Origin of the sequence: Sedimentitalea todarodis, from assembly GCF_032595355.1 — a bacterium.
Lineage (GTDB): Bacteria > Pseudomonadota > Alphaproteobacteria > Rhodobacterales > Rhodobacteraceae > Sedimentitalea > Sedimentitalea todarodis.
On the sequence record NZ_JASMWN010000004.1, the window covers coordinates 1 to 57,402 of the forward strand.

Sequence of the window (57,402 nt, forward strand, 5' to 3'; positions counted from 1 at the left end):
ACCTGAAATCTACACTCGAAGCCATCGCCGCGGGCCATCCGAAAAACCGCATCGACGACCTGCTCCCCTGGAACTTTCGATCGTCAACCTGAAAGCCCGGTGCCCTCCAGCCGCCGCTTACGTTGATTGGTGCCGGGCAGATCAACGGTGGTTTCTATCGTCCGAAATCCGGTCTATTTTGGTCCCATGTCTGTTGATTTTCACGCCTGTTTTCCCCTGCGCAAGACCCGCGTTCACGAGGTTTGCGGCCCCGGTGCCACGGGCTTTGCCGCCACGGCCTGCGCACGCGTGTCGGGCAACCTGCTCTGGATCCGCGAGAATTGGCGCGGCGAAACGCCCAGCCCTGTCGGGCTGTGCCGGTTCTTTGATCCCGACCGGATGCTGGTGGCGCAGGCACAGGATCAGACCGATGCACTCGCCGTTGCCGAAGAGACCCTGCGCGATGGCAGCGTGCCGCTGGTAATCATCGAACTCAACCAGCCGCTTGGCCTGACCGCCGGGCGGCGTCTGCAACTGGCCGCCAAGGCGGGCAGATCGACCGGGCTGTGCCTGATTTCCGAGAACATGGGCAGCAATGCCGCCGAGACCCGCTGGCACGCGGCACCGCTCTATGATCCTGTCGTGCAGGACTCGACACTGATGCGCTGGAAACTTATAAAGAACAAATCGGGAACACTGGGAGCCTGGGATGTTCGATGGGATCACCCGGCGCGTCGTCTCGATGTGGTTTCCCCGCCTGCCCTGCGACCGGGTTCTGCGGGCCCGCCCGGTTGACGCGCCGTTTGCACTTACGCTGAAACAGAACAATACGGACCGGGTGTATTGCCTGAACAGGCAGGCGGAAAAGCTCGGCCTGTCGCGTGGAATGCCGTTTTCGGATGCCCGCGCCTTTTGCCCTGATCTGCTGAGCCAGCCAGCCGATCCGCGCAGCGATGCCCGGTTTCTGGCCACCCTGTGCCGCTGGGCGACACGCTATTGCCCCTGGGTCGGTCCCGAGGGCGAGGACGGTCTGGTTCTGGACATCACCGGTGCTGCGCATCTGCTGGGCGGCGAGGCCGATCTGCTGGCGGATATGCGCAGGCGGATGGCGCGCGCCGGGCTGACCCTGCAACTTGGCCTTGCCGATACCCGCGGCGCGGCCTGGGCGCTGGCCCATCACGGCGAAGGCGTGGCAGAGCCCGGTGACATGCTCGCGGCCCTGGGCAGCCTGCCGGTGACGGCGCTGCGCCTGCCCGAGGATACGATCACGGGCCTGCAACGGCTGGGCCTGCGGCGGGTTTCTGATCTGGCGGTGGCGCCACGCGCGCCGCTGGCCCGCCGCTTTGGCCGGGGGGTATTGATGCGGCTGGATCAGGCGCTTGGCGCGCAGCCGGAAACCATCACCCCGATGGCCGCCCCACCCCATTACGCGGTGCGCCTGACCCTGCCCGAACCGGTCGGGCTGGTGGATGACGTGATGGCTGGCACCGCCCGCCTGCTGGATCGGTTGTGCGACCGGCTGAAAGAGCGGGAAACCGGCGCGCGGCGGCTCTGCCTGACCCTGCGGCGGATTGATCAGAGCAACCAGCAGGTGGAATTGCGGCTGGCCAGCGCCATGCGCGATGCCAAACGCATCCTGCCGCTGTTTGAACGCGGCGTTGCCGGGATCGAGGCCGGGTTCGGCATCGACCAGATGCGGCTTGAGGCGGTGCAGGTCGAGGCGCTGCCGGTTCAACAGGTCAGTTCGGTCAGCCAGGACAGTACACAGCGGCTCGATGACCTGATCACCCGGATCGGTACACGGATCGGGCTGGAGAACGTCCAGCGTTTTCTGCCCGCCGACAGTCACATCCCCGAGCGCAGCTTCCTGATCGCGCCTGCCGCCTATGCGCGCGCCGAAGGCCCGTGGTATACGCCGCGGCCGCGCCCGGTGCGGCTGTTTTTACCGGAACCCATCGCCGGGGCCGGACCCCGCCCGCCCCGGCGCCTGCGCTGGCGGCGCATGGCGCTGGACACCGCCCGCGCCACAGGGCCCGAACGCATCGCCCCGGAATGGTGGATGGAGGACGATGGCTGGCGCAGCGGCGTGCGCGATTACTGGCAGGTTGACACCCGCCAAGGCCGAAGGTTGTGGCTGTTTTACACGCCGCAAAACCCCGGCTGGTTCGTGCAGGGCGAATTCGCATGAATGTGACTCAGACCCGCCCCCCGCCTTCGACCTTCGGTCAGACCGGCTATGCCGAATTGGGCGTGACCACGAATTTCACCTTTCTGACCGGGGCGTCGCACCCCGAGGAACTGGTGGTGCGCGCCGCCGAACTGGGCCTGCATGCCATTGCCATCACCGACCGCAATTCGCTGGCCGGGGTGGTGCGGGCCTACAGCGCGTTGAAAGAGCTGCGGCGCGAGGCCGAGGACGCGGTGCAGATCCGCTCGCAACATCGCACCGACAGCTGCTCGCGCCAAGAGGTCGGCAACCCCGAGGATATTGCCCGCCCGGCAGGCATCGCCCTGCCGCGCCTGATCACCGGCTGCCGTCTGGTGCTGCGTGATTGCCCGGTGGAGTGGATCGCCCTGCCCACGGATCGGCCTGCCTACCACCGCCTGTCCCGCCTGTTGACCACTGGCAAGCGCCGGGCGGAGAAAGGCACGTGTCATCTGGATCTGCGCGACCTGATGGAGGGCTGTCAGGGCATGATCCTGATCGCCTTGCCCCCGACCGACCAAAACAGCGAACAGGCGGCCACGGCGCGCATCATCCAGAGCGTCAAACGCCGCTATCCCCGGTCCGTGTTCCTTGGAGCCGCGCCGCGCTATGACGGCTCGGATCAGGCGTGGTTTGACACCTGCGCCCGGCTGGCCCTGCGGGTCGGAACGCCGATGGTGGCGGTGGGCGACGTGCTGATGCACCGCGCCGCGCGGCGACAGCTGGCCGATGTGCTGACCTGCCTGCGTGAGGGTTGCACCATCGATGTGATCGGCACCCGCGCCCTGCCCAATGGCGAACGGCGGCTCAAGGGGGCCGGCGATATGGCGCGGCTTTACCGCAACCATCCCGCCGCCCTGCGCCGGACATTGGAAATCGCCGCGCGGTGCAGCTTTTGCCTGAGCGAACTCAGCTACGAATATCCCGACGAGATCGCCAAGGGTGGCGAAACCCCGCAGGACCGGCTGATGCGGCTGACCGATGACGGGCTGGCGCGGCGCTGTCCGGACGGCATTCCCGACCGCTATCATGCCTTGGTGAACAAGGAATTGCAGCTGGTCGAGGAATTGGGGTTTGCCGCCTATTTTCTCACGGTGCATGACATCGTGGTCCACGCGCGATCCCTCGGCATTCTGTGTCAGGGGCGCGGGTCTGCGGCCAATTCGATCCTGTGCTGGGCGCTTGGCATCACCGATGTCAGCCCCGAGCAGATCGGCATGGTGTTTGAACGCTTCGTCTCGCGCTACCGGGGCGAGCCGCCGGATATCGACGTCGATTTCGAACATGAGCGGCGCGAAGAAGTGATCCAGTGGATCTACGAAAAATACGGTCGCCATCGCGCCGGGCTCTGTGCCACCGTCATCCATTTCCGCAGCCGCGCCGCGATCCGCGAGGTGGGCAACGTGATGGGCCTGTCCCAGGATGTGACCGCCAGCCTGTCGGGGCAGATCTGGGGCATGTCCAACGGTGGGGCCGATCCCGACCGCATCCGCGAACTGGGGCTGGATCTGAACGACCGGCGGCTGGCCCAGACCATCCGGCTGATCGGTGAAATCATCGGCTTTCCCCGCCACCTCAGCCAGCATGTGGGCGGGTTCATCATCACCAAGGGCCGGCTGGACGAACTCTGCCCCATCGAGAACGCCGCGATGGAGGATCGTACGGTGATCGAATGGGACAAGGACGATATCGACACGCTGGGCATTCTCAAGGTGGATGTGCTGAGCCTTGGCATGCTGACCTGCATCCGCAAGGCGTTTGACCTGATTGAACAGCATGAGGGCGAGAACCTGACGCTCGATACCATCCCGCAGGAAGATACCGCGACCTATGACATGCTCTGCGTCGCCGATGCGGTCGGGGTGTTTCAGGTGGAAAGCCGGGCGCAGATGAATTTCCTGCCCCGGATGCGGCCACGCACCTTTTATGATCTGGTGATCGAGGTCGCCATCGTGCGGCCCGGCCCGATTCAGGGCGGCATGGTGCAGCCTTTCATCCGCCGCCGTCAGGGGCTGGAAAAACCGGAACCCTTTGGCCCTGCCCTGGCCGAGGTCACGCGCAAGACCCTTGGGGTGCCGCTGTTTCAGGAACAGGCCATGCAGATCGCCGTTGTCGGTGCGGGCTATACGGCGGAAGAGGCCGACCGGCTTCGCCGCTCGCTGGCCTCGTTCCGGCGCATGGGCACCATCGGCGCACATCGCGAGCGGTTCGTCAACGGCATGTTGGCCAAAGGCTATACCACCGAGGTGGCCGAAAAATGCTTTTCCCAGATCGAAGGCTTTGCCGATTACGGCTTCCCAGAAAGCCACGCGGCGGCTTTTGCCATGCTCACCTATGTGTCATCCTGGTTGAAACGCCATCATCCGGCGATCTTTGCCTGCGCGCTGCTCAATTCCCAGCCGATGGGGTTTTATGCCCCCGCCCAGATCGTGCGGGATGCGCGCGAACACCATGTGGAAATCCGCCCCGTCTGTGTCAACCAAAGCGCCTGGGACAACCACTTGGAACGCCGCGCCGACGGGGCGCTGGCCCTGCGGCTGGGGTTTCGACAGATCAAGGGCTTCCGCAAGGAGGATGCCGAATGGATCGTGGCGGCGCGCGGCAACGGCTATACCGACCCCGAGAGCCTGTGGCTGCGGGCGGGCATGGCCCCCCCGGTCCTGGACCGGCTGGCCGAGGCGGATGCATTTTCGGGCCTCGGCCTGACCCGCAGGGATGCCCTCTGGCAGGTCCGCGCCATCCGCGCGCCCGCGCCGTTGCCGCTGTTTGCGGATCCGCTGGATGGCGAAGGGCTGAACGAACCTGCCGTCGATCTGCCGGTGATGCATCTGGGCGAGGAAGTGGTCGAGGATTACGTCGCCATGCGCCTGTCGCTGCGCGCCCACCCGATGGAACTGTTGCGCCCCGACCTGCCCGGCCTGACCCTGCACAGCGATCTGGCGCAGATACCTCTGGGGCAGGTCTCGGTCTGCGGGCTGGTCATCACACGGCAACGCCCCGGCACCGCCTCCGGCGTGATCTTTCTGACGCTTGAGGACGAAACCGGGGTATCCAACGTGGTGGTCTGGCCCAAGATCTATGAACGCTATCGCCGCATTGTCATGGGCGGTCGTCTGCTGCGCGTGACCGGGCAGATACAGCGCGAAGGCATCGTGGTGCATCTGATCGCGGGCAGGATCGAGGATCTCTCGCACCGGCTGACCGATCTGGGCCATCCGCTGGACGAGGCCATCGGCATCACCCAACCCCAGGCCGACGACGCCCCGCGCCCGCCCCGGTATCGCAGCGGCGCGCGCCATCCGCGCGAACAGGCAAAACAGCTTTTCCCCAGTCGGGATTTCCATTGATCCGCCGACATCTGCGGCTGGCGCCCGTCGTCACTCAATTCCGACAAAAATACTCTGCATTAAATCTTGACAAAAACACTCGGCCAAAATAGCGACGAAGGCGTTTCATGAAGAAACCCTGAAGGTGACGCGGTATGGATTTCAACGGATCAGCACTTCTTGGCACCGAAAAATTCAGCAGGCTCTATGACGCCATCCTGCTTGGCGGCCCGGCAATCTGGATCATTTCCGCGCTCAGCGTGGCCGCACTTGCCCTGATCTTCTGGAAAATCTGGCGCCTGGCAATGCTTGGCGCCTGGACTGGCGGCACACGTGCAAAACGTGCCGTGGCCCTATGGTCGGACGGCGAGGAAGACTCCGCTCTGGAATTGCTGGGAAACCGCCGCACCTGCCGTGCCGCCCTTGCACGGGCGGCGATGACCGCCCGCAACGATATCACATTGGACGACGAGGCCGCCCGCGCAGAGACCGCGCGCGTCGCCCGCAACCTCATCGCCGGGGCACGCAGCGGGTTGCGCCCGCTGGAACTGATCGCCACGATTGCACCGCTCCTGGGCCTCCTGGGCACGGTAATGGGCATGATCGCCGCCTTTCAGGCCCTGCAAGAGGCCGGTAGCAGCGCCGATCCCGCCACTCTTGCCGGCGGTATCTGGGAGGCGCTTTTGACCACTGCGGCGGGCATGGCTGTGGCTATCCCGGTCGCCGCGGCGCTCACCTGGTTTGATAGTATCGTGGATCGTCTGCGCCTGCAGATGGAAGACGCCGCCACCCGCATCTTCCTGCGCCCGGTCGCTGGCCACCATGCGCCAGTGTTAAGGGCCGCCGCAGAATAATGTTCGATTTCGCCGAAGACCGCCCCCGGCGCAAACCCAGCCTGACGCCGATGATCGACGTGGTGTTCCTGCTTCTGGTGTTTTTCATGCTGGCATCGCGCTTTGGCACCGACATGCATATCCCGCTGAATGTCGCGGGCTTCGACAGCGGAAAAGGGTATTCCGGCCCACCTCGCCTGATCGACATCGAAGCGGAGTCACTCCTGCTGAACGGCATCGCGCTGTCACCCGATACCCTGGTGGAACGACTGGAAGACCTGACGGAAAAGCCAACTGACACGATCATCCTGCGCCCGCGCGCCGGCACCGATCTGCAGCGCGTGATCAGGGTCATGGAAACCCTGTCAGGTGCCGGATACAGCACGCTTGTGCTGATCGAATAGTCCCGTGCAGTTTTCCGCCCCCCCACGCCGCCAGCCGACCGAGAGCATCGTACCGATGATCAACGTCGTGTTCCTGCTCTTGATATTTTTCCTGATGTCGACACAGATCGCGCCGCCGGAACCGTTCGAGGTCGATCCGCCGGTGATGGATGCGCCCGAGTCCGCAAAAGGAGAATTCCGACTGTATCTGGATGCAGAGGGACAGCTTGGCTATCTCGGCGTGATCGGCGAGGACGAGGCGCTGGCCGCCCTCGTGGCTGCGCGCGAGGCCTATTGTGCAGACGGGCCTTGCTCCGAAGACGCGCCACCGCCCCTGATCCTGCGCGCCGATGCCAAGCTGCCCGCCGCCCGACTGGCCGCCCTCATGCCTAAACTGGGCGCTGCGGGGTTTCGCGTGGTACAGTTGGTGACGGCCAAGCCATGAGACGCTTTGCTGAATTTACAGCATTTGTGGCGCTGGCCCTGATCGTGCACCTGATCACCCTGTCCTTGCGTGCGTCCGATACCGGTCTCGCCGCGTCGGGCGAAGGTGGCGAGGCACTGATGTCGCTTCAGGCATCGACGGGCAGCATCGAGGACCTGGTCGAGAAATGGGAAAAACCACCCGAGACGGCATCGCCGAGGATGCCGACACAGCCCGCACAGCCTACGGTCGAACGACCCAACATTGCCCTGCAACAAACACAGGATGCGCGGACCGTACCGGCCATGCCAAGGGTTCCCGGTCTCGCCTTGCCGCACTCCGACCCTCTGCCTGATACGGAAGCGACAGCGCCACCACCGCTCTCTGTACCACCCGTGCCTCTGCCCGAAAAAGACGTCGCACCGGAGCCGCCTAAGATTGCCGCAATACACCCACAGCCGAGGCCGGAACGCCCGAAACAACCCGTACGTAAGGCACCAAGGCAAGACGCCAAGCGGCAAAGCAAGAGTTCTGCCGCAAATTCCAAACAGAGCGCAGCCGGACAAGGGGGCGGACAACAGGCCGGACCTGGCAGCCGGTCGGCCATAGCCACTCTCAGCAAGGGCCAACGCCAAACCCTGATGTCACAATGGGGCGCACAGGTGCGGGCACGCATTGAACGACGCAAACACTATCCGCGCGCCGCACGCGGTGCATCTGGCACTGTCAGGCTACACGTAACTGTCGCGTCCAGCGGTGCGTTGCGTGGCGTGTCCATCGCCCGATCATCGGGGAATGCGCATATCGATCAGGCCGGTCTTCGCGCCGTTCAATCCGCCCGCAAATTTCCACCCGCCCCAAGGGGGCTGACCATTTCGGTCCAAACCTTCACACTGCTGATGAACTTCGGCAATTGATCGCCACGCCAGATCCGATGTCACCACCGCAAAGTCGGCGCTTCGGTTTTTGCGCCCTTCCGCTTTGGCCTCGGCTCTGGGTTCGCGGTCTGTCGCGGCTTCAAAACGACATGCAACCCGTCGCTTTCTGAACGGAAAACCCGAACACCGCCCCGCACCATCGCCGGAAAGGAGGTGTGTGATGAACACCCATTACCGCGACGATCGCAAGATCGACCCGACGCAGGGCGATACCCTGCGCGATGGCACGCCGAACAATCAGGACCGCATTGAAATCGGCCCGACCCGACTGGCCCTGTCGGAGTGGCAGGCAGCGGGACTGACCCTGCCCAACCTTCCGGCGATGCGCGAGTATCGTTGGGCACGGCTTACGCAACATCTGGTTGACCGCGACTATGGCGGGCTGCTGATGTTTGATCCGCTCAATATCCGCTATGCGACCGACAGCACCAACATGCAGCTTTGGAACACCCACAATCCATTTCGTGCGGTCTTGCTCTGTGCAGATGGCTACATGGTGATGTGGGACTACAAGAACGCACCGTTCCTCAGCAAGTTCAACCCCTTGGTGCGAGAACAACGCGCGGGCGCCGACCTGTTCTATTTCGACCGGGGCGACAAGATCGACATCGCCGCAGACAGTTTTGCCAACGAGGTGCGCGTGCTGATGCAGGAGCATGCCCCCGGCAATACGCGTCTCGCGGTCGACAAGATCATGCTGCACGGGCTTCACGCCCTTCAGGCGCAGGGGTTTGTCATCGAGGAAGGCGAAGAAGTCACCGAGAAATCGCGGTCCGTCAAAGGCCCCGACGAGATCCTTGCCATGCGGTGCGCCAGTCACGCCTGCGAAACCGCCATACAGGCGATGGAGGATTTCGCGCGAACCAAGGTGCCCGCCGCCGAAGTCTCCGAAGACGATATCTGGGCAATTCTGCACGCCGAAAACATCCGGCGCGGCGGAGAGTGGATCGAAACCCGCCTGCTCGCCTCCGGACCGCGAACGAACCCATGGTTTCAGGAATGTGGCCCGCGCATCGCCCAGCCCAACGAGATCATCTCGTTCGATACCGACCTGATCGGATCCTATGGCATCTGTGTCGACATTTCGCGCAGTTGGTGGATCGGCGAGCAGAAGCCGCGACCCGATATGGTTTACGCCATGCAGCACGCCCATGACCACATCATGACCAACATGGCCATGCTGAAACCCGGTGTGACCATTCCTGAACTCACCGCCAATTCACATCGCCTGGACGACAAGTTCCAGGCCCAGAAATATGGCTGCATCATGCACGGCGTCGGGCTGTGCGACGAATGGCCTTTGGTCCGCTACCCGGACAAGGCCGTGCCCGGCTCTTTTGACTATGCGCTGGAGCCCGGCATGGTGCTTTGCGTCGAAGCCTGTGTCGGCGAGGTCGGCGGCGATTTTTCGATCAAATTGGAAGATCAGGTTCTGATCACCGAAGACGGATACGAGAACCTGACAACCTATCCGTTTGATGCGGCATTGATGGGAAACTGACGCAAAGACCATGGCGCACTCATGATCCGAGCGCTGGCGGGGCTGATCATCGAGCGGTAGGCCATCCTGCGCCGCCCACAATGCTTGCCCGGACGGCAACCCGGTCTGCCGGACCCGACAGGTACGCGTGGCAACACGTTGTCGTGACACCCCTTTTCCGGCACCGGTGCAGCACGCCATCTAGGAAAAGCAATCGGAGGTCCAAATGCCCACAGAACGTATTACATTTCCTGGTCACAATGGCGATGAACTCGCGGCGCGACTTGATTTGCCGGACGGCCCCGTGTTGGCAACTGCGCTGTTTGCGCATTGTTTCACCTGCGGCAAGGACATCCCGGCCGCGCGCCGCATAGCCCAACGGCTGGCCAGTATGGGCATCGCGGTATTGCGCTTTGATTTCACCGGACTAGGCCATTCAGACGGGGAATTCGCCAACACCTCGTTTTCCTCCAACGTTCAGGATCTCGTGGCCGCAGCGCGCTGGCTAAAGGCCCGCGACATGTCGCCGGACATGCTCATAGGTCACTCCCTGGGCGGGGCGGCAGTTTTGAAATCTGTCTGTTCAATCAAAGGTATAAAGGCCGTTGTTACGCTCGGCGCGCCGTTTGATCCGGGTCATGTCACTCACAATTTCGCGGGGTCCCTGTCGGAGATCCAGCAAAAGGGATCGGCAGACGTCACACTTGGCGGCCGCCCGTTCACGATCAGCAAGGCGTTCGTCGATGATGTCAGCGCGGAACAACTCGCCCCCGCGATTTCGTCGCTGCGCGCCGCGCTTCTCGTGATGCATGCGCCCGGCGATGACACCGTTGGCATTGAAAACGCCAGCCAGATTTTTCTCGCGGCCAAACATCCAAAGAGCTTTGTGACGCTTGACGATGCAGACCACATGATCTCGCGCGCAGAGGACTCTGATTATGCTGCGGACGTGATAGCCGCCTGGCTGACCCGCTATGTCGATCTGTCTGCGCCCTCGACGCCGGACGATCCACCAGAAGGCATTGTGCGGGTCTCCGAAGCGGATCCCGATGGATTCCTTCAGGACGTGCAGTCCGGCCCCGAGATACATCTCTATGCCGATGAACCAAAGAGCTTTGGCGGCACCAATCGCGGCCTCTCGCCCTATGGCCTTCTTGCGGCTGGGCTGGGTGCGTGCACGTCAATGACCATTCGCATGTATGCCCGCCGCAAGGGTTGGCCGCTCCGTCATGTCACCGTTGATATCAGCCACGACAAGGTCCATGCGCAAGACGCCGAGACCGGTCAATCCAACCGCATCGATACCTTTGTTCGCACGGTTGGTCTTGATGGCGATCTGGAAGAAAGCCAACTTCAGCGCCTTCTTGAAATCGCGGACAAATGCCCGGTCCATCAGACGCTGGAACATGGCGCGCGCGTGGAGACGCGTCGGCGCACCGACTAGCGCGACAAAGGCCTCTCAGCGCAGACGCGGTCTGCCACCGCCGCCAGAAGGCCGGTGAATGGGTGGTCGTGCGGCAGGCGGCCGGGCAATCGGATCCGACGAGTGTTCAGCGACGCAGGGTGTCGTATGTATGGCGCAGATGATGCCGTAGTTTCTGCATTGCGCCAAGCGAAAGTACCTGCTGTGCATCGTCGTTCTTGATTCAGGTCAATCCGAAGCCGTCCGATGTGTGGGAGAGTAGAAGCACACAGTGAATGTTCCGCGCCCGACAAGGAGCCACCTCATGGGAATCTTCTCCAACCTCTACAAGAGCACCGATCTGGTGAATGGCATGGCCGATCGCCTCTGCGTGGGGATGTCCGAGTTCATCAGCCAAAATCCAGAGCGGTATGCGCCACTGCTGCGCACCATGGCGATCAAATGTACCGGATGTTCTGCTCAGGCCGACTGTCACCGCCTGCAGGGTCGGTCGATGCATCTGGACAAGGCACCGATGTATTGCGTCAACAAGACTACACTGGATGCCCTGCGCCAGCGCTGACGGAATGCTCACGCGGAAATCCGGCGGTAGATGCTGTCCATCCTGTAGGACTTGCGCGGCCCGGACACCTGCCATGTCACCCGGAATTCGGGCCACGGCGCAAAATCATAGGTGACGTCGTACTGGTCGGGCGCGCACCAATGCGACGCCTTGCCACCTGTCGACGGGACATCGTGAAAGAAACGCCCGTCGTCGAAATGGACCGACAGTATGGGGCGCCAGAGATAACGGCGTCTCGCCACGATCGGTGCGGCCTTGCCGATGCGCAGCACCCCGGACTCCTCCTGGCACAGTCCATCCCCGTCCGGCGCCCAGATGGAAAGCCCCTCGAAACGCGCCAAGGTCCCATCGGCATGTTCGATCCGTCGGATCAACTCCCATCCGCCCTCGAAATCCTGCAGGCATCGCGGCCGAACGGGCGTCTTATGCGACAAGCTCCCGGGCAATCCGTCTCATCTTCTGTCTCCTGACTTGTCGCGACTGCACCACCGGTCTATGAGGCGGCGCAAGTCCTGCACAATCACAAAAAGGTGCCGCTGCCAATGATCCCCCGCTATTCCCGCCCTGACATGGTCGCCATCTGGAGCCCGGAAACCAAGTTCCGTATCTGGTACGAGATCGAGGCGCATGCCTGCGATGCCCAAGCCGACCTGGGGGTGATCCCGCGCGAGAACGCCGCCGCGGTGTGGAAAGCCAAGGACGTGCACTTCGACGTTGCGCGCATCGATGAGATCGAAGCCGTGACCAAACATGACGTGATCGCGTTCCTCACCCACCTTGCCGAGATCATCGGCAATGACGAGGCCCGTTTTGTGCATCAGGGCATGACCAGTTCGGATGTGCTCGACACCACGTTCAACGTGCAACTGGTCCGCGCCGCCGACATACTGATCGAAGACATGAAGGGGCTGCTCGCGGCCCTCAAGCGCCGCGCCCATGAACACAAGGACACCGTGCGCATCGGCCGCAGCCATGGCATTCACGCCGAACCGACGACGATGGGCCTGACCTTCGCGCGTTTCTATGCGGAAATGGACCGCAACCTGACCCGGCTCGTGACAGCGCGCAAAGAGATCGCAACCGGGGCGATTTCCGGCGCGGTCGGAACCTTTGCCAATATCGATCCAGCGGTCGAAGAGCATGTCTGCGCCAAACTGGACCTTGAGCCTGAACCGATCAGCACCCAGGTCATCCCGCGCGACCGCCACGCGGCCTTCTTTGCGGCGCTTGGCGTTGTCGGCAGTTCCATCGAGAACATCGCGACCGAAATCCGTCACATGCAGCGGACCGAGGTTCTGGAAGCCGAAGAGTTCTTTTCCAAGGGCCAGAAGGGCAGCAGCGCGATGCCTCACAAGCGCAATCCGGTGCTGACCGAGAACCTCACCGGTCTTGCGCGTCTGGTGCGCATGGCCGTGGTGCCCGCGATGGAGAATGTCGCCCTGTGGCACGAGCGTGACATCAGCCATTCCTCGGTCGAGCGCAACATCGGTCCGGACACCACGATCACGCTGGATTTTGCGCTCGCGAGGCTGACGCAGGTCGTGGACAAGCTGGTGATCTATCCCGACAACATGCTGGCCAACATGAACAAATTCCGTGGCCTTGTGATGAGCCAGCGGGTGCTCCTGGCACTGACGCAGGCAGGTGTGTCACGCGAGGATTCCTACAAGCTGGTGCAGCGCAACGCCATGAAGGTTTGGGAGCAAGGCAAGGATTTCAAAACCGAACTTTTGAAAGACGCCGATGTCCTCAAGGCACTGAGCGCGGAAGAAATCGAGGAAAAGTTCGATCTGGGCTATCACACCAAGCATGTCGACACGATTTTCGCCCGCGTCTTCAAAGACCAGGACCGTTAACTTCCCTTACTGACCTGGCCCGCACTGGCGACCTCACGCCAATGTGGGCCATTTTCGTTTTGTGAAACCCGTGATGCGCGCTACACTCCTTTCCAATACCCAAGATTAATTGTGTGTACTCTGATTGGAGATCATTCATGACCCTCAAGACTGTTGCAGCAGCACTGGTGCTTGTGAGCATCCCGGCCCTGTCGTTTGCCATGTGTTCGGAGCGCGAACATCAGGCGCAATCCTGTGCATCGGGAATGATCTGGGATTCCGTCACCCAGAGCTGTGTCGCCCAGACCAGCAGCTGATTGATCGGTTCACCGACGTTCCACGCGCGGGCGCGATGCGCTTTTCCGTGCGTGAAAGTTACGAGTAGTCGAAATAACAATTGAACTGAACATGTTGGAGCCGAAAATGCGCGTACTTCTTCCCCTTCTGATCGCCATGCCGGGACTTGTTTTCGCTGCGAGCGATGATGCGCCGCCGAAACCAACGCACACGACCAATTCGTGCAAGGGGGTCAAGGTCTGGGACCCGACGAAACAGAAATGCGTCAAGCCCAAGGATGCATCGCTGGATGGCGATATCCTGTATGATGCCGCGCGCGAACTGGCTTATGCAGGTCGCTATGACGATGCCCAGGGCGTGTTGCAGGCGATGGCGGACCAGAAAGATGATCGCGTGCTGACCTATTGGGGATTTACCCATCGCAAGCTCGGCAATCTGGAACTCGCCAACATTTTCTATGAGCACGCAATCAAGCAGAATCCGGACAACATTCTTGCCCGCTCCTACATGGGTCAGGGGTTTGTCGAGGAAGGCCGCGTGGACGAGGCTATCGCGCAATGGCATGAAATCAGGAATCGCGCCGGAACGGGCAGCTGGGCCGAGGCATCGCTGCGCGAAGCAATTCGCTCGGGGACGACGTACAACTACTGATTTTCAGGCTTTGTTTACGGCTTCTGTCCTAGTCTGATCTGGTTCACGGATCAGGTCATAAGGGCGCGGCCAGAGCATGCAGCAAAACACCCAGGTTTCCACGTTACCGATGGCACCATCCCGCGACGGCGCGGCATCGTCTCCGGCGGCAAAGCCGATCAAAACGCTCGACACAACGGCAAAGGCCGCGATTGTCGTGCGGCTGCTCCTGAACGAAGGGGCAGATCTGCCGCTTGAGGATCTGCCCGATGATTTGCAGGCCCGCCTTATTCAACAGATGGGGTCCATGGGGCTTGTCGACAGAACGACACTGTATTCCGTTGTCGAGGAATTCGCCGGCGTTCTGGATGGCGTAGGGCTTTCGTTCCCCAAGGGGTTGGCCGAGGCGATCTCGGTCATGGATGGCAAGATCAGCCCGCAAACCGCCGCGCGATTGCGAAAGGAGGCGGGCGTACGGCAGGCCGGTGATCCCTGGGCACGTCTACGCGGCCTGCCGATCGAGGATCTGGTTCGGATGGCGCAGGCGGAATGCATCGAGGTTGCCGCAGTTCTGCTGTCCAAACTTGATACCGCCAAAGCCGCCGCAATGCTGGGCGCGCTGCCCGGTCCGCTGGCACGGCGGATCACCTACGCGGTGTCCCAAACGGGTCATGTAACCCCCGATGCCGTTGACAGGATCGGCCTGTCGCTCGCCGCCCAGCTGGATCACAAGGCACCGGTCGCGTTTGATGATGCCCCCGGCGCGCGAATCGGGGCCATTCTCAATCAATCCGCCGCCGCCACGCGCGACGACATGCTCACGGGTTTGGACGAGACCGATGCCGAATTTGCCACGGCGGTGCGCAAATCAATCTTTATCTTTGCCCATATACCCGAGCGGGTGAGACCCCGTGATGTACCGGGACTGGTCCGCGTCGTGGATCAGGACGTTCTGGTCACAGCACTCGCTGCGGCCACCGAGGACGACACCATGGCGGCGGCCGAGTTCCTGCTCGGCAACATGCCCAGCCGACTTGCCGACAGCGTCCGCGAGGAAGTGCAGGAAAAGGGCAAGGTCAAGGCGCGCGACGGTGAAGCGGCAATGACCGAGGTGATTGCGGAAATTCGGGCGCAAGAACAGGCCGGAGAACTGGAACTGATCGTCCCCGAGCAGGATGAGGCGTAAGATGTTTGCGGCGATGGCATCGTGATCTGCCAACCCGCCGCATCGACAAAAAACGCTCCATCAATTGGATCTGGGGTGCCGTAGAGGTCCAAAGGCTCGTCTTCGCGTTTCGCAGCGTTGAAACACCCGATGCGGCCTGACCGGGATGACGCATCGTGAATCGCCGTTTGGCGGACCAAAGTCTTCAACAGAACCAATGCGCCGCCTGTGCAAACGGGCGACAGCCATCGGCGTTGCCTGATAGACAGTTGCGCGTGCAGCACCTATCAGGGAAGAATGAACATCCGTGCGCCCCATTTCTCAGCCATCGATGATCCACACGGGGCGCTCGGATGAGCGATCTCGCCATCGCGGATGTACGCAACCGTGCCATTCTCCTCATGGTGATCGCCATCTTCTGTTTTACGCTGATGGATGCGTCCGCCAAGGCACTCGCCCCGCGCATCGGGGTCCTGCCGACCGTATGGGCGCGCTATGCCGGGCAAATGGCTTTGGTACTCATCCTCGTCGCGCCGCGCCTTAAGACCGTCGCGCAGACGAGTCAGCCGGTGCTGCAGTTTCTGCGCTCGATCCTGCTGATGAGCGCAACGGCGTTCTTCTTTACCGGCATCAGCCTGATCCCCCTGTCGGACGCGGCGGCCCTGATGGCCCTCAACCCGGTACTGATCACCCTTGGCGCGGCACTTTTTCTGGGCGAACCGCTCGGGCTGCGCCGGATAGGCGGCATCGCCGTGGCGCTGATCGGTGCCTTGATCATCATCCGCCCCGGAAGCGCGGTGTTTTCGCTCGCGGCGTTGCTGCCGTTGGCTGCCGCCGGCTGCTACTCGGCCTATACCCTGTTCACCCGACGTCTGGGACCTGACGAAGATGTCTGGACCTCGCTATTTTACACAGGGCTGGTCGGAACCGTTCTGCTAACGCTCGCGGTGCCCTTTGTCTGGCAGACACCCGATCTGATCGCCTGGGGCCTGATCGGTATGATCACCCTTTTTGGGACGTTTGGACAACTCGCACTGATCCGCGCGTTCAGCCAGGGCGAGGCCAGCATGCTGGCCCCCTACTCCTACACCGGATTGGTTTTCGCAGCCCTTTGGGGGGCCATATTCTTTTCCGAGATGCCGGATGTCTGGACCATCTTCGGCGCCCTTGTGATCGCCGGAGCGGGTCTGTATGTCTGGCACCGCGAAACCTTTCGCCGCTGAGAGCCCTGAAATGCCGGCAGAATTTTCTGATCTTTCCCGACTTGACCGGGTCAAATATTATACGGCGAACCTGTTTTTGCGCGCGTTGATCGGCGGTTTCAAACTGATTCCCTATCCACAGCGCATCCGGGCCATGGGCTGGTTGGTGGCGCGTGTCATGGCACCGCTCGCCGGGTTTGACCGACGCGTCCGCGACAATCTCATTCTGACCTGTCCCGATCTGGCCGAATCCGAAGTCCGGCACCTGTGCCGCGCAGTGCCGAACAACGCCGGCCGTTCGCTGATCGAGCTATATTCGGGCCAGTCCTTCATTGACCATGCAACCGCCGCAGAGATTGGCGGGCCCGGGCTGGCGGCTCTACAAGAGGCGCGCGAAGCCGGGCGACCGGTGATCCTGATGACCGGCCATTTTGGAAACTACGATGCTGCCCGCGCCAAATTGATCTCGATGGGCTTTGAGATGGGGGCGTTGTACAGGCGTATGGCCAACCCCTATTTCAATGAACATTATCTCAGGACGATCTCGACCATCGGAACACCCTTGTTCGAACAGGGCCGCCGAGGGATGATCGAAATGGTGCGTCATCTGAAACAGGGCGGGATCATTGCCATTGTCGGTGATCTGCACGTGCAGGAAGGAGTCGATCTCGATTTCTTTGGCCAGCCCGCGATCACGTCGATCGTGCCCGCCGAACTCGCGCTAAAGCAGGACGCCGCCTTGATCCCGGTCTATGCGATCCGCAAGCCGGACGGTCTCAACTTTCAGATCGTCATGCACGAACCGATCGCGCATTCCGATCCGGTGACCATGACACAAGAGATCAATGACGGGCTGGAAGATCTGATCCGCGACCACATGGACCAATGGTTCTGGATCCATCGACGCTGGAAATCCGCATAGACCTACTTGGCTCTGGCGGCCGCAACGATCGCTCCCGGTCCGGCGTATTGGAGCAACACAACGGTGGGCAGGTCACCATCAAGTTCGGTCTGCGCCTGGTACGGACCCGCGCCATCCCATTCACCCAGCAGTATCCAGTCCTCAACCACGTTGGCATAGTCCAGTTCATGGCCGGCGTTCTCGCCCCGGGTGATCTGGGCCGTTTTCAACGGCGCATACCGAACAACCTGGACCGTAATCGGCCCGGCAAGGGGTTTGGCAACCGGCGCGGCATGGATTGAGAGCTGCGATCCGCTCCGATCAGCCGTCAGCGTCGCGACCGCCGGTGTTGATTTTTCTCGCTCAATGATCTCTGCGACTTCATCGGCATGTGCACCAACGACATCGTCAATCCCGTTCACGATCATCTGCGGCGTATAAATCATGTCACGGCCCGCCTTATGGGCATAGCCTCTCTGGCGCTTGGTGTGCGACGCCAGAGCATAGCGATCTTTCCAGCCGATATAGTCCCAATAGTCCACGTGAAGCGCCAATGCGATGACGTCGTCTTGCTCCGACAGCCCGTGCAGGATGGCGTCGGCAGGTGGGCAGGATGCGCAGCCCTGAGACGTGAAGAGTTCGACCACCACGGTGCGATCCTGCGCGCTCAACGCCGTCGAGAGGATTGCGCAAGAGGCAAGCGTTGCGGCAGAGATCAGCTTCATGATGGATTGTTTTCCCTGTTCTTTGATCAGGTCTATCGGTGGACTATTCAAATAGCCAATCAAGGTTTCTTGAAACCAGCGGATCAGGGTTTGCAGCGTTCGATGAAGATCGGTGTACAATGGTATACAAAATCGTCGCACCCTCGTGATCGCTATTGATCCCGCGTCGCTCCTGATGCAGACATCAGCCAGCCAATTCCGATTTCCACGACTCTTGAGAGGGAGGCCAGAGATGCCCATCACCGTTGGACAGGACACAGCCAAGGCACGCAGATCACTGAGCGTGAATGGCAAGACCATTTCCTACTATTCGATCCCCGCCGCCACCGAGGCCGGACTGGGAGATTTTTCGAACCTGCCAGCGGCCTTGAAAGTCGTGCTCGAGAACATGTTGCGCTTTGAGGACGGCAAGACCGTCAACGTCGACGACATCAAGGCCTTTGCCGAATGGGGCGCAAAGGGCGGCAAGAACCCACGTGAGATCGCCTATCGGCCTGCCCGCGTCCTGATGCAGGATTTTACCGGTGTACCCGCCGTCGTGGATTTGGCCGCGATGCGCGACGGCATCGTCGCACTGGGCGGTGACGCGCAAAAGATCAACCCGCTGAACCCTGTTGACCTTGTAATCGACCACTCGGTCATGATCGACGAATTCGGCAACCCGCGCGCGTTCCAGATGAACGTTGATCGCGAATACGAACGTAACCTTGAGCGCTATACATTCCTCAAATGGGGTCAATCGGCCTTCAACAACTTCCGCGTTGTGCCGCCGGGAACCGGTATCTGCCACCAGGTGAATCTGGAATACCTCTCGCAGACGGTGTGGACAGACGTCGACCAGAATGACGAAGAGGTCGCCTATCCGGACACGCTGGTTGGAACCGACAGCCACACCACCATGGTCAACGGTGCGGCCGTTCTGGGCTGGGGTGTAGGCGGTATCGAGGCCGAGGCCGCGATGCTGGGTCAGCCGATCTCGATGCTGATCCCCGAAGTTGTCGGTTTCGAGCTTACCGGTCAGATGGTCGAAGGCACCACCGGTACCGATCTGGTATTGAAAGTGGTCGAAATGCTCCGTGAAAAGGGTGTGGTCAGCAAGTTCGTCGAGTTTTACGGCGCCGGGCTTGATCATCTGCCATTGGCGGACCGGGCGACGATCGCCAACATGGCACCGGAATACGGCGCGACATGCGGCTTTTTCCCGATCGACGATGAAACCCTGCGCTACCTGCGCAACACCGGTCGCGAAGAGGACCGGATCGCACTGGTCGAGGCCTATGCCAAGGAAAATGGTCTGTGGCGCGGTGCCGACTACGCACCGATCTATACAGACACTTTGTCTCTGGACATGGGCACCATCGTTCCGGCCATCTCCGGTCCGAAACGCCCGCAGGACTATACGACACTGGACAAGGCCGCACCAGCGTTCCTGGATGTGGTTTCAGAGTATCGTGGCATTGACACCGATAACGCCGCACAGGACATGGCCGACGAAGGACCGACACCGGTTCTGGCAGAGGACCCGCGAAAGTCGGTCAAGGTCAGCGGCGAAGACTATGAACTGCGCGACGGATCGGTCGTTATCGCCTCCATCACGTCCTGCACCAACACGTCAAACCCCTACGTTATGATCGGCGCCGGGTTGGTGGCACGCAAGGCGCGTGCGCTTGGCCTCAATCGCAAACCCTGGGTGAAAACCTCGCTGGCGCCGGGCTCGCAGGTGGTGTCGGCCTATCTCGAGGCTGCCGGTTTGCAGGAAGATCTGGATGCCATCGGCTTTAACCTCGTGGGCTATGGGTGCACCACCTGTATCGGCAACTCCGGTCCGATCCAGAAGGAACTGAGCGAAGCCATTGCCGAGGGCGATCTGGTGGCAACCAGCGTGTTGTCGGGCAACCGCAACTTTGAAGGGCGCATCAGCCCGGATGTGCGCGCCAACTATCTCGCCAGCCCGCCGCTCGTTGTGGCCTATGCGCTGGCCGGCGACATGAATGTGGACATGGTGAACGACCCGCTGGGTCAGGACCAGGATGGCAATGACGTCTTCCTCAAGGACATCTGGCCCACCTCCAAGGAAGTTGCCGACCTGGTTGGCGCCACCGTCACCCGCGAGGCGTTCCAGTCGAAATACGCGGACGTGTTCAAGGGCGACGAGAAATGGCAGTCGGTCGAAACGACGGATGCCGAGACCTATGACTGGCCTCCGACCTCGACCTATGTTCAGAATCCTCCTTATTTCCAGGGCATGGGTGCCGAACCCGGCGTGATCACCAACATCGAAGGTGCCCGCGTTCTGGCGCTGTTGGGCGACATGATCACCACCGACCACATCAGCCCGGCCGGATCGTTCAAGGAAAGCACACCTGCCGGCCAATACCTGACCGACCACCAGGTGCCCGCCCGCGAATTCAACTCCTACGGCTCGCGCCGGGGCAACCACGAAGTCATGATGCGCGGCACATTCGCCAACATCCGCATCAAGAACGAGATGCTGAACGGGGTTGAAGGCGGTTATACCAAAGGTCCGGACGGTGAACAGACGTCGATCTTTGACGCGGCGATGGCCTATCAGGAGGCCGGGACGCCTCTGGTGATCTTTGGCGGCGAGCAATACGGCGCCGGGTCCAGCCGGGACTGGGCGGCCAAGGGGACCGCGTTGCTGGGCGTCAAGGCGGTGATTGCCGAAAGCTTTGAACGTATCCACCGGTCGAACCTGGTTGGCATGGGCGTTATCCCGTTCGAGTTCACCGGCGGCGACACGCGCAAGTCGCTCGGTCTGACCGGCGACGAGACGGTGTCCATCTCGGGTCTGGACACGATCAAGCCGCTTCAGGAAGTTCCGTGCAAGATCACCTTTGCCGATGGCTCCGAAAAGGAGATCATGATCAAATGCCGGATCGATACGGCAATCGAGATCGAGTACATTGAGCATGGCGGCGTGCTGCACTACGTGCTGCGCAACCTTGCCAAGGCCAGCTGAACAGGCTTTCATGCCGACTGATCGGGCGCCCCACGGGGCGCCCTTTCCATTCAGCGGAACGGAGCGACAGGATGATGAGACAGGTTGCCTTGGTCACAGGCGCGGCACGCGGGATCGGCCGATCCATTGCCACGGTTCTTGCGCAGGATCGCGCGTTGGCAATTACCTTTCGCAACAGCGATCCCTCGGAGCTGTTGAACACCCATCCGGAAACGCTTGCCATCAAGACCGATTTCACCCGCCCGGATTCTGCGCAGCAGGTGATCGATGCTGTCCTGACAAAGTATGGGCGCATCGATACGCTGGTGCTGAACGCCGGTGCAATATCGGCAGACGACACCCCTGACGCCGGTGACGTCTTTCAGGTCAACCTGTTGGCCAATGATGCCTTGCTGAAAGCCGCGCTGCCTCATCTGTACCCCGGTGCCTGTGTCATCGCCATATCGTCGGTGAATGCGCTCCTGCCCGCAATGTCGGCGGTCCTGTACTCGGCGAGCAAGGCCGCGTTGAACACTTGGGTGCGGGGTATGGCCAAGAACCTTGGCGCAAAGGGGATACGTGTGAATGCCGTCGCGCCCGGTGCCATCAACACTCCGGATGCGCCGCGCGATGCGGAACTGACACAGCAATTTGTCGACAACACAGCCCTGGGGCGCATCGGACGCCCCGAAGACATTGCCAACACCGTTCGATTTCTTGCCTCGGAAGGGGCGGCGTTCATTACCGGTGAAGTGCTGACCGTCTCTGGCGGATATCGTCTGTGAAACCGCCTATTGCGCGCTTGCCGCCTCGATTGCCGGGCGCAGCATGTCGTTGATAATCCGCTGCGTGACAGGGCCGGCAATCCGCAACAGGATCGTGCCCGAATTGTCGACCAGATAGGTTTCGGGCACGCCGTAAACCCCCCAGTCCAACGCCATCCGCCCTTCGCGATCTGCGCCGACACGCACATATGGATCGCCCAACTCGGCTAGGAACGCCGTGGCATTGGCCGTTTCATCCTTGTAGTTGACGCCGTAGATGGGCAACCCCTCATCGGCCAGCGCCTCAAGGTTCGGATGCTCCACCCGGCAGGGTGCGCACCAGCTTGCCCAATAGTTGACCAGTTTGACCCCGTTGCCACGCAACATGGCATCGTCGAAGGGAACCTTGTCGGGCAACGCACTCAACACGACCGGCGGCGCCGGCTGGCCCTTGCGTGCAGACGGCAACGCTTCGGGATCGTTCCGGAACATGCCCACGGCAGCCAGCAGGGCAAAACCCGCAAAGATCAGCGGCGGGGCGAGCATCAAGGGAGATATCCTAGCCATTGCGTGACATCCGTTCTTCAATATCCGCCATCTCGGCACGTACACGACGCCCGCGCCACAGGCTGAAGAGCACCAGAAGCGTCAGCAGCAGGATCGACGCGATATAGGCGGAAATCACCGTATCCGCGTATTTTCCAAGATCAGGCATCAGGCCCCTACCCTTTCGCGCGCCAGCAACGCCTGGATGCGACGGGCACGTATCTCGGTTCCCGTTCGATAGAGCAACAGCGCGATGAACAACAGGACAAATCCGACAATGCACAGAAACAAGGGATAGAAGAACACGTTGCTCACCTTTTCCTCGGTATCGGCTCCGGTAACGGCCCCGGCCCGCATGATCGACGCGCCCTGGTGCAGTCCCTGGTTCCAGAAATTTACCGCATAGCGCGACAGAATCGCAAAGACAGAGCCGACAAGGCACAGAACCGACGTCAAATCGGCGGCGGTATCGGGGTTATCGATCGCTTCCCACAGGGCGATGTAGCCGAGATAGAACAGGAACAGGATCAGGAACGACGTCAGGCGCGGATCCCACGCCCACCATGTGCCCCACATCGGTTGTCCCCAGATCGCTCCGGTTGCCAGCGCAATCATCGTCATCACCACTCCGATGGGGGCCGCAGCCCGTGCCGCCAAGGCACTGACGTGGTGGCGTCGAACAAGCCAGATCAGGGACGTCACCAGCATCATCAGCCAGGCATTGATCGCCATCAGTGCGGCGGGCACATGCAGGTAGATGATCTTGACGGTCGAGCCCTGGCGATAATCATCCGGGGTAAAAAAGAACCCCCAGACCAGTCCAACGAGGAGGCAGGCAATCGCCGCACTCCAGACATAGGGCAGCACCCGTTCCGACGTGGTCAGGAACTTCTTCGGGTTGGCATATTCCCAGAGGGCGTTGGCTTTGGTTGCAAGTGACATGAAGGTTATCTAATCCGAGTCGGGGGGCTTCTCAATTGACAAAGGTCAACGCAAATTGACGCGAAGAACGGCCGCGCTTGCAAATGGTAGCAAAGCCACCGTTGCCGCGGTGATCCCGGCCAGCATCAAGAGCGGTGTGGCGATGTCCATACCGACGGCCCCTCGCCGGGCGACCTCTGCGCCGAAAATCAGCGTTGGCACATAAAGCGGCAGCACCAGCAGCGACAGGAGCAGTCCGCCACGTTTCAGCCCCACGGTGAGTGCGGCGCCAAAAGTACCGATTACCGAAAGCGCCGGCGTGCCAACCAGCAGCGAGGCCACGAGCCAGAAGAACCCCGGCACGGGCATATTCAGCAGCACGCCCAGCACCGGCGCAGCCAGCACCAGCGGCAGCCCGGTCGTGATCCAGTGCGCCAGCGCCTTGATGGTGACGACTGCCTCGAGCGGCAGCGGCGCGGTGGCGAGCAGGTCGAGCGAACCGTCTTCCCAATCCAGCGCCAGCAGCCGGTCCAGCGACAGCAGGCAAGCCAGAAGCGCGCCCAGCCACAGAACTCCGGGCGCGATGGTGGCAAGTAGCGACGACTGCGGCCCGACGCTGAACGGGACAAGCACCGTGACGATCAGAAAGAAGGCCAGCCCCAGTCCAAAGCCGCCCCCGGCGCGAAACGCCAGTTTCAAATCGCGCAGCAACAGGGCGATCACAGGAAATCTCCGTCAAAATCGTCGACCGCGCGGGGGACGGCCCGGTACGGCCCGAGTTCCAGGACATCGGCATCCAGCCCCAGATCGATATGCGTGGCGACAAGGGCGCTGCCACCCCGCCCCAGGTGCGCCCGCACAGCGTCGGCAAAGAGCGCGACGGCCAGGACATCAAGCGACACGGTTGGCTCATCGAGCACCCAGATCGGCCGCCCGGTGACCAGCAGCCGCGACAGACCAAGCCGCCGTTTCTGACCGGCAGAAAGGTTGCCGGCGTGCCGATCCGAAAGGTCGTTCAACTCGAACGCGTCCAGCGCCGGGCAGATGCCCGACGCCCCAAAGACGCTGGCCCAGAACGTCAGGTTCTCGGTCACGGTCAGCGTCGGCTTGATGCCATCGGAATGGCCTGCATAGGCGATGCAGTCCTCCGCGCCCTCGATCCGACCCGATATTGGCGGTTGCAGCCCCGCGATTGTACGCAGGAGTGTCGTCTTGCCGATCCCGTTCGGTCCACGCACCACAAGGGCCTGACCCGGCGCAAGGTCAAAGCCCAGGCCTTGCAGAACGGGTACACCGCCGCGCGCAATTGAAAGGTCGGTCACAGACAGGGTCATGAGTGGCGAATAACCGATTGACCGGCGACGAAACAGCCTAAACCGGCAGGAGCGCCAGCGCGATGCGTCGCCCCTCGGCCAACAAAACGTTGTATGTGCGGCAGGCGGCGGGTGAGTTCATCACTTCCGCCCCGATTCCGTCGCGTTCAAGCTGTGCGCGCAATGCGGCAGGGATATGCGCAATCTCGGGGCCGGTGCCGATGAATAGCACGTCAATCTTGCCGGCCAGCGCCAGCAACGGTGCGCTATCCTCCAGCCCGCCCCAAGTTGACGGCCCGTCAGGCCCGGTGAGAACAGCACCCTCATGCACTTCGCCCCCGATCCGAAAGAAGCCCGGCCCGTAGCCATCAACCGGCAAGGCACTGGTAAACGTGATCTCGTTCAGGCGCATGTCAGTGTCCCGTTCCCCAAACCGGCAGACCCGCCAGCGCCGCGCCGAGGATCAGGGCATAGGCGACACTGCGGTAGAGCCGTTCATATCCCGGTATGAATAACCCGGCACCCAACAGGTTGCCAGCCATGTTCGGAACGGCAAGCAAGAGACCCGTGATGACAGGTTCCGGCGAAAGCCGGCCGGCAATCAACATCATCGACAGAATGGCGCAGTCATAGAAGAACAGGTAAAACGTGGTGTTCGCCCGAATGACCCGTGCCGGATGCGGACTTGCCATGTAGGCAAAGATCACTGGCGGGCCCGGAATACCTGCGACCCCGCCCAGAAACCCCGCAGCCGCGCCGGTGCCAAAGACGGCGGTCGGGCGCAGGGTGCCGGTATAGCGCCAGCCGAACATCAGCACACCAAGCATGGTCAGCGACACACATGCGACGATGGTTCGGAACACTCCGGGGTCGAGAACGAACAAGGCTGCGAGCCCGAACGGGAGCGCCAGGAGGGTTCCGATGACCAGCCGTACCAGATCGCCCCGGTGGGTATCCGGCGCGGCCTTCCGCAAGACCGGAAGCGGGCCAAGGATATCCATGGTTGCCAGCGTGATGACGGCCGAAACCGGATCCAGCACGATGCCGGCAATCGGCAGATAGATCAGGGCGGTGCCAAACCCGGCGAACCCCCGTACGGTTCCCGCCGTCAGCGCCGCAAACGCGAGCATCAGGAGGTCAGGGGTCATGAGAGAAAAGAGCGGATCCATCTGCGGGACCCTGAGCCGATCAGAGGCGAACCGCTAGCGCCAGATGTCTATGCGGCCTAGCACCAGCCTCAAGCTGTACGAGGTTCGCCTCTTCGCAGGGAAATGCAGCGTCTACATGGCCACGTCAGGCGTCGACATTGGCGAACTGGTTTCCGGATGTGTTGCTTGGCTTGGACCAATCGCGCTTGACGCCCAGATACAGCAGCACCGCAGATGCCACGAATATCGACGAATAGGTTCCGACGATGACACCCCAGATCATTGCAAAGACAAAGCCCCGGATCACGTCGCCGCCGAGGACAAACAAGGAAATCAGTGCCAGCAATGTCGTGACAGACGTCATGAAGGTTCGCGACAGGGTTTCATTGATCGACAGGTTCAACACCTCGGCCAGCGATTTTTTCTTGTATTTGCGCAGGTTTTCCCGAACCCGGTCAAACACAACCACGGTATCATTCAGCGAGTAGCCAACGATGGTGAGCAACGCCGCGATAATCGCAAGATCAAACTTGATCTGGACTTCGGAAAAAATGCCGATGGTCAAGATCACGTCATGGACCAGCGCGATAACCGCCCCGAGCGCGAACTGCCATTCAAAACGAAGCCAGATATAGACAAGCACCGCACAGATCGCCAGAACCACCGCGATGATCGCGGTCTGGATCAATTCGCCGGACACTTTCGGACCAACGGACTCGACCGAAACGAACTTGATATCCGGAGCGACCGAAATCAGCGCCGCCTCGACGTCGGCAATTGTCTTCACGCTTGCCGCTTCCTGTTCGTCCTGCGCCTGAATTCGGATCATGGCCACGTTTTCATCGTCGCCAAAGGCAGGGTCGAACACCTCGCTGATCACCACATCGCCGATGTCCAGTTCGTCCAGCGCCCCGCGATAGACTCCGACATCCACGGGTTGAGCACTTTCGGTGCGGATGGTTGTACCACCTCGAAAGTCGATCCCGTAGTTCAGACCGCGCACCATGAACGAGCCAAACGCAACCACCATCAGCAGCGCCGAAATCCCCAGCCACAGTTTCCAGCGACCGAAAAAGTCGAACGAGGTTTCTTGCGGAACAAGTTTCAGTCGCATGTCATACCTCGATGGTCTTGGGGCGGCGGCGATCATACCACGTTACGATGATCAGGCGGGTCACATAAATCGCGGTGAACACCGACGTCATGATGCCCAGCCCCAGGGTGATCGCAAATCCGCGCACGGGCCCGGACCCCATCGCAAACAGGATGACTGCGGTGATGAAAGTTGTGATGTTGGCATCCAGAATGGCGCTGAGCGCCTTTTCATAGCCCAGTTCGATCGCCCGTGCCGGTCCCCGTGATGTCTTCAATTCCTCACGGATACGTTCAAACACCAGCACGTTTGCGTCCACCGCCATCCCGACCGTCAGCACGATCCCCGCGATACCCGGCAATGTCAGCGTCGCACCGATCAGCGACAGCAGGCCGAAAATCAGGCCGATGTTCAGGATCAGCGCGACATTGGCGAACAGGCCGAACAGGCCATAGCTGAGCGCCATGAAGATCAGCACGGCGGCAAAAGCGACGATGGTGGCGATCTTCCCGGCTTCGATACTGTCCTGTCCCAGTTCGGGGCCGATGGTCCGCTCTTCAAGAAACTCCAGTCCCGCAGGCAAGGCACCGGCCCGGAGCAGAACGGCCAGATTGGTGCTCTCCTCGACCGTGAAATTGCCCGTGATGATACCGGATCCACCGGGAATATGGCTCTGGATCACAGGGGCGCTGATCACTTCGTCGTCCAGCACGATGGCGAAGGGGCTGCCTATGTTCTCAAGCGTGTAGTCCCCGAACTTGCGCGCGCCCGAGGTGTTGAACCGGAAGTTCACGGCCGGGCGTCCGTTCTGGTCAAACGCGGGCTGCGCATCGACCAGTTCTTCGCCGGTGACCACCGGCGCCGACTCCAGCGTGTAGTAGGCACCCGGCTCATCCAGCGACGGTACGATCATGTTGCCAACGCCGGGATTTGCATTGGCGTCGCTGCCGCGCCCGACCACCGGTTGGAACGTCAGTTGCGCCGTGGTGCCGATAATTCGCTTCAATTCCGAAGCGCTGCCGATACCGGGCACCTGAATGAGGATACGGTCCTTGCCCTGACGCTGGATTGTCGGCTCGCGTGTTCCGACTTCGTCGATCCGGCGGCGGATGATCTCGAGCGACTGGCGCACGGTGCGGTCATCGCTGGCGAGCCTTTCCGCCTCCGACAAGGTCACGATCAACACATCGCCTTCACCCCGGACCTCGATATCGGTCGCGCCGACTCCGGTCAGAGTCTGGATCGGACGGGCGAGTTCGCGCACCACTTCCAGCGCGCGGACCATGCCGTCGGGCTGGCTGATCTTGACACGAATCTCTTGCGGATCAGACGGTTGCAGACGGACGGTGCCGATCGTCGCGCGCTCGGGCCGCAATCTATCCCGGATTTCCGGCCACATGGCCTGCATCCGGCTCTCGTAGACATCCGTGACCTTGACCTCGGCCAGCAGATGCGCCCCGCCGCGCAGATCAAGCCCCAGGTTGACCAGTGCACTTGGCATCCAGTTCGGCCATTGGGCGGCCTCTGCCCCGAGCGCATCCGTTTGACCCTGCACCTCGATCGCGGCCACGGCATCGTTATGTTGCTCGACACGCGTATAGAACGCATTGGGCAACGCCAGCCACAACCCGACCGCGCAGACGCTCCAGATCAGCACCTTCTTCCACAATTCGAACTGCAGCATTACCCAGCCTTTTCAGAGGGGTGAAACGCGGATTTAATCCGCAGGCTCGGTCTTGCTCATCACCGTGGCGATGGTCGATTTGACAACACGCACCTTGACGTTCTCGGCCAGCTCAACTTCGACCTCGTTGTCGTCCTTGACCTTGACCACCTTGCCGATCAGCCCGCCCTGAGTGACGATCTGATCGCCCCGGCGCACGGCTTCGACCATGGCCTGGTGTTGCTTGACCTTTTTCTGCTGCGGACGGATCAGCAGGAAATACATGATCGCAAAGATCAGAATGAGCGGGAGAAACTGGGCAAGTGCGCCACCATCCATGAGATGTTCCTTTGATTGAACGGCGGACCCCTGCCCGCGATTTCGGCGGAACCTAAGCGCAGAACCGGGGGTTTGCAAGGCACGATGAGCGTCGTGTTCCACGCCTATTCAAGAGCAAAACGCAGGCCATGCGAATTGGAGCCATCCGCAATCAGCATTCTTGGCAAGCGGGCGCAGAGACGTCATTGTGCTTACCACACGTCAAGAAGGGACTGACGCTTGCAGACCTATCTCGCTCTTGCGACACACCCGATGCTCTGGGTGTTTCTCGGCCTGCTCGCGGGTTTCTACCTGATCCTCTGGGCCACGGCACTGGATGCGCGGCGTCTGGCACCCCGTACGCTCTGGTTGCGCCGCAACTATCCGGCGGTCATCCTGACAGGTGTGGCCATCCTCGCAATTGTCGCGTTGACCTTCTATCTGATCGAGATCGGCATAAGTGTCCGCGTTCTGGTGGACCGTCTGCGCGAGACCGCGTTGGACCCCGGCAGCCAGGTCGGCGACCTGCAAAGCCTCGCGTCTGCGGTCGCGATCCTGGTCGGTGTTCTGGCGGCAGCTGCGACGATTCTCTATTCCTCGATCCGGGTCTGGATCAACGAACGCACGGCGACGGCGACCGAGGAAGGTCTGATCACCGACCGGATCAACAAGGCCGTTCAGGGGTTGGGGGCCGAGAAAACCGAAAACCGGCTGGGCCGCACGGTTCGCTATACGGTCGGCGGCGTCGATGGCTCATATTTCGAATGGATCGACGAGCCGCGCCAGCCCCCTTCGGATCCGGATGTGGTGGGGGGCAAGGTCAGGCTGACCAACGAGCCGTGGAGTTCCTTTCCCAACACCCGACCCAATCTCGAAGTGCGGATTGGGTCGGTCTATGCGTTGGAACGGATCGCGCAGGACAGTCCTCGGGATCACACGCAGATCATGGAAATCCTCTGTGCTTATGTACGGCACAATGCGCCATTCGACCCGGAAACCTCCATCCCTGAAGACTGGGAAGACGCCTATGATGAAGCGGTGGACGCCGATTGGGATGATGGCAACATATTGATCCCCAATGAGGATGTGATCAGAGATTGGTTTCTGGGGCACGACAGACCGCGCGAGGACATTCAGGTCGCGATGACTGTGATCGGGCGGCGCAGCCCGCTGCAACTGGCTTTGGAAGGACATTGGGACAGCGACGGAAACTGGCACGGGTATCGGCTGGATTTGCGGCGGACCTGCCTGACACGCATTGATCTGGAAGGGGCCGATCTGGCGAATGCCCGGTTTACCGGTTGCCAAATGCACGGCGGGATCTTGCACAATGCACAGCTCACCAGAGCGAATTTTCACAGAGTAGAAATGCTGGGTGCGGACCTTCGCAACGCACAAATGCAGGGCGTGAACCTGAGGGCCGCTCAGTTGCAGGGGGCGAACCTCACCAGCGCACACATGAATTTTGCAGACATCAGCAAGGTGCATATGCAGGGAGCGATTCTCCGTGAGGCAAAATTACGGGATACAGATCTCGGAGAAGCGCAGATGCAGGGGGCGGACCTCTGGGAGGCGCAGATGCAGGGGGCGGACCTCAACTGGGCGCAGATGCAGGGGGCGGACCTCAGGGAGGCGCAGATGCAGGGGGCGGACCTCAACTGGGCGCAGATGCAGGGGGCGGACCTCTGGCGGGCGCAGATGCAGGGGGCGGACCTCAGGGAGGCGCAGATGCAGGGGGCGGACCTCAGGGAGGCGCAGATGCAGGGGGCGGACCTCAGGGAGGCGCAGATGCAGGGGGCGGACCTCAGGGAGGCGCAGATGCAGGGGGCGAACCTCTGGCGGGCGCAGATGGATGGCACAACCAACCTAAGCGCTGCTACTCTCCGAGGTGCAGCGCTTAGGTTGGTTGATTGCTCCGATATTATCATCACCCAGGATCAGATCGATTCAATTTTTGGCGATCAGACTGTGATCTTGCACAAGGGGTTAATACGCCCGGATTGGCCAGAGATCGATGAATTCGATTGGGCGGGTTTTGAGAGTCAGTGGCGCGCGTGGCAGGCCGAAATCGGCTTTGACCCGGACGACCCCAAAACCTGGTGAGCGGTCCTGTGGTCAACCGCGCTCTACCATAGGTCAGGATGTTGAGGCATAAGGCGTCAACCGACTCGGACCATCAAGGACAGACCCATGCACGACATCCGCGCCATTCGCGAAAATCCTGACGCTCTTGATGCCGCCCTTGCCCGGCGCGGTGATGCGCCCGAGGCGGCGGTGTTGTTGTCGCTGGATGAGGCACGTCGCGCCAAGATCCTCGCCGCCGAAACCGCACAGGCCGAGCAGAACAAGGCCAGCAAACTGGTCGGCGCGGCCAAAGCCAAAGGGGATGAGGCCGAGTTCGAACGCCTTCGCGCGCTAGTATCTGAGAAAAAGGCCGAGGTGGCGGCAATGCAGGCCGAAGCCAGGGAACTGGATGCGCAGCTGACGGACAAACTCGCCCGGATCGGCAACCTTCCGGCGGATGATGTGCCCGATGGGGCGGATGAAAACGACAATGTCGAGGTCAACCGCTGGGGCACGCCTCCGTCACTTGACTTCACCCCCAAAGAGCATTTCGAGATCGCAGGCGTGGCCGCATTGATGGATTTCGAACTGGCCGCCAAGATCAGCGGCAGCCGCTTCGTGGTGCTCAAAGGTGCCGTGGCGCGGATTCACCGGGCGCTGGCACAGTTCATGGTCGACACGCATGTGGATGAGAACGGGCTGACCGAGGTCAATTCGCCGGTGCTGGTCCGCGACGAGGCGATGTACGGCACGGATAAATTGCCGAAATTCGGCGAGGACAGCTATCAGACCACCAATGGCTGGTGGCTGGTGCCCACGTCCGAGGTGCCGCTGACCTATTCCGTGGCGGGTGAGATTCTGGAGGCGAGCGCGCTGCCGATCCGGATGACCGCGCATACCCTGTGTTTCCGAAGTGAAGCCGGGAGCGCGGGCAAGGACACCGCCGGGATGCTGCGCCAGCACCAGTTCGAAAAGGTCGAGATGGTGTCGGTGACCCATCCCGACGAGAGCGAGGCCGAGCAGAAGCGCATGCTGCGCTGTGCCGAGGATCTGCTGGAACGGCTTGGCCTGCCCTATCGCACCGTCATCCTGTGTACCGGAGACATGGGGTTCGGCGCGCGTCGCACCTATGACATCGAGGCGTGGTTGCCGGGGCAGAATGCCTATCGCGAGATCTCGTCCGTGTCGACCACAGGCGATTTCCAGGCGCGGCGCATGAATGCACGGTTCCGCCCCGAAGGCGGTGGCAAGCCCGCGTTCGTACATACGCTGAACGGATCGGGGCTGGCGGTCGGGCGGTGCCTGATCGCGGTTCTGGAGAACGGCCAGCAGGCGGACGGATCGGTGGTCTTGCCGGAGGTGCTCGCGCCCTATCTCGGCGGGCGCAGGCTCTTGACAGCGGAGGGTGCGCTGGCGTGATCGAGCGTGCCCCAATTCTGCCCGCGGTCCTGGTGGCCGCGACGACGCTCGCGTTTGTGACCTCGCCCTTGCTGGCACCCGAGTTCGGCGGATTCAACCCCGACCTGTTCCCGGTGCCCCAGGACGATCCGCCGGTTCAGCCCGCGGGCTACGCCTTTTCGATCTGGGGCGTAATCTATCTCTGGCTTGTCGTCAGCGCCGGGTTCGGGCTGTTTGCCCGTGCACGGGCAGCAGACTGGCTGCCCATGCGCCCCGCCCTCGCGCTATCCGTCGGGATCGGTGCTGCCTGGTTGCCCGTGGCGACCATCAGCGCGATTGGCGCGACCGTCCTGATCTGGATCATGTGGTGTACCGCTCTGGTCGCCCTGCTTCGCGCGCCGGAACATGACCGTTTTCTCGCACGTGGACCGGTGGCGCTCTATGCAGGGTGGCTGACGGCGGCGAGTTGCGTGTCTCTGGGGTTGCTGCTGGCAGGCTACGGGGTGATGGGCCCGACCGGTGCGGCGATACTGGCGCTGTTGCTGGCGCTGGCCTTGTCAATCTGGGTGCTGCGGTTCCTTGGCAATTTTCCGGAGTTCGGCTTTTCCGTGGTCTGGGCATTGATCGCGGTCGCGGTCGCCGGTTGGGACGATGCGACCGTGGTAACCTGGTTGGCGGCGACCGGCGCGGGTCTGGTTGCGGGCGTCACACTCTCCGCAGCCCGGCGCGGATAGACTGAAACGCTCATTCACAGTCCGGTACGGCGAAGAATCGGCACTCCCTAGGATTGATCCCTCAGTCAGAACAATCCGTTGTCGTTTTGCGACATGTCGGAGATGACCTGAAGCACGTCCCAGTGTTCGACAATCCTGCCCTGTGGATCAAAGCGAAAGATATCCATGCCCGCATAGTCATCGCTGCCGGGCCAGGTCTGATGACAGTGCAATACGACCAGATCGCCCTCGGCGACGGTACGGACAAACCGGGTGTGCTTGCCCGGATACTCAGCAGCCATACGCTCGAAATAGGTGACAAACGCCTCTTTGCCATCCGCGACATGTGGGTTGTGCTGGATATACACGTCGCCCACGTAACGCTCGATCGCCTCGCGCGGTTTGCACTGATTGAACATCAGGTCATAAAAGGCCATCGCATTCTGGGTGTTGACTTCGGTTTGGATGGTCATCCTGCACCCTCAGAATAGCGAACCCGTCGTGGGAACAGTGTTTCGGGCCGCGTTCAGGCCAAATTCCCGAACCAAGCCGTTGCGATGCCTGCTATGGTCAAGAAACAGTATCGGTCATCTCTTGAAATCTATCAATGACAGTTTGGAGCACCTATCGCTACACATGGAAGCCAAGTTGAACCCCGAAATCACCTTCACCAGACTGCCCCTCATTGAGCCGAAGGAGATTCTCACCCACATGTCCGATCCTCGTGTTGCTGAACATATGCCTCTGCTGACAGCAAAATGGGATGCAGCCGCTGTGGGCGAATTTGTAGCGATCAAAGAGGCGTGCTGGAGCCGAGATGGACTTGGACACTGGGCGATATTGTGTGACGACAATTACGTCGGCTGGTGCGGCTTCCAAAAGGAGGGAGACGAGTGGGACTATGGTTTGGTTCTCAAGCCGGAGTTTTTTGGACTGGGCATACGCATCTCAAGAAAGGCCATCAAGTTCGCCTTTGCTGACAGACGCATCCCGTTCGTGACCTTTCTGCTACCACCGTTACGCAATAATCTCGGAGCACTCACAAAATTCGGGGCAATATTCGTCGGAGAGATAGAGTTTGATGGCTCAACCTTTCTCAAATTCCGACTGGAAACTGCATAGCGGCTTTTTCAGTTGACCCGTCGCCCGGGATTCTGACGACGAACCAACCCGCGTCTAGCCAACAGCAGAATCGGTGGCTGTCGTGTTCGCCCGTTGTTCGGCGTGCGGGAATGGCACCAGACGGCCTGTATCTTCATCCCAGAGCTTGAGATTCAGCGCTGCCACCGCTTCGAGGAACTTGATGCGGCGGGGGGCGTATTCTTCGGGCAGGCTGTAGTGGCAAGCTCGCAATCGGTATGACGGGATGCGCGAATTCAGGTGGTGGATGTCATGCAACGTGATGCAGGCCACCGCATGGTCGAACCAGGCCCCGAAATCGAGACAGGACGATCCCTGGATGGCAGCGACCTGGGGATCGAGATCGGGGCGACGGTCCCAATAGGTGTCCTCGAAATTGTGCTGCAGGTAGACGAGGAACACTCCCAGCATCCCGCCCACCATCGACGCCGCGAAATAGACGCCCAGCCCGTGCCAGCCTGACAGGAGATAGATCACCCCGACCCAGGTCAGAACCGAAATATTGTGCAAGACCACCCCTTTCCAGCCGAACCGCATGGTGTTCTTGGGCCAGCGGTAGCGAATGAAATAGGTGAACAGCGCGCCGGCAGGCACCAGAATGAACGGATTGCGATAGAGACGATATTGCAGACGGGGCCAGAACCCGGCCTCGTTCCATTCGCGCAGGGTCATGGTGTGAATTTCGCCAGAGTCGCGATGATCCAGATTTCCGACGCCCGCATGATGCAGGTTGTGGTTTTGTTTCATCACCTCGAACGGCGCAAAGGTGAACGGTGACAGCGCATGCCCCGCCAGTTCGTTCTGCGCCCGCGTGGCAAACAGCGAATGATGGCCCGTGTCATGCTGCAGCACATAGAGACGCACCGCCGAGAACGCATGCACCACGATTGCCGGGATCAGCACATACCAATGTCCCGACTGGCTGATCGCAAGCCAGAGCGAGGTGAAATAGACCGCGAATGTGCCAAAGAAGCTGAGGCTCGCAAGCCGGTTGTCCTTGTCGCAGTATTCTCGAGTATGATCGCGCAAGTTCATGTCGGGTCCCGAGACGAAAACGGTGATGGTCCTGTCAGCAGGTAACAGAAGTCCTTGCCAGATATCTGACAAATTTCACGTCCCTTTTCAATCGTTTGGCGAAATTTCGCCGGGATGAGCGACAAATCGGCCATTTGGGGATCACAACCACCGGGTGTTCGCTTCGTTCTCCGGGGAGAGAGAGACATCAGAACAGGTCTGGAAACAGTCGCTTCAGGCTCTGCGGACGATAGGCGCTCATCGCGTCCAGACGTTGCTTGACGGTCGGAGACGCCTCGGTCGACCGGGCCGGGCCGTCGCGCCACACCAACAGGTCGGGCGAGATACCGTAGATGGGCGATGGATCGCGCAGAACCGGGACGTCATCTGCGGGGTTGGGCTCGACCGCCGGAATATTGGCGTCCGGGCGCAAGGTCAGGCCCGCTCGTTTTGCACCCTCCGCAATCCATTGCAGGGTTATCGCGGACAGGCTGGCACTGTCGCCGGTGCCGCCGACAATGCCGTGATCACCCACGAACCAGAGTTGCTGAAACGGCCGGTCGTCCGAGGTGTCTCCGCGATTCAGCCCCTGCCCTGCATCGCTGTCATCCAGGTTGTTCCAGGGTGATGGCAGAAAAAACGCGCGCCTTTCATCCAGCGCCAGCGCGTGCCGCGCACTTGCCACCATGCTGGACAGTTCAGTGTCATGGAATTCGTATTTCTTGTTCCAGAGACTCGCGATGCCGCCAAGCAGGACCGACGGAATGCCCAGCGACCCCACCGTGTCCCAGACACCGATATAGCTGATCTTGACGACAGAAGAGCCGTCATTGCGCTGCGCCTGCTCGGTCTCGGATGTGGCAAATCGCGGTGACTTCTGCTTGCGCGTTGCCATCACGCCCGGCGAGTCCGGCCGGTTCCCATCGCCTGAACTCTTGTAGAGCTTGAAGGCCTCACTCAGCGCCGGGCTGCTGTAGTCGTCAAGGATGCCGCATTTGCGGATCATCCCCGCGAGCGATCGTGCCGTGTAGGCACCACGCGAAAAGCCGAAGATCAGGATCTCGTCATCGGGCTCATAGACCTTGCAGACATAGGCGTAGGCCTGCTTGATGTTGTGTTCGAGACCCCAGCCAAAGGCCCCGCCGCCGATCCGCCTTAGCAGGCCGCCAAATAATCCGGCGTTGGAGGTTTCAGTGCCCACGCCGCGAAAATAGTGGGCGATCTGCACATCGGCCTTCTGGTCAACCGCGTTGTAGAGGTTGACCACATGGGTCCAGTCAAGCCGGGTTGGAGAATTCCACGTTCCGTCGCAAAAGACAGCAATGCGTTTCATGTTGAAATACCTTTAACAAATATCTGGAAACTACCACATATTTGGCTGTGCGGCAATGATCGCGCACAACCATGGCGCGCGTGCAGTCTACCCTAGCCGCCGACAGGGCTCAGGTTGAGAACGCCCATGGTTTCAAGCCCGACCAGAACCGAATCCACCGCAACGGTTGCCAAGACCATGCCCATGACCCGACTGACAACGCTCGCCCCGGCGGCCCCGATAATGCGCTGAATGCGTCCCGCCAGGAGCAATGCCAGAAGCGTGAACATCAACACCACCAGCAGCAGGCTTGCCGTGATCGCCTGTTGGGCGAACGACGTGCCATGGTTGTCGGTCAGGATCACCACGGCGAGCATGGCACCCGGCGACGCGATGGAGGGGATGGCAAGCGGAAAGACAGCCCCGGAGAGATCCTCGGAGGCTGCGTCCTCGATTTCCTGCTCCGGTTTGGATTCGCCGAATATCATGGACAGTGCAAACAGGAACAACACGATTCCGCCGGCGATCTGAAACGTGCCCAACCGCAGGCCAAGCGCCTCGAGCAGGAATTGCCCGCCGACCAGGAACACCAGCAATACGACTGCAGCAGTCAACACCGCGCGAATCGCGAAAGCCCGATGCAGGCTTGGCGAAACACCGGCCGCGGCGAACAGGAAGACCGGGATCGATCCGATCGGGTCGATGACCACAAAAAGGGTCACAAACTCGCGTATGATGGTCTGCAGCTCCAATTGTTATCCACTTGCTTGTCAGGAATATGGGTGTCAGGTCTTCCGCCCCGAAATGTGCTTTCTCAACTTGCTCGGGCCGCTCTTCTTGCGACCTTTATAAGGATTCTGATCGTTTTGTCCCCTCATATGAAGGCGGATCGGCGCGCCGGGCATGTCAAAATCCTCGCGCAGGCCATTCACCAGATACCGTGAATAGCTGGCAGGCATCTTGTCAGGGTGCGAACACATCACCACGAATCCAGGCGGGCGGGTCTTGGCCTGTGTCATGTAGCGCAGCTTGATCCGTCTGCCCTGTGGCGCCGGAGGCGGATGCTGTTCCAGCATGCCCGCGAGCCAACGGTTCAGCGCCGCGGTCGGTATCCTGCGATTCCAGACTTCGTAGGCCCGCAGGATCGCAGTGTGCAAACGATCAAGACCCCTGCCCGTCAGCGCGCTGACCGTCACCAGCGGCGCGCCGCGAAGTTGCGGCAACAGGCGTTCAAACGACTCGCGCAGATCGCGCAGTTTTTCCTGCTTGTTCTCTTCGGCGTCCCATTTGTTGACCGCGACCACTACGGCGCGGCCTTCGCGCTCTGCAAGGTCGGCAATCCGCAGATCCTGTTGTTCAAAGGGAATCTCCGCGTCGAGCAATACCACCACAACCTCAGCGAACTTGACCGCGCGCAGCCCGTCACTGACCGAGAGTTTTTCCAGCTTTTCCTGGACCTTGGCCTTTTTGCGCATGCCGGCAGTGTCAAAGATGCGCATCGGCGTGCCGTCCCAGTCGGTGGTCAGCGAGATGGCATCGCGGGTTATTCCCGCCTCGGGCCCCGTGAGCAGGCGATCTTCGCCCAGAATGCGGTTGATCAGTGTAGATTTTCCTGCATTGGGGCGACCCACGACGGCGACTTGCAGCGGCTTGTCCGCCGTCGGCGTCGGCGCGGCGGCGTCTTCGTCCGCGTCATCGACCGCAACATCGGTTGCCGGAGTTTCGGCGGCTGCCCGCACGGCAAAGCCATCAGCCAGCGGCATCAGTTGAGAATAGAGGTCGTTGAGCCCCTCGTTATGTTCCGCCGACATACGGATCGGTTCGCCAAGTCCAAGACCATAGGCCTCGATCACACCGGCATCGGCAGCAGACCCTTCGGCCTTGTTCGCGGCAAGGATCACGTGAGCGCTGCGTTTGCGCAGGATCTCGGCAAAGAGCTGATCGGTCGGCGTTACCCCGGCACGCGCATCAAGCATGAAGAGGCAGATGTCGGACATATCCACGGCGCGTTCCGTCAGACGTCGCATTCGCCCCTGCAGGCTATCATCGGTTGCATCCTCAAGCCCGGCGGTGTCGATGACCGTAAAGCGCAGATCGCCAAGCCGTGCCTCGCCTTCCCGCAAATCGCGGGTGACGCCGGGAGTGTCGTCGACAAGCGCCAGACGCTTGCCTACGAGGCGGTTGAACAGGGTGGATTTGCCCACATTCGGGCGGCCCACGATAGCGAGGGTGAAGGACATCGGGTCTGCTTTCAAAACGTCTGAGAGCGCCCCTTAGCGCATCCGCGCCTCAACGGAAAGCGTGCAGTTCGCCATCGCCGCCCATCACATAGAGCGTCTGGTTGGCCACGACCGGCGCGCTGCTGGCACCGCCGGGCACAGGCACCGCTGCGGTCATCACCCCGTTGTCGGGGCTGAAAAAGCGCAATTGACCGTCCGACGAGGCCACGACGATCCGGCTGCCCGCCAGGATCGGGCCGTAGTTGGCATAGCTGCGGCCGCGCCTGCGCGGTTTGTCCTTGACGAAGTTGGGCAGGTCGACGGCCCAGATGACGCCTCCATCCGCGGCATTGATACGAACCAGCTTGTTCTGGTCGGTCACCGAAAAGATGCTGTCCCCTGCCGGCCAGACCGGCCCAAGCGCGCCTTCGCGTGCGGTCCAGATCCGTTCGCCGTCCTCCACGTCCAGCGCGACGATGCGGCCAGAGTGGTTTCCGGCGTAGATCCGGTTGCCTACGACCACGGGTCCACCCGTGACATCGCCAATCTTGGCGATCGCACGGCCGGTGCGTTGGCCCGCCACCGTCGCATTCCATCGTCGCAGCCCGCCACGCCGGAACGCCGCGACGATATCACCAGAGCCGAACCCAAAGACCACGAAATCTCCGGCCAGTACCGGCGACGGAGCGCCGAGAACGTTGGTGATGCTCGGGCTCGCCTCGATCTGCCAGGCCACCCGACCGTCCGATGTATTGATCGCCCAGGCGATATTGTCGCCAGCAACCAGGTACACCAACCCATCGCGCACCAGCGGCGTGCCGCTGCCGGTCGACTCCAGTTTCTGGATCCAGCGGGTCGCTCCGCTGCGCGCATCGAGCGCGGCCAGCCGTCCAAAGCCCGAGGAAACATACAGCGTGCCATTGTCATAGGCCATGCCACCGCCAGTGGCCTGCCCTTCTTCGTCGCTCGATGGGATCAGGTCCGTGCTCCAGACCAGGCCGCCGCTGGGCGAAACCGCCGAAACGCGAGCGCCGCTGTCGAGCGTATAGATCAACCCGCCGGCAACCACGGGTGATGCGGTGATGCGTTGCTTGCGGCTGTTGCCGGACCCGATCGAAGTTGACCAGATGCGTTGCGGAGCCGCGCGCAATGCGGCGTTGGCCGTGCGATATGCCGGCGTGCCGAACGATTGTGCCCAGGTCGTGTTTGCGGATTGAGACGGCAGGCGAATCGCGCGGCTGGCATTGACAACTGTACTTGCCGTCGCGACTGCCCCGTCTGCGACAGGGCGGATGTTTTCACGGGGGCCCGCCAGGATCCGTTCCTTTTCAGCACAGGCTGACGCCGTGAAAAGCAGAACGCCCAACAGGGCCAATCCGGTGCGGGATGCTCGAAACGATACCATCTTTAAAGTCCCTGCCTGTCTTTCTGTTCCTGCGATCAAGTGCCCCAGGGGCCTACCCCTGGATGCGCGAAGGCACTTGTGGCGTAGCGCCAAGCGCCACCATCAACTGAGATACTCGCTGTTGCAAGTCCGTGGTGACCTCGGAGTCATCCAGAATGGCCTGAAGTCTGACAACTGCCGTTTCGATCTCGTCTTCGGACACGTCAATCAATGCGAGTTGTTCTTCGGCCAGCAGACGCAGCGGCGCGCCCGGTTGCGCCAGCGCTTCGAACTGAACCCTGCGCTCCTCGACTGGCATGCTGTCGGCCTGCAGGGTCAGCGCCTTGAAGCTGGCGATCTGGCGGTAGATCTCGGGCACATCACCATTGATGGCAATCTCGTTCAACCGCGCCACCGCCTGCGTGGTCTCGCCGGAGTTCACTTCGGCTGCCGCGATCAGGAAGTTGACAACTGCTTCACCGCCCGGTGTATCCGCCTCGACCTCGCTCAGGGCGGCCGCCCGCGCGGCAGGATCGTTGGCTGCGAGTGCCGCGACAATGCCATCCCCCAGGGTTTCGGCCGCTGCACGGGTCTGCGCCTTGCTGTATTCATTCCAGGCAGCACCCGCCACAATGATCACAATCAGCACAACCGCGATCCAGCCATAGCGGCGGAACATCAGGAACAACCGGTCGCGGCGCACCTCTTCGGTCACTTCTTCGATGAAACTGTCGCTGTCGCTCATGCTCTGCCCTGTCTCTGGCCATGTGGTGCCCCGGTTCCGGAACGCATTTTTCGCCCGGAAATCGGGCAACGGCCCTCTCTTAGCCTGCCTGCAGGGGCAAGCCAAGTGGCCGGTACAGTGCAATACCTCAGCAGCTTGCGCATTCTCGGAAAAAAAACTAATCTGAACTGGTTAGTTTAGTAGAAAAATGCCCCTATATGAAAAAGTACCGCGTTGTGCGGACTTTGATATCGGCCAATTCGATTGATGTGGAAAGGCGCAAGATGCGATTGATCCCCGTACTCACCGCGATCTTGGTGACTCTAGGACTCTATGCAGTCGTTTTCGAACGCGAGGCGCTGTTTGCGTTTGCGCGCGGCGACGAGAGTACCGAAGACGCGACTGAGGCTCCCGCAGGTGAAGGGTACGCTCTCGCCTCAGAAGCACCAGATGCGGTTGGCGTGGTGGTATTGCGCAGCACTGCGGAACAGATTGACAGCAGGGTGATCTTGCGGGGCCAGACCGGTGCCGACCGGCAGGTGGAAGTGCGCGCAGAAACTTCTGCGACCGTCGTGTCGCCCCCGTTGCGCAAAGGCACATTCGTCAAGACGACGGATGTTCTGTGCCAACTGGACGTCGGCACACGCGAGGCAGCACTTGCAGAAGCCCGTGCCCGGTTGACCGAGGCAAGGGCGCGGGAACCGGAAACCGAGGCCCGGCTGGCCGAAGCCGAGGCCCGACTGTCCGAAGCCCTGATCAACAACAATGCGGCGGAAAAGCTCTCCAAGGGCGGATACGCCTCCGAAACGAGGCTGGCATCGACGCAGGCCGCCGTCCGCTCAGCCGAGGCAGGGCTTGCCTCCGCCAAATCCGGGCTGGAAACCACGCAAGCCGGCATCCAGGGTGCAGCGGCTGCCGTGGCGGCGGCGGAGCGCGAGATAGAGCGCCTGACCATCCGTGCGCCGTTTGACGGTTTGCTTGAATCCGACACTGCCGAACTGGGCAGCCTGATGCAGCCCGGCGGCCTCTGCGCCACAGTTATCCGGCTCGACCCGATCAAGCTGGTCGGATATGTGCCGGAGTCGGATGTCAACCGGATCAATCTGGGCGCGATGGCCGGAGCCGAGCTGACCGATGGGCGTCGCGTGCAGGGCACTGTCGATTTCATCAGCCGTTCCGCCGACCCGACAACCCGCACATTTCTGGTCGAGATCACGGTGCCCAACCCGGACATGTCGATCCGCGACGGGCAAACCGCCGCGATTGCCATTGCCGCAGACGGCACAATGGCGCACCGCCTGCCGGCATCGGCGCTGACCCTGAACAATGACGGTCAATTGGGGGTGCGCATCGTATTGCCGGACAATATCGTGGACTTTCGTCCCATCCGCCTGCTGCGTGATGATGTAGACGGAATTTGGGTCACCGGTCTGGATGAAGAGACTGACGTAATTGTCGTCGGCCAGGAATTTGTCACCAAGGGCGTGCTTGTCAAACCAGCTTACCGGGAGGCCGCCCAATGACAGGGATCGTCACCTGGGCTTCTGAACGGGCCCGCATGGTGCTGGCCTTCATCGCGCTGTCGCTGATCATAGGTGGCTTTGCCTATGCCAACCTTCCCAAGGAGGGCGAGCCGGATATCGAGATCCCGGCCCTGTTCGTGTCGGTGCAGTTTCCCGGTATCTCGGCGGAAGACAGCGAAAGCCTGCTGGTCAAACCGATGGAAACCGAACTGGCCGATCTGGACGGCCTCAAGACCATGTCCAGCACGGCGGCAGAGAATTACGCGGGCGTAGCACTGGAATTCGATTTCGGTTGGGACAAGACCGCGATCATGGCCGATGTGCGCGACGCCATGAATTCGGCACAGGCCGAACTCCCGGACGGGGCCGAACAATACTCCATCACCGAGATCAACTTTTCGGAGTTCCCTATCGTCATTGTCAACCTGACCGGTGCCGTACCCGAGCGCACGATGGCGCGTGTTGCCAAGGCGTTGCAGGACGATCTTGAAGCGCTGGACGCGGTGCTGGAGGCCGGAATCGCAGGCAATCGCGATGAAATGCTCGAGGTGGTGATCGACCCGCTGCGGCTGGAATCCTACAACATCACCGCGCTGGAACTGATCAACGTCGTTCGGAACAACAACCAGTTGATTGCCGCAGGCGAGATCGAGACCGATCAGGGCAAGTTCAGCGTCAAGATCCCGTCAAGTTTTGACGAACCGCGCGATGTCTACAACCTGCCGATCAAGACCAATGGTGACCGCGTGGTCACGCTGGGCGAGTTGGCGGAAATCAACTTCACCTTTGAAGATCGCGCAGGCACAGCACGGTTCAACGGCGAAAGCACCGTCGCCTTGCAGGTTGTCAAGCGCAAGGGCTTCAACCTGATCGACACGGTTGCACTGGTCAAGGAAACGCTGGCGGCCAGCAAGGCGAAATGGCCGCCAGAGTTGCAGGCAGTGATAAAGGTGGGCACCAGCAACGATCAGAGCCGCGTTGTCGGCTCCATGGTCAGCCAGCTGGAAGGGTCCGTTTTGACGGCGGTGGCGCTGGTGATGATCGTGGTGCTTGCAGCACTTGGCAGCCGCGCCGCCTTGCTGGTCGGGTTTGCGATCCCGACATCGTTCCTCTTGTGTTTCATGTTCCTCGCGATCATGGGCATCACGATTTCCAATATCGTGATGTTCGGCCTGATCCTCGCGGTCGGAATGCTGGTCGATGGGGCCATCGTGGTGGTCGAATACGCCGACAAGCGGATCAAGGAAGGCGTTGGCCCCATGCATGCCTATGTCGAGGCGGCGCAACGGATGTTCTGGCCCATCGTTTCGTCAACGGCAACGACGCTGTGCGCGTTTCTGCCGATGCTGTTCTGGCCCGGCGTTCCCGGCGAATTCATGGGAATGCTGCCAGTCACGCTGATTTTCGTTCTGTCCGCATCGCTGATCGTCGCACTGGTCTACCTGCCGGTGATGGGCGGTGTCACCGGCCGGATGAGCCGCCTTTTCGGGCGAATCTCGGATGTCCTGCGCGCCCGCCTGCCCTGGGCCGTTCGGGCGCTGCTGGTGCCGATTGCGATGTACACCATGTTTCTGGGCGCGATGCAGGTTCTGAACCCGGCCTATCTGCTGCCTGCGGGCACCGCCGGTGTCGCGGGGGTTCTGTTCGGCGCCCTGTTGTTCCTCTTCGGCTCGTTTGCGTCCTCGGTCACGCTGGGTGCTGCCCGCATCGTGCGGCCACCGCGGGCGGTGCGTTCCGGCCATCAGCTGTCGCCATTCGGGCATTTCATCAAGTTCATCGCTGGCAATCCGATCATGCCGATCGTGGCCATCGCGACAGTATTTGCCGCCGTTTTCTACGTGGCCACCGTGCTGTTCCCGGCCAATTCGCGCGGTGTCGAGTTCTTTGTCGAATCCGAACCGGAACAGGCCAACGTCTATGTCCGCGCGCGCGGCAACATATCGCTGCACGAAACCGACGAGATGGTGCGCCAGGTCGAAGAGGTTATCAGCGCCCACCCGGCGGTCATCAACGTCTTTGCCTTTGCCGGAAGTGGTGGTCTCGATACCGGCGGCCCAGGTCAGCAGAGCCCGCAGGACACGGTTGGTCAGGTCCAGTTCGAGATCATCCCCTGGGAAGATCGCCCCACCGCGCGCGAAAGCTGGTTCTTTGGCAAGTTTGAACGGGATGTGACGGCACCGGCCTATGACGGTGATTTCGTGATTGATCAGCTCAATACCAAGCTGCAGGAAATTCCGGGTTTCGAGGCCGAGATCCTGCCATTGGAGCAGGGTCCGGGATCAGGCAAGCCGATCCACCTGCGCCTGAAAGGCGACGACTGGGGTGATCTGACCGCAGCCGCGGAAACGGTGCGGGCCCATTTTGACCACCTGCCTGGTCTGATCAAGGTTGAGGACACGCTGCCCCTGCCCGGCATAGATTGGCAGATTGACGTCGAGGTCGAAAAAGCCGGGCAGTATGGGGCCGACGTGGCCACAGTCGGCGGCATGGTGCAACTGGTCACGCGCGGCATCCTGCTGGATACCATGCGGGTCGACAGCAGCGACGAGGAAATCGAAATTCGTGTCCGTCTGCCCGAGCAGGACCGGGTCCTGAGCACCCTGGATTCGATGAAGGTGCGCACCAGCGACGGGCTGGTCCCGCTGAGCAATTTCATCAGCCGCAAACCGGTCGCGAAGCTGGCCGAGATCAACCGAGTCGATCAGCAGCGCATCTTTGACGTAAAGGCCGATGTCGGCAGCGCCCTGTTCAAGGTCGTGACGCCACACCCGGACACGGAGGCCGAAGCGCGGCAGGCATTGGTTCGCGCGCTGGAGGCTGACATCATTGCCGATGGGGCAACGCTGGAGAATGACGCTGGTGACCGGTTCGAAATTGTTCAACTCACTGACGGCGTCGGGGTCGATGACCTGCGCACGGCACTGGCAGCGGGCGATGCCCAGTTCATTCCGGTCAACGCCAACGAGCGGATCACGGTGATCACCGAATGGCTGGAAACCAACCCCCTGCCCGCGAGCATCGATTGGGAATGGACCGGCGATCAGGAGGAACAGGAGGAATCCGGTGCCTTCCTGCAAAACGCGTTTCTTGGCGCGTTGGGGTTGATGTTCATCATTCTGCTGGCGCAGTTCAACAGCTTCTACAATTCTGTCCTGGTCCTGCTGGCGGTGGTTCTGTCCACCACCGGGGTGTTGATCGGCATGATGGTGATGCAACAACCGTTTTCGATCATCATGACCGGCACAGGCATCGTCGCGCTGGCCGGGATCGTGGTGAACAACAACATCGTGCTGATCGATACCTATCAGGAATTCAGCCAGTACATGCCGCGCATCGAGGCGATCATCCGCACCGCCGAGGCGCGTATTCGCCCGGTCTTGCTGACAACGATCACGACGATGGCGGGGCTTGCGCCGATGATGTTCGGGCTCAGCCTTGATTTCATCAACGGCGGCTATTCGATCGACAGCCCGACCTCGCTGTGGTGGAAGCAACTGGCGACGGCCGTGGTGTTCGGTCTGGGGATCGCGACGGTTCTGACACTGATCGTGACGCCATCTTTCCTGGCATTGCGGGTGTGGTTCTCGACCTACGCCACCTGGATCGGGCATCTGATCGTGCGCGTGACAGGCGGCAAGGAAACCCAGACCGCCCGAGACATGCGTCTGGACCGGGCCGCACGCGAGATCAGGATCGACGAGATCATCTGGGAAGACCTCGGCCCACCGGAAGAGGCTGACCCCAAAGCGGCCGAAGCGGCGGCTGACGACCCGCAAGAGGACAGCCCGACAGCGCCCCGGACGCCGCTGAAGGCCGCGGAATGAGACGCGGACGGCGTCGCACGATTTCATGATCCGGGGGGTCGTCGCAACGATACTGATCACTTGCGCGACAACGCAGGTTCAGGCGGACGACGCACGCGCCTGCGCCAGAACCTTCAAGGACTGGACCCCCGACGGCCAGCCCGTACTGCGCGACAGGGTGCCGGAAGAAAACTACGAAGTTGCCAGTGATTCGCATGTGTTTCGCATACCCGATGGCCGGTTGCGCATGGTCTATGCCGGTGATTCCGGGGGCACGATTTCCATCAAGCTTGCCCGATCGAACGATTGGACAACCTGGCGGGACGGCCCAGTTCTGATCGGTCCCGACCAGGGTGGCCGAAAGGCGCGCAAGAAGGAAACACCGTTTTATCGGCGCGCAGAAAACGGCGAGCACCAGATATTTTTTATCGGCTATGCCAACGAGACAACCTATCGTTCACAGGTCTTTCTGGCGGTCGCCGACAAGCTGAACGGCCCCTATCGCATGAAGAGCAAACCGGTGATTCCAATCGGACAGATCGGCGGAGAATCCGTCGGGACGATAACCTCGCCCGGCATTGTCGAACATGATGGCAAGCTCTTCATGACCTTCGTGGCCTGGGACGATTATCGGAACGTCTCGCAGATCTGGCCGATGGGCGCGGTGTCAGACGACGATGGCCGGACCTGGAAGAATATCCGGAAGGTAAAGGCGCCGGTTGCAATGGAGGGGCAGATCACCCGAACCCCCGATGGCCGGTTCCTGTCGGTGCGCAATGGCGAGTTCCAGGAGACGGAAGCGATCTTTCTGGGATGTGCGACGCATCCATTCGGTCCCTATCACGAGCTGACCGCGCCGGTGATCACCAAATCCGGTGGCAGATGGGACCGCGACGAAATCACTGCGCCGCAGATCACCTTTGATCCGGTAAGCGGCGCGGCGCATCTGTTTTACACGGGGGCGCAATCTCAGAAAGGGTGGTGGATATTGCACGCGCGGCGGGGCGATTAGCCCCGTCAAGCGGCCTCCTGATCCGATTGCTGACGATTCCATAGATTTGCATAGCGCCCCTCGCGCGCAAGAAGCTCTTCATGTGTGCCCTGTTCGGCAATCTCGCCCTGATGCAGAACCACGATCTGATCGGCCTCGGCGATCGTCGACAGGCGATGCGCGATGGTGATCACGGTCCGCCCTTCGCCCGCGCGATCCAATGCATCCTTGATGTCGCGTTCGGTTTCGCTGTCCAACGCACTGGTGGCCTCGTCCAGCAACAGGATCGGCGGATCCTTGAGCAAAGTCCGCGCGATCCCGACCCGCTGCTTTTCGCCCCCGGACAACTTCAGGCCCCGCTCGCCCACGGCGGTCTCGTAGCCATCCGGAAGACTTTCGATGAAGTCATGGATCTGCGCGTCGCGCGCGGCTTGCTCGATCTGTTCCTGCGTCGCGCCATCGCGCCCATAAGCGATGTTGTAGCGAATGGTATCGTTGAACAGCACCGTATCCTGCGGCACGACTCCGATGGCTGCGTGCAGGCTGTCCTGGGTCACGTCGCGAATGTCCTGCCCGTCGATCCTGAGCGCACCGCCGGTGACATCGTAGAACCGGAACAACAACCTGCCGATGGTGGACTTGCCCGATCCCGTCGCGCCCACAATGGCGACGGTCTGTCCCGCAGGCACCGACAGATCAACGCCTTTCAGGATTTCCCGGTTCGTCTCGTATCCGAAATGCAGCCCCGACAGGGTGATCTCGCCACCGTTGACCTTGAGCGCCGGTGCACCCGCCTTATCGGTGATCTCGGCCGGCTGTTCCAGCAGATCGAACATCTCGCCCATATCCACAAGCGATTGCCGGATTTCCCGGTAGACGGTGCCGAGAAAGTTCAGCGGCACGGTGATCTGGATCATGTAGGCGTTGACCATGACAAAATCGCCCACTGTCAGGCTGCCCGCCTGCACGCCGAGGGCGGCGAGAATCATCACACCGATCAATCCCCCGGTGATCAGCAACGACTGACCGAAATTCAGGAACGCCAGCGAATAGGCCGTCTTGAGTGCGGCGGATTCATAACCAACCATCGCCACGTCATAGCGCGCGGCCTCGCGGCTTTCGGCCCCGAAATATTTAACGGTTTCATAGTTCAGCAGGCTGTCGATCGCCTTTTGGTTGGCGTCGGTGTCCTGGTCGTTCATTTCCCGGCGCAGCTTGACCCGCCATTCGGTGACAGCGAAGGTAAAGGCGACATAGAGCGCGATGGTGACGGCCACGATCACCAGGTACCAGACGTCAAACAACACGGTCAGGATGATCCCGACCAGCAGAAGTTCCAGAATCAGCGGGCCGATGCTGAAGATCAGAAAGCGCAGCAGGAATTCGACACCCTTTACCCCGCGCTCGATGATCCGCGACAGCCCGCCGGTCTTGCGTGTGATGTGATAGCGCATCGACAGCCGGTGAATGTGTTGGAATGTTTCTAGCGCCAGACGACGCAGCGCCCGCTGCCCGACCGGGGCAAAAACCGCGTCGCGCAGTTGCTGAAACCCGACGCTCATCAGCCGCGCCAATCCGTAGGCCACCGTCAGCCCCACCGCGCCCAGTGCCAGTGTTGACACACCATCACCGGCAAGACTGTCAACGGCCCCCTTGTAGAGGATCGGCGTATAGACCGCGATCAGCTTGGACAGAACAAGAATGACAAGAGACAGCACCACCCGGCGTTTGACCCAGGACTGATCATCCGGCCACAGGTACGGGGCCACGCGACGGATGGTCCGCAAGCCTGAAAAGCGCGCCTCGCGAGCGTCTGTGTCTTGGAATGGTGGCATGAGAATTCCCGGAAGGTTTGGAGACACATAGTGCCTGAGCGCCAGGTTTGCCAGTGCTCCCGGTTCACTCTGGGATGGTGAAAACCTGCCCGGGATAGATCAGATCGGGGTTCTTGATGCTGTCTCGGTTGGCATCGACCACCTTCACATAGAGCACGCCATCGCCATAGCGGTCCCGCGAAATGGCCCAGAGTGTATCGCCGGTTTGCACCGTTACAGCCCGGACAGGCGACTCCGTCTCTTCGGAATTGTCTTCGGCGGGCTGTAACACCTCAGGCGATTCGCGTTTGAAAGGCGTTTCCAACCGGCTGAGAACCTGTCCGTCCGCGTCCACCTCATCCAGACGAAGCGTGTAGATGCCCGGCGCTGCGGCACCGATCTTGCCGCGAAACCGGCCCTTGGCGTTGGTGTCCAGATCGGTCACCGGCATGTTGTCGAGATAGACGCGCACCGCCGCGCCCTCCACCGCTGTACCCCTGAGCAGGACTTCGCCCTCGGCAGAATAGCTGATCGTGTCCAGCGTGACCTGCGAGGCCGCTGCCTCTTGCGGGGCGGCCGGCTGTATCACTTCGACGCCATCCGCATTGGCGCGCAAGACCGTCACGGGTGTAGATTCAGAGATTGGCGGCGTTGGGGCGTCGGGCGCGATGGCGGCGGTCACGACCTCGTCGGCTGTTCCTGCGGATGGCATTTGCGACGCCGTCGGTGCTGCCCCGGCGGTCTCGGCCTCGACGGCGGCCACTGGTGTTGGCGGCGCCGTGACGCCTGCAACAGGCAGCGCATCGCCCGCCGGGGTCGTCAGCGCAGTTCTTGCACTGGCGGGAGAAGGCGCAATGATGATCTGATCGACCGAGATCGCCGATTGCCCGTCACGTTCGGCACGCAAGGTCAGAACACGCGGCGCATCGGAGATTGGCAGGGTGAGGAGGCTGACGAAACCGCCATCCGCTCCGGCCCTGGGCGTTTCCAACTCGTCCTCATCCATCAGGATGACCACGCGGCTGCCCGGCGCGGCCGACCCGGCGATGACGGTGTTTCCATCGGGATCGACCCTGACGACGTCAAAGATCGGCGCGGCCAGCGTGTCCGCCTTTGCCCCGTCCGCCGCCGCCTGGGACCGAGCCGCGGTTCCCTGTTCGGGCTCTGCCGGCACCGTTGCCGCGCCCGTGTCCGCCAATCCGGACGCTTCGGGCGCGCTGGTCGTGTTCGTGACCACGGCGTCGGATGATCCTATCTCCTGTGGCGCGACGTATCCGCCCAGATACAGCCCGGCAGCACCAAGCGCCGCAGCGGCGGCAAGCCCCAGCACCCACCCGGTTGGCCCTGAAAAGGCCCCTGCGGTATTTCCTGCCATGTTCATCCCCTCGTCGCGCTCTGGCGCACCCTCGCCCCTTGGCGCGGTTGAGGCAGCCTATCAATCCGGCTATCACGGGTCAAAACCTGTCGTTTTCCCCGCAATTCAACCCGAAAGGCCCGACCATGCCCGTCAAGTCCATCTGTGTCTATTGCGGATCAAGAAACGGGGCGCAGCCCGCCTATGCCGATGCCGCGCTCTCCTTGGGACGGGCCATCGCGCAGGAAGGGTGGCGGCTGGTCTACGGGGCGGGCGATGTGGGGCTGATGGGCGAGATCGCCCGTGCCGCGCAAAAGGCAGGTGGCGACACGTTCGGCGTGATCCCGAAACATCTGGTTGATCTCGAGGTCGGCAAGACCGACCTGACCCGCTATGTCGTCACCGAAACCATGCACGAACGCAAGAAGGTGATGATCATGAACGCCGATGCCGTGGTCGTGCTGCCGGGCGGTGCCGGATCGCTGGATGAGCTGTTTGAGGCGCTGACTTGGCGGCAGCTCGGCCTGCATGACAAACCCATTATTGTGTTGAGCTCCGAGGGCTATTGGCAGCCCCTGCACGACCTGATCACACATATCATCGATCAGGGCTTTGCCGATGGATCGCTGGCCGATTTCATCACCTGGGTCGAGACCCCCACGACGGCCATCGAGGCTCTTCGCGTCGCCCTGTCATGACGCAATGTCGCCACCGAATAGACGGCGAGCGCGATCCAGATCATTGGAAATGCGATCTGGTGATACGGGGTGAAAACCTCGCCAAACAACACCACCGCGCATAAAAACTGCAGCGTCGGGTTGAGATATTGCAACAGACCCACGGTCGCCATCGGCACCCGCCGCGCCGCGATTGTGAACAGGATCAGAGGAAAGGCCGTTGTCGGGCCGGACGCGACCAGCAGGACGGCATCGCCTACCGAATAGCTCGGGCTGACCGCGCCGTTCATGTAAAGCCAGAACACCACCGCAAGCGCGATCGGAACCGCGATGAGCACTTCGCAGGTCACCGAAACGATCGGCCCCACCGGCAGCAGTTTCTTGATCACACCATAGAGTGCAAAGGTCGTCGCCAGCGTCAACGAGATCCACGGCAGGGATCCAAGACCTAACGCCAACACCGCGACGGCCCCCGCGGCCAGCGCCACCGACAGCCATTGTGCCCCGCCGAGACGTTCGCCAAACGCAAAGCGCCCGACCAGAACCGCGACCAGCGGATAGATGTAATATCCGAGGCTGGTTTCGGTATTGCGGTCGATCTGGGTGGCATAGATGAACAGAAACCAGTTGGTCGATACCATCAGCGACGCCAGGACGATCAGACCGAACCGGCGCGGATTGCGCAACACCAAGCCCATATCGCCCAGACGACCCTGATAAGCGAGTACGCCGGCAAAGAAAACCAGCGACCAGAACGTGCGATGCGCCATGACCTCGGGTGCCGGGATATGCGCCAACAGCTTGTAGTAGATCGGCGAGATGCCCCAGATCCCGGCCGCGCCGATCATCGCCAATATGCCCTTGCCGGTGTCGGTCATCTGTGCCCCCTGCCTTGCAGTGATGTCGGGTAGGGTTCAGAAAAACAAGACGGTTCTTTGGTCTCGGTCAGTCAACAGGCAATGCGCCCACCGGGACATTCGGGTTCCTGTCGCAACCGGGTCAGCCCATCAGTCACGAAAAAGGCCTGCCAGGGTTGTCCCTGACAGGCCTCGAATTTTCAAGCGTCAGCCGATGGCTCAGAGGCGCGAGGCGACGTTTTCCCAGTTGACCAGATTGTCGAGGAAGTTGGTCAGATAGGCCGGGCGTTTGTTGCGGAAATCGATGTAGTAGGAATGCTCCCACACATCACAGCCCAGCAGTGCAGTCTGACCAAAGCAGAGCGGGTTCACACCGTTCTCGGTCTTGGTCACCGCCAGCGATCCATCGGCATTCTTGACCAGCCACGCCCAGCCCGAGCCGAACTGTCCCGCACCGGCGGCCGAGAATTGTTCCTTGAACTTGTCGACGCTGCCAAAGCTCTCGGTCAGCGCGCTTTCCAGTTCACCCGGCATCCCGGCATCGCCCGGACCCATCATTTCCCAGAACTGATTGTGATTCCACAACTGGCTGATGTTGTTGAAAATGCCGTTCTGGGCAACCGAACCCGCGTCATAGGTTCCAGTGATGATCTCTTCCAGGGACTTGCCATCCCACTCGGTTCCGGCAATCAGCTTGTTGCCATTGTCGACATAGGCCTTGTGGTGAAAGTCGTGATGATATTCGAGCGTTTCCTTCGACATGCCCTTGGATGCCAGCGCGTCATGTGCATAAGGAAGATCAGGTAGTTCAAAAGCCATGGTCGGCCCCCCACGTTGAGTTAATTCGGTCCTCTGCGTTACATGAGGCGATGTTCAGGGCAGGTCAAGGGCTGGCAGGCGAAACACGACAGGAGGGGCGCGTGCTGACCAGAGCGCGAAAGATGATGTACCGCGCGCGCGGCTACTGTGATGGCGCTCTGGCGGGCGAACGGTTTCGGCTGGACCCTTACCATAGCAAGTTCTGGCGCAAGGCCACGGCGGGCAAGTGGGAACCGGACACATTCGCAGTGCTCGATCGGTTTCTGGACGCGGAACACGACTATCTCGATATCGGTGCATGGATCGGCCCAACGGTCCTCTACGGCGCCCGCAAGGCGCGGCATGTCTGGTGTTTCGAACCCGACCCCGAGGCGTTTCGCGCGCTGGCCTGGAACATTGCCCTGAACGATATCAGCAATGTCAGCGCCTTTGCCGCCGCCATCAGCCAGGATGTCGGCATCGCACGCGTGGCCAGCTTTGGCGGCGAGAAAGGCGATAGCATGACCAGCCTCTTGAACCCCGAGGGCGCGGGCGGATCGGATGTCCTGACCATCGGATGGGCGCAGTTCGCGGGCCCAGTCGACCTGTCGGGCGTGTCGCTGGTCAAGATGGATATCGAAGGTGCGGAATTCGATGTCCTGCCTGCCCTGATACCTTGGCTGAAGGAGCAGCGTCCGGCGCTCTACCTGTCCACCCACGCACCGTTTCTGCCACCGGATGAACGCATGGAGCGCATGTCAAAACTGGCCGGGATGCTGAGCTTTTATGGCCAATGCACGCGCGACGGGGCAAGCGAAGGTGGCAGCCTGACGTCCGAGGTGGCGCTAACGCGGTTCCCGAGTTTTCTGTTCACCGCCTAGCGTGGATCAAGACCCGTTGTCGCTCAATCGCAGCACGGCGGAAACCGGGGCCAGTGCGACACGGCTTGCACGATGGTCGCCGATCCAGCCCTGCAGGATGCGGATCGTCGCGGGGTGCAGCCTGCCGATCACGGTGACACTGCCATCCTGGCTGGCGCGGAACACCGCCTGATCAAGGCTGCGCTCGATCGTCGCCGGATCCGGTCCTGCCCGGTCAAACTCCCGGAACACGGCAGCCGCCGGCACACCGTCGCCCTGCGCGAGTTTCAGTGTCGAATTCAGGCCGCTGGTCCGCGTCACCAAACCGCGACCGGTGCCTTTGGCTACGGCAACGACCTGTGCCGACAAATCCCGGTCGCCCTGAAGGCCGGACCCTTCCAGCACGCCCACCGATTCGTTCAAGATGCCAAAGGCGGCGGCCAGTGTTACCTCGACATCGCGGGCCGTGGCGAATTTCGGCAGGTTCGCCAGAACAAGGACCTCGTGTCCGGCGCTGCGATACCGTACCATACGCTCCGGCGCATCCGGCAGCGTCGGGTCAATGGCGATCGTGACGGGAAAGAGCAACCCGTTCAAACCCTCAAACGCTGCGAAGCTACCGTCATCGACCATGATGATCGACATCAGCGGTTTACCATCCAAATTTTCGAACGGTTCTGCATGAATCTCCAGTGGTGTCTGACTGGCTGATCGCGTGGGATCGCTTGCTTGCGTGCTCTCTGCCCTGTGCCGCTCGGTAAGAGGAATGACGCGGGTTCCGATGGTCGGCCCGGTCGTCTCGGTCGCGACACCTGCCTGGGGCAGGGGCGCAATTCGAACCAGGGACGGATCGCGCTGATCCGAAACATCCGTAACGGCATCCAGAACCGGCGCGACGGTCGCCTGCGGAGCCGAGACAACCGGAGGGGATTCGACCATGCGCGGCATCTTCGGGGTGACACCATTGGATCGTGCGATGAGTTCGGGTCCGGTGGCGACATCGGGCTGCGGAGCAGGATCGCTCACGGCCTGTGGCGTTGCATCCGCGTTCGGGCCAACCGTTACCTGCATCGGCATCAGTCCTCCGACCTCGCTGTCCCGCGTGACGCGAATGTCGGCAACCTCAGCCGCCTGTGGTTCGCTCCTGAACTGGATGTCCGCAGCCCCCAGATCATCTGCGGCAGGTACGTCCGGCTCGGTCGTATCGACGCCCACATCACTGTCCTGTTCAGGCGCATCGGGGGCAGTCACCCGGGTGTTGGTCGGATCAACCGTCTCGGCCGGGGCCGGCAAATGCGGCAATGGCGCGGGGCCTTCAGGCGTGGCGGGATCCTGGGTGGTGGCATCAACGACTGGCTTGTCCATCGTAGCGGAGTCGATCTGTATGATACTGGTCAGATCACCGGCCTCGGGGGGGCTTGTCACCGGTGACACGGGTGGCGCGGCCGCGATCTCGGGATCCGAAGGCTGGCCCTTGATCCCCGCCTGATCACCGGTTGGCGCGACCGGTTGCACGGCCTCTGGCGTCACCTCGGGCGCCGGTGCCAGCGGCGACAGGAGCGACAGTGACGCAAGGCCCACCCCGCTCAGGATCAGCCCCAACACAATTCCACCAAGAAACCCGCGCATGACCCTTTGCCCCGTTGTTTATCCTCTGGCGGTGCATCGGTCGGCCGGATACCGACCCCACAGCGCCGACCGTGGTTTTGCGCACTTGACGCTGCCCGGCAACCCTGAACATGTATGGGCACCGAGAAAATTGCGCATACGGATGCCCCCTGTCGAATGAATGCCCCATGCTGCTGCTGATCGATAACTACGACTCCTTCACCTACAATCTGGTGCATTATCTGGGTGAATTGGGTGCCGAGGTCGTGATCCACCGCAACGATGCGCTGGACGTACAACAGGCGATGGCGATGAACCCGGCTGGCATCCTGTTGTCCCCCGGCCCCTGCGACCCCGATCAGGCCGGTATCTGCCTTGCCCTGACCGAGGCCGCGGCCGAAACCGGAACACCGTTGATGGGTGTGTGCCTGGGTCATCAGACCATCGGGCAGGCCTTTGGTGGCAAGGTCGTGCGCTGTCACGAGATCGTGCATGGCAAGATGGGCCAGATGCAGCATGGCGGCACCGGGCTGTTTGCGGGACTTCCCAGCCCATTCGAGGCGACCCGCTATCATTCACTGATCGTGGATCGCGATACCCTGCCTGATTGTCTGACCATCACGGCCGAATTGAAGGATGGCACCATCATGGGACTGCAGCACCGCGACCTGCCAATTCACGGGGTCCAGTTTCACCCGGAATCGATTGCATCCGAACACGGCCATGCGCTGCTCCGGAATTTCCTGAACGAGTTGAAAGTCCCCGCATGAGTGATGCGCTGAAACCGCTGATCGGTGCCGCCGCCGAACGACCGCTGACACGATCCGAGGCAGAGACCGCCTTTACCACCCTGTTCGAGGGCGAGGCGACTCCCAGCCAGATCGGCGGCCTGTTGATGGCGCTGCGCACGCGCGGCGAAACCGTGGATGAATATGCTGCCGCTGCTGCCGTGATGCGCTCCAAATGCCATCCTGTCAAAGCTCCCGATGGCGCAATCGACATCGTTGGCACGGGCGGAGACGGCAAGGGTACGCTCAATATCTCGACCGCCACCGCCTTTGTGGTCGCGGGTGCCGGCGTGCCCGTCGCCAAACACGGCAACCGCAATCTCAGCTCCAGATCCGGCGCGGCGGATGCCCTGACCCAGATGGGGATCAACGTGATGGTTGGCCCGAAAGTCGTTGAAAAGGCTCTGAATCAGGTCGGTATCGCCTTTATGATGGCGCCCATGCATCATCCTGCAATGGCCCATGTCGGACCCAGCCGGGCCGAACTTGGCACGCGCACCATCTTCAACATCCTCGGCCCGCTCACCAACCCCGCGGGAGTGAAACGCCAACTGACCGGCGCGTTCTCGCGCGAGATGATCCGCCCGATGGCCGAGACCCTTGGTACGTTGGGATCAGAGCGTGCCTGGCTGGTGCATGGTAGTGACGGAACCGACGAGCTGACGATCACGGGCGTAAGCTGGATCGCCGCCCTTGAAGACGGCACGGTGAAGGAAACCGAACTGCACCCGGAGGACGCAGGACTGCCGGTGCATCCGTTCGAAGACATACTTGGCGGCAGCCCTGAAGACAACGCCCGCGCCTTTCGTGCCCTGCTCGATGGGGGCCAGTCGGCCTATCGCGACGCCGTGCTGCTAAATGCTGCGGCCGCGTTGGTCGTGGCCGATGCCGCCGGCAATTTGCGCGACGGCGTGGCGATGGCAACAGAGAGCATCGACAGCGGTGCAGCCCGCGACAAAATCACCGCCCTCGCGCGCATCACACAGGAGACTGCATGACCACCACCATTCTCGACCAGATCAAAGCCTACAAGCTCGAGGAAATCGCTGCCGACAAGACCGAGCAGCCGATCGATCAGGTTGAAGCTGCCGCCCGCGCGGCCAGCCCGGTGCGTCCTTTTGCAGAGGCCCTGCAACAGGCAAGTCGCGGTGGCTACGGCCTGATTGCGGAAATCAAGAAAGCCAGTCCGTCCAAGGGCCTGATCCGGGCCGATTTCGATCCCGCTGCACTGGCGCAGGCCTACGAGGCCGGCGGTGCGACCTGCCTGTCAGTCCTGACCGATACGCCCAGCTTTCAGGGGGCAATGACATTCCTGACAGAGGCGCGG

At 61.5% G+C, this 57,402-nt stretch carries 55 protein-coding genes (1 of these 55 only partly in view); 31 read left to right on the forward strand and 24 right to left on the reverse strand.

Annotated elements, in window-relative coordinates; translation table 11 throughout:
- The 11 genes from QO231_RS26100 to QO231_RS06880 form a co-directional block, all read left to right on the forward strand.
- Positions 1-92 (forward strand): transposase domain-containing protein (locus tag QO231_RS26100; protein WP_449421106.1); only part of this gene is annotated, 92 nt, incomplete at its 5' end.
- 94 nt (positions 93-186) lie between these two features.
- Positions 187-774: an ImuA family protein gene (locus tag QO231_RS06835; protein ID WP_316774997.1), complete on the forward strand. Its 588-nt coding sequence runs from the start codon at positions 187-189 to the stop codon at positions 772-774.
- Complete coding sequence (locus tag QO231_RS06840; protein ID WP_316774578.1) at positions 689-2,167, forward strand: Y-family DNA polymerase; 1,479 nt, start codon at positions 689-691, stop codon at positions 2,165-2,167. Before QO231_RS06835 ends, QO231_RS06840 begins: the two co-directional genes overlap by 86 nt.
- Entirely contained in the window at positions 2,164-5,532 is a 3,369-nt protein-coding gene (locus QO231_RS06845; RefSeq protein ID WP_316774580.1) for an error-prone DNA polymerase, read from the forward strand. Before QO231_RS06840 ends, QO231_RS06845 begins: the two co-directional genes overlap by 4 nt.
- Before the next feature lie 134 nt (positions 5,533-5,666).
- Positions 5,667-6,365 carry a MotA/TolQ/ExbB proton channel family protein gene (locus tag QO231_RS06850; RefSeq protein ID WP_316774582.1) on the forward strand — a complete coding sequence of 233 codons (699 nt, stop codon included), beginning with the start codon at positions 5,667-5,669 and terminating at the stop codon, positions 6,363-6,365.
- Entirely contained in the window at positions 6,365-6,748 is a 384-nt protein-coding gene (locus tag QO231_RS06855) for an ExbD/TolR family protein (RefSeq protein ID WP_316774583.1), read from the forward strand. The genes QO231_RS06850 and QO231_RS06855 overlap by 1 nt, the downstream gene beginning before the upstream one ends.
- Before the next feature lie 4 nt (positions 6,749-6,752).
- The gene (locus QO231_RS06860; RefSeq protein WP_316774584.1) at positions 6,753-7,172 is read left to right on the forward strand and encodes an ExbD/TolR family protein; all 420 of its coding nucleotides are present in this window, start codon (positions 6,753-6,755) and stop codon (positions 7,170-7,172) included.
- The gene (locus tag QO231_RS06865; protein ID WP_316774585.1) at positions 7,169-8,068 is read left to right on the forward strand and encodes a TonB family protein; all 900 of its coding nucleotides are present in this window, start codon (positions 7,169-7,171) and stop codon (positions 8,066-8,068) included. Before QO231_RS06860 ends, QO231_RS06865 begins: the two co-directional genes overlap by 4 nt.
- Positions 8,069-8,249: 181 nt before the next feature.
- Positions 8,250-9,590, forward strand: coding sequence for a dimethylsulfonioproprionate lyase DddP (gene dddP, locus QO231_RS06870; RefSeq protein ID WP_316774587.1), 1,341 nt, complete (start codon positions 8,250-8,252; stop codon positions 9,588-9,590).
- 205 nt (positions 9,591-9,795) lie between these two features.
- Positions 9,796-11,013 (forward strand): bifunctional alpha/beta hydrolase/OsmC family protein, encoded by a 1,218-nt coding sequence (locus QO231_RS06875; RefSeq protein WP_316774588.1) that lies wholly within the window; start codon positions 9,796-9,798, stop codon positions 11,011-11,013.
- 283 nt (positions 11,014-11,296) lie between these two features.
- Complete coding sequence (locus QO231_RS06880) at positions 11,297-11,554, forward strand: DUF6455 family protein (protein WP_316774589.1); 258 nt, start codon at positions 11,297-11,299, stop codon at positions 11,552-11,554.
- A gap of 8 nt (positions 11,555-11,562) precedes the next feature.
- Here QO231_RS06880 and QO231_RS06885 read toward each other — a convergent pair whose 3' ends face one another.
- The gene (locus QO231_RS06885) at positions 11,563-11,988 is read right to left on the reverse strand and encodes a DUF6314 family protein (RefSeq protein WP_316774591.1); all 426 of its coding nucleotides are present in this window, start codon (positions 11,986-11,988) and stop codon (positions 11,563-11,565) included.
- Between the two features lie 108 nt (positions 11,989-12,096).
- On the opposite strand from QO231_RS06885, the gene purB reads away from it, so the two are divergent.
- The 6 genes from purB (at position 12,097) to QO231_RS06915 (ending at position 17,605) form a co-directional block, all read left to right on the forward strand.
- Complete coding sequence (purB, locus tag QO231_RS06890; protein ID WP_316774593.1) at positions 12,097-13,410, forward strand: adenylosuccinate lyase; 1,314 nt, start codon at positions 12,097-12,099, stop codon at positions 13,408-13,410.
- A 137-nt stretch (positions 13,411-13,547) separates the two neighbouring features.
- Positions 13,548-13,706 (forward strand): carbohydrate-binding module family 14 protein, encoded by a 159-nt coding sequence (locus QO231_RS06895; protein ID WP_316774594.1) that lies wholly within the window; start codon positions 13,548-13,550, stop codon positions 13,704-13,706.
- Between the two features lie 106 nt (positions 13,707-13,812).
- A complete protein-coding gene (locus tag QO231_RS06900) occupies positions 13,813-14,337 on the forward strand; it encodes a tetratricopeptide repeat protein (protein ID WP_316774595.1) in 525 nt (174 codons plus the stop codon).
- A 109-nt stretch (positions 14,338-14,446) separates the two neighbouring features.
- Positions 14,447-15,502, forward strand: a complete 1,056-nt coding sequence (locus QO231_RS06905) for a flagellar motor switch protein FliG (protein ID WP_316774597.1) — start codon at positions 14,447-14,449, stop codon at positions 15,500-15,502.
- Between the two features lie 332 nt (positions 15,503-15,834).
- Entirely contained in the window at positions 15,835-16,704 is an 870-nt protein-coding gene (locus QO231_RS06910) for a DMT family transporter (protein ID WP_316774598.1), read from the forward strand.
- Positions 16,705-16,714: 10 nt separating this feature from the next.
- The gene (locus QO231_RS06915) at positions 16,715-17,605 is read left to right on the forward strand and encodes a lysophospholipid acyltransferase family protein (RefSeq protein WP_316774599.1); all 891 of its coding nucleotides are present in this window, start codon (positions 16,715-16,717) and stop codon (positions 17,603-17,605) included.
- A 2-nt stretch (positions 17,606-17,607) separates the two neighbouring features.
- Here QO231_RS06915 and QO231_RS06920 read toward each other — a convergent pair whose 3' ends face one another.
- The gene (locus QO231_RS06920) at positions 17,608-18,309 is read right to left on the reverse strand and encodes a DUF1223 domain-containing protein (protein WP_316774600.1); all 702 of its coding nucleotides are present in this window, start codon (positions 18,307-18,309) and stop codon (positions 17,608-17,610) included.
- A 232-nt stretch (positions 18,310-18,541) separates the two neighbouring features.
- Between QO231_RS06920 and acnA the strand changes: the two genes are divergently transcribed.
- Both acnA and QO231_RS06930 read left to right on the forward strand, forming a co-directional pair.
- Complete coding sequence (gene acnA / locus QO231_RS06925; RefSeq protein WP_316774602.1) at positions 18,542-21,289, forward strand: aconitate hydratase AcnA; 2,748 nt, start codon at positions 18,542-18,544, stop codon at positions 21,287-21,289.
- Positions 21,290-21,360: 71 nt separating this feature from the next.
- Positions 21,361-22,053: an SDR family NAD(P)-dependent oxidoreductase gene (locus tag QO231_RS06930; protein ID WP_316774603.1), complete on the forward strand. Its 693-nt coding sequence runs from the start codon at positions 21,361-21,363 to the stop codon at positions 22,051-22,053.
- A gap of 6 nt (positions 22,054-22,059) precedes the next feature.
- Here QO231_RS06930 and QO231_RS06935 read toward each other — a convergent pair whose 3' ends face one another.
- From QO231_RS06935 to yajC, 10 genes are all read right to left on the reverse strand, one after another.
- On the reverse strand, positions 22,060-22,599 hold the full coding sequence (locus QO231_RS06935; RefSeq protein ID WP_316774605.1) for a DsbE family thiol:disulfide interchange protein: 540 nt from the start codon (positions 22,597-22,599) through the stop codon (positions 22,060-22,062).
- Positions 22,592-22,747 carry a heme exporter protein CcmD gene (gene ccmD, locus QO231_RS06940; RefSeq protein WP_316774606.1) on the reverse strand — a complete coding sequence of 52 codons (156 nt, stop codon included), beginning with the start codon at positions 22,745-22,747 and terminating at the stop codon, positions 22,592-22,594. Before ccmD ends, QO231_RS06935 begins: the two co-directional genes overlap by 8 nt.
- Positions 22,747-23,520: a heme ABC transporter permease gene (locus tag QO231_RS06945; RefSeq protein WP_316774608.1), complete on the reverse strand. Its 774-nt coding sequence runs from the start codon at positions 23,518-23,520 to the stop codon at positions 22,747-22,749. The genes ccmD and QO231_RS06945 overlap by 1 nt, the downstream gene beginning before the upstream one ends.
- 45 nt (positions 23,521-23,565) lie before the next feature.
- The gene (gene ccmB, locus QO231_RS06950) at positions 23,566-24,222 is read right to left on the reverse strand and encodes a heme exporter protein CcmB (RefSeq protein ID WP_316774610.1); all 657 of its coding nucleotides are present in this window, start codon (positions 24,220-24,222) and stop codon (positions 23,566-23,568) included.
- Complete coding sequence (gene ccmA / locus QO231_RS06955) at positions 24,219-24,833, reverse strand: heme ABC exporter ATP-binding protein CcmA (RefSeq protein ID WP_316774612.1); 615 nt, start codon at positions 24,831-24,833, stop codon at positions 24,219-24,221. Before ccmA ends, ccmB begins: the two co-directional genes overlap by 4 nt.
- A gap of 37 nt (positions 24,834-24,870) precedes the next feature.
- Positions 24,871-25,224: an Mth938-like domain-containing protein gene (locus QO231_RS06960; protein ID WP_316774614.1), complete on the reverse strand. Its 354-nt coding sequence runs from the start codon at positions 25,222-25,224 to the stop codon at positions 24,871-24,873.
- Position 25,225: 1 nt separating this feature from the next.
- Positions 25,226-25,981 carry a sulfite exporter TauE/SafE family protein gene (locus tag QO231_RS06965; protein WP_316774616.1) on the reverse strand — a complete coding sequence of 252 codons (756 nt, stop codon included), beginning with the start codon at positions 25,979-25,981 and terminating at the stop codon, positions 25,226-25,228.
- 124 nt (positions 25,982-26,105) lie between these two features.
- Complete coding sequence (gene secF, locus QO231_RS06970) at positions 26,106-27,074, reverse strand: protein translocase subunit SecF (protein ID WP_316774618.1); 969 nt, start codon at positions 27,072-27,074, stop codon at positions 26,106-26,108.
- A gap of 1 nt (position 27,075) precedes the next feature.
- The gene (gene secD / locus QO231_RS06975) at positions 27,076-28,737 is read right to left on the reverse strand and encodes a protein translocase subunit SecD (RefSeq protein WP_316774620.1); all 1,662 of its coding nucleotides are present in this window, start codon (positions 28,735-28,737) and stop codon (positions 27,076-27,078) included.
- A gap of 33 nt (positions 28,738-28,770) precedes the next feature.
- The gene (yajC, locus tag QO231_RS06980; RefSeq protein ID WP_316774622.1) at positions 28,771-29,055 is read right to left on the reverse strand and encodes a preprotein translocase subunit YajC; all 285 of its coding nucleotides are present in this window, start codon (positions 29,053-29,055) and stop codon (positions 28,771-28,773) included.
- Positions 29,056-29,274: 219 nt separating this feature from the next.
- Between yajC and QO231_RS06985 the strand changes: the two genes are divergently transcribed.
- From QO231_RS06985 to QO231_RS06995, 3 genes are all read left to right on the forward strand, one after another.
- Positions 29,275-31,137, forward strand: a complete 1,863-nt coding sequence (locus tag QO231_RS06985; RefSeq protein WP_316774623.1) for a pentapeptide repeat-containing protein — start codon at positions 29,275-29,277, stop codon at positions 31,135-31,137.
- 87 nt (positions 31,138-31,224) lie between these two features.
- Positions 31,225-32,517, forward strand: a complete 1,293-nt coding sequence (serS, locus tag QO231_RS06990; RefSeq protein ID WP_316774625.1) for a serine--tRNA ligase — start codon at positions 31,225-31,227, stop codon at positions 32,515-32,517.
- Positions 32,514-33,230 (forward strand): hypothetical protein, encoded by a 717-nt coding sequence (locus QO231_RS06995; RefSeq protein ID WP_316774627.1) that lies wholly within the window; start codon positions 32,514-32,516, stop codon positions 33,228-33,230. Before serS ends, QO231_RS06995 begins: the two co-directional genes overlap by 4 nt.
- A gap of 65 nt (positions 33,231-33,295) precedes the next feature.
- Here the strand turns inward: QO231_RS06995 and QO231_RS07000 are convergent, their stop codons facing one another.
- On the reverse strand, positions 33,296-33,682 hold the full coding sequence (locus QO231_RS07000; RefSeq protein ID WP_316774628.1) for a nuclear transport factor 2 family protein: 387 nt from the start codon (positions 33,680-33,682) through the stop codon (positions 33,296-33,298).
- 163 nt (positions 33,683-33,845) lie between these two features.
- On the opposite strand from QO231_RS07000, the gene QO231_RS07005 reads away from it, so the two are divergent.
- Entirely contained in the window at positions 33,846-34,331 is a 486-nt protein-coding gene (locus tag QO231_RS07005; protein WP_316774630.1) for a GNAT family N-acetyltransferase, read from the forward strand.
- A gap of 54 nt (positions 34,332-34,385) precedes the next feature.
- Here QO231_RS07005 and QO231_RS07010 read toward each other — a convergent pair whose 3' ends face one another.
- The 6 genes from QO231_RS07010 to QO231_RS07035 all read right to left on the reverse strand — a co-directional run bounded on the left by QO231_RS07010 (position 34,386) and on the right by QO231_RS07035 (position 41,023).
- Positions 34,386-35,384 carry a fatty acid desaturase gene (locus QO231_RS07010; RefSeq protein WP_316774632.1) on the reverse strand — a complete coding sequence of 333 codons (999 nt, stop codon included), beginning with the start codon at positions 35,382-35,384 and terminating at the stop codon, positions 34,386-34,388.
- Positions 35,385-35,571: 187 nt separating this feature from the next.
- Complete coding sequence (locus QO231_RS07015) at positions 35,572-36,696, reverse strand: DUF2235 domain-containing protein (protein WP_316774634.1); 1,125 nt, start codon at positions 36,694-36,696, stop codon at positions 35,572-35,574.
- 92 nt (positions 36,697-36,788) lie between these two features.
- Complete coding sequence (locus QO231_RS07020; protein WP_316774637.1) at positions 36,789-37,427, reverse strand: MarC family protein; 639 nt, start codon at positions 37,425-37,427, stop codon at positions 36,789-36,791.
- Between the two features lie 33 nt (positions 37,428-37,460).
- The gene (der, locus tag QO231_RS07025) at positions 37,461-38,915 is read right to left on the reverse strand and encodes a ribosome biogenesis GTPase Der (RefSeq protein ID WP_316774638.1); all 1,455 of its coding nucleotides are present in this window, start codon (positions 38,913-38,915) and stop codon (positions 37,461-37,463) included.
- Between the two features lie 49 nt (positions 38,916-38,964).
- A complete protein-coding gene (locus QO231_RS07030; protein WP_316774639.1) occupies positions 38,965-40,299 on the reverse strand; it encodes a PQQ-like beta-propeller repeat protein in 1,335 nt (444 codons plus the stop codon).
- A gap of 52 nt (positions 40,300-40,351) precedes the next feature.
- Positions 40,352-41,023 carry a tetratricopeptide repeat protein gene (locus QO231_RS07035; RefSeq protein WP_316774640.1) on the reverse strand — a complete coding sequence of 224 codons (672 nt, stop codon included), beginning with the start codon at positions 41,021-41,023 and terminating at the stop codon, positions 40,352-40,354.
- Positions 41,024-41,286: 263 nt separating this feature from the next.
- Here QO231_RS07035 and QO231_RS07040 point away from each other — a divergent pair, with 263 nt between their 5' ends.
- From QO231_RS07040 to QO231_RS07050, 3 genes are read left to right on the forward strand one after another with little or no spacing between them, the layout of a single operon-like run.
- On the forward strand, positions 41,287-42,525 hold the full coding sequence (locus QO231_RS07040) for an efflux RND transporter periplasmic adaptor subunit (RefSeq protein ID WP_316774642.1): 1,239 nt from the start codon (positions 41,287-41,289) through the stop codon (positions 42,523-42,525).
- Positions 42,522-46,349: an efflux RND transporter permease subunit gene (locus QO231_RS07045; RefSeq protein ID WP_316774644.1), complete on the forward strand. Its 3,828-nt coding sequence runs from the start codon at positions 42,522-42,524 to the stop codon at positions 46,347-46,349. Before QO231_RS07040 ends, QO231_RS07045 begins: the two co-directional genes overlap by 4 nt.
- 25 nt (positions 46,350-46,374) lie before the next feature.
- Positions 46,375-47,340 carry a glycoside hydrolase family protein gene (locus tag QO231_RS07050; protein ID WP_316774646.1) on the forward strand — a complete coding sequence of 322 codons (966 nt, stop codon included), beginning with the start codon at positions 46,375-46,377 and terminating at the stop codon, positions 47,338-47,340.
- Positions 47,341-47,345: 5 nt separating this feature from the next.
- Here QO231_RS07050 and QO231_RS07055 read toward each other — a convergent pair whose 3' ends face one another.
- Both QO231_RS07055 and QO231_RS07060 read right to left on the reverse strand, forming a co-directional pair.
- Positions 47,346-49,154, reverse strand: coding sequence for an ABCB family ABC transporter ATP-binding protein/permease (locus QO231_RS07055; RefSeq protein WP_316774648.1), 1,809 nt, complete (start codon positions 49,152-49,154; stop codon positions 47,346-47,348).
- Positions 49,155-49,218: 64 nt separating this feature from the next.
- Positions 49,219-50,508: a LysM peptidoglycan-binding domain-containing protein gene (locus QO231_RS07060; protein ID WP_316774649.1), complete on the reverse strand. Its 1,290-nt coding sequence runs from the start codon at positions 50,506-50,508 to the stop codon at positions 49,219-49,221.
- A 125-nt stretch (positions 50,509-50,633) separates the two neighbouring features.
- Between QO231_RS07060 and QO231_RS07065 the strand changes: the two genes are divergently transcribed.
- Positions 50,634-51,185: an LOG family protein gene (locus QO231_RS07065; protein WP_316774650.1), complete on the forward strand. Its 552-nt coding sequence runs from the start codon at positions 50,634-50,636 to the stop codon at positions 51,183-51,185.
- On the opposite strand, the gene rarD is transcribed toward QO231_RS07065, so the two are convergent.
- Together rarD and QO231_RS07075 are read right to left on the reverse strand one after the other, a co-directional pair.
- Positions 51,092-52,042: an EamA family transporter RarD gene (rarD, locus tag QO231_RS07070; protein ID WP_316774652.1), complete on the reverse strand. Its 951-nt coding sequence runs from the start codon at positions 52,040-52,042 to the stop codon at positions 51,092-51,094. The genes QO231_RS07065 and rarD overlap by 94 nt on opposite strands.
- A gap of 198 nt (positions 52,043-52,240) precedes the next feature.
- Positions 52,241-52,840 carry a superoxide dismutase gene (locus QO231_RS07075; protein WP_316774653.1) on the reverse strand — a complete coding sequence of 200 codons (600 nt, stop codon included), beginning with the start codon at positions 52,838-52,840 and terminating at the stop codon, positions 52,241-52,243.
- A gap of 101 nt (positions 52,841-52,941) precedes the next feature.
- Here QO231_RS07075 and QO231_RS07080 point away from each other — a divergent pair, with 101 nt between their 5' ends.
- Entirely contained in the window at positions 52,942-53,700 is a 759-nt protein-coding gene (locus QO231_RS07080) for an FkbM family methyltransferase (protein WP_316774655.1), read from the forward strand.
- A gap of 6 nt (positions 53,701-53,706) precedes the next feature.
- On the opposite strand, the gene QO231_RS07085 is transcribed toward QO231_RS07080, so the two are convergent.
- Positions 53,707-55,308, reverse strand: coding sequence for a divergent polysaccharide deacetylase family protein (locus QO231_RS07085; RefSeq protein WP_316774657.1), 1,602 nt, complete (start codon positions 55,306-55,308; stop codon positions 53,707-53,709).
- Positions 55,309-55,475: 167 nt separating this feature from the next.
- Between QO231_RS07085 and QO231_RS07090 the strand changes: the two genes are divergently transcribed.
- The 3 genes in view from QO231_RS07090 to trpC are tightly spaced (each overlapping or abutting the next) and all read left to right on the forward strand, a layout consistent with a single transcriptional unit that may run on beyond the window.
- Positions 55,476-56,057, forward strand: coding sequence for an anthranilate synthase component II (locus tag QO231_RS07090; RefSeq protein ID WP_316774659.1), 582 nt, complete (start codon positions 55,476-55,478; stop codon positions 56,055-56,057).
- Positions 56,054-57,073, forward strand: coding sequence for an anthranilate phosphoribosyltransferase (gene trpD / locus QO231_RS07095; RefSeq protein ID WP_316774661.1), 1,020 nt, complete (start codon positions 56,054-56,056; stop codon positions 57,071-57,073). Before QO231_RS07090 ends, trpD begins: the two co-directional genes overlap by 4 nt.
- On the forward strand, positions 57,070-57,402 hold the start of the coding sequence (trpC, locus tag QO231_RS07100; RefSeq protein WP_316774662.1) for an indole-3-glycerol phosphate synthase TrpC. Its footprint extends 483 nt past the window's final position; only the first 333 of its 816 coding nucleotides appear in the window; its start codon is at positions 57,070-57,072; its stop codon lies beyond the right edge, outside the window. Before trpD ends, trpC begins: the two co-directional genes overlap by 4 nt.

Bases quoted from the DNA above. Each gene is read 5' to 3' on its own strand.
- QO231_RS06935 (WP_316774605.1), bottom strand. From the start codon at position 22,599: ATGGCTAGGATATCTCCCTTGATGCTCGCCCCGCCGCTGATCTTTGCG.
- secF (WP_316774618.1), bottom strand. From the start codon at position 27,074: ATGCGACTGAAACTTGTTCCGCAAGAAACCTCGTTCGACTTTTTCGGT.
- dddP (WP_316774587.1), top strand. From the start codon at position 8,250: ATGAACACCCATTACCGCGACGATCGCAAGATCGACCCGACGCAGGGC.
- QO231_RS06855 (WP_316774583.1), top strand. From the start codon at position 6,365: ATGTTCGATTTCGCCGAAGACCGCCCCCGGCGCAAACCCAGCCTGACG.
- trpD (WP_316774661.1), top strand. From the start codon at position 56,054: ATGAGTGATGCGCTGAAACCGCTGATCGGTGCCGCCGCCGAACGACCG.
- QO231_RS06840 (WP_316774578.1), top strand. From the start codon at position 689: ATGTTCGATGGGATCACCCGGCGCGTCGTCTCGATGTGGTTTCCCCGC.
- QO231_RS06900 (WP_316774595.1), top strand. From the start codon at position 13,813: ATGCGCGTACTTCTTCCCCTTCTGATCGCCATGCCGGGACTTGTTTTC.
- QO231_RS07000 (WP_316774628.1), bottom strand. From the start codon at position 33,682: ATGACCATCCAAACCGAAGTCAACACCCAGAATGCGATGGCCTTTTAT.
- QO231_RS06845 (WP_316774580.1), top strand. From the start codon at position 2,164: ATGAATGTGACTCAGACCCGCCCCCCGCCTTCGACCTTCGGTCAGACC.
- QO231_RS07015 (WP_316774634.1), bottom strand. From the start codon at position 36,696: ATGAAACGCATTGCTGTCTTTTGCGACGGAACGTGGAATTCTCCAACC.
- der (WP_316774638.1), bottom strand. From the start codon at position 38,915: ATGTCCTTCACCCTCGCTATCGTGGGCCGCCCGAATGTGGGCAAATCC.
- QO231_RS07040 (WP_316774642.1), top strand. From the start codon at position 41,287: ATGCGATTGATCCCCGTACTCACCGCGATCTTGGTGACTCTAGGACTC.
- acnA (WP_316774602.1), top strand. From the start codon at position 18,542: ATGCCCATCACCGTTGGACAGGACACAGCCAAGGCACGCAGATCACTG.
- QO231_RS07030 (WP_316774639.1), bottom strand. From the start codon at position 40,299: ATGGTATCGTTTCGAGCATCCCGCACCGGATTGGCCCTGTTGGGCGTT.
- QO231_RS07045 (WP_316774644.1), top strand. From the start codon at position 42,522: ATGACAGGGATCGTCACCTGGGCTTCTGAACGGGCCCGCATGGTGCTG.
- rarD (WP_316774652.1), bottom strand. From the start codon at position 52,042: ATGACCGACACCGGCAAGGGCATATTGGCGATGATCGGCGCGGCCGGG.
- secD (WP_316774620.1), bottom strand. From the start codon at position 28,737: ATGCTGCAGTTCGAATTGTGGAAGAAGGTGCTGATCTGGAGCGTCTGC.
- QO231_RS07050 (WP_316774646.1), top strand. From the start codon at position 46,375: ATGATCCGGGGGGTCGTCGCAACGATACTGATCACTTGCGCGACAACG.
- QO231_RS06895 (WP_316774594.1), top strand. From the start codon at position 13,548: ATGACCCTCAAGACTGTTGCAGCAGCACTGGTGCTTGTGAGCATCCCG.
- QO231_RS06835 (WP_316774997.1), top strand. From the start codon at position 187: ATGTCTGTTGATTTTCACGCCTGTTTTCCCCTGCGCAAGACCCGCGTT.
- yajC (WP_316774622.1), bottom strand. From the start codon at position 29,055: ATGGATGGTGGCGCACTTGCCCAGTTTCTCCCGCTCATTCTGATCTTT.
- QO231_RS07090 (WP_316774659.1), top strand. From the start codon at position 55,476: ATGCTGCTGCTGATCGATAACTACGACTCCTTCACCTACAATCTGGTG.
- purB (WP_316774593.1), top strand. From the start codon at position 12,097: ATGATCCCCCGCTATTCCCGCCCTGACATGGTCGCCATCTGGAGCCCG.
- QO231_RS06960 (WP_316774614.1), bottom strand. From the start codon at position 25,224: ATGCGCCTGAACGAGATCACGTTTACCAGTGCCTTGCCGGTTGATGGC.
- QO231_RS06880 (WP_316774589.1), top strand. From the start codon at position 11,297: ATGGGAATCTTCTCCAACCTCTACAAGAGCACCGATCTGGTGAATGGC.
- QO231_RS06865 (WP_316774585.1), top strand. From the start codon at position 7,169: ATGAGACGCTTTGCTGAATTTACAGCATTTGTGGCGCTGGCCCTGATC.
- ccmA (WP_316774612.1), bottom strand. From the start codon at position 24,833: ATGACCCTGTCTGTGACCGACCTTTCAATTGCGCGCGGCGGTGTACCC.
- ccmD (WP_316774606.1), bottom strand. From the start codon at position 22,747: ATGCCTGATCTTGGAAAATACGCGGATACGGTGATTTCCGCCTATATC.
- serS (WP_316774625.1), top strand. From the start codon at position 31,225: ATGCACGACATCCGCGCCATTCGCGAAAATCCTGACGCTCTTGATGCC.
- QO231_RS07065 (WP_316774650.1), top strand. From the start codon at position 50,634: ATGCCCGTCAAGTCCATCTGTGTCTATTGCGGATCAAGAAACGGGGCG.
- QO231_RS06920 (WP_316774600.1), bottom strand. From the start codon at position 18,309: ATGAAGCTGATCTCTGCCGCAACGCTTGCCTCTTGCGCAATCCTCTCG.
- QO231_RS07060 (WP_316774649.1), bottom strand. From the start codon at position 50,508: ATGGCAGGAAATACCGCAGGGGCCTTTTCAGGGCCAACCGGGTGGGTG.
- QO231_RS06850 (WP_316774582.1), top strand. From the start codon at position 5,667: ATGGATTTCAACGGATCAGCACTTCTTGGCACCGAAAAATTCAGCAGG.
- QO231_RS07075 (WP_316774653.1), bottom strand. From the start codon at position 52,840: ATGGCTTTTGAACTACCTGATCTTCCTTATGCACATGACGCGCTGGCA.
- QO231_RS07010 (WP_316774632.1), bottom strand. From the start codon at position 35,384: ATGAACTTGCGCGATCATACTCGAGAATACTGCGACAAGGACAACCGG.
- QO231_RS06915 (WP_316774599.1), top strand. From the start codon at position 16,715: ATGCCGGCAGAATTTTCTGATCTTTCCCGACTTGACCGGGTCAAATAT.
- QO231_RS06930 (WP_316774603.1), top strand. From the start codon at position 21,361: ATGATGAGACAGGTTGCCTTGGTCACAGGCGCGGCACGCGGGATCGGC.
- QO231_RS06965 (WP_316774616.1), bottom strand. From the start codon at position 25,981: ATGGATCCGCTCTTTTCTCTCATGACCCCTGACCTCCTGATGCTCGCG.
- QO231_RS07005 (WP_316774630.1), top strand. From the start codon at position 33,846: ATGGAAGCCAAGTTGAACCCCGAAATCACCTTCACCAGACTGCCCCTC.
- QO231_RS06875 (WP_316774588.1), top strand. From the start codon at position 9,796: ATGCCCACAGAACGTATTACATTTCCTGGTCACAATGGCGATGAACTC.
- QO231_RS07035 (WP_316774640.1), bottom strand. From the start codon at position 41,023: ATGAGCGACAGCGACAGTTTCATCGAAGAAGTGACCGAAGAGGTGCGC.
- QO231_RS06905 (WP_316774597.1), top strand. From the start codon at position 14,447: ATGGCACCATCCCGCGACGGCGCGGCATCGTCTCCGGCGGCAAAGCCG.
- QO231_RS07085 (WP_316774657.1), bottom strand. From the start codon at position 55,308: ATGCGCGGGTTTCTTGGTGGAATTGTGTTGGGGCTGATCCTGAGCGGG.
- QO231_RS06945 (WP_316774608.1), bottom strand. From the start codon at position 23,520: ATGTCACTTGCAACCAAAGCCAACGCCCTCTGGGAATATGCCAACCCG.
- QO231_RS06910 (WP_316774598.1), top strand. From the start codon at position 15,835: ATGAGCGATCTCGCCATCGCGGATGTACGCAACCGTGCCATTCTCCTC.
- QO231_RS07055 (WP_316774648.1), bottom strand. From the start codon at position 49,154: ATGCCACCATTCCAAGACACAGACGCTCGCGAGGCGCGCTTTTCAGGC.